Origin of the sequence: Pseudomonas extremorientalis (assembly GCF_001870465.1) — a bacterium.
In the GTDB taxonomy this organism is placed as follows: Bacteria; Pseudomonadota; Gammaproteobacteria; order Pseudomonadales; family Pseudomonadaceae; genus Aquipseudomonas; species Aquipseudomonas extremorientalis.
In genome coordinates this window covers 56987-114657 of sequence record NZ_MDGK01000003.1, presented here as the reverse complement: position 1 = coordinate 114657, position 57671 = coordinate 56987, and the positions used below count along the sequence as shown (strand labels likewise).

The following is a 57671-nucleotide window of genomic DNA, read 5'->3' as shown; positions in this document are numbered from 1 at the left end:
CCGCGCCAGTGTGATCATCGGATTGTGCTGGTAGTTGTAGCCGACCCGCGTCACCACCCCGGCGGCACTGGCGGCGCGGCGCATCGCGTCGGCCTGTTCCAGGCTCACGGCCAGGGGTTTTTCGCAGTACACCGCCTTGCCTGCGGCTATCGCGGCCATGGCCATGGGGTAGTGCAAATGGTTGGGCGTGGTGATAGCCACCACATCGACGCACGGATCATTGATCAGCGCCTGCCAGTCGCCATGGGCCTGGGCAAACCCCCAGGCGGTGGCACAGCGCCGGGCGCGTTCGCTGTCGGCATCGGCCAGGGCGGCCAGCTTGAGGTGTACCGGCAGTTCGAATACCGCACGGGCGTTATTGAATGCCAATGCATGGGCGCGGCCCATGAAGCCTGTGCCGATCAAGCCGATTCCGAGTTCACGCATCGCCGTGGTCCTTTGGATTATTGTTTTCAGGAAGGCTATTAATGGAATAAAAATTCCTTAAATTCAATAGATGGAATAAAAATTCATTTGTGCGCTGACAATCACCCCGGCGAATGCAGCTACATTCACCATGGGGCCAAATGCCTGCAGTTAACAAAAGATAACGTAGCGCCGATTGTCAGACGATTCGAAAGCCCGATAGGATGGCCCTGCTTCCTCCAGGCGCTCTAGATTGCAGGTTCCAAGGCCCCGGAAGGCGAGCGATAACAATAATAAATGGGAGAAAGGTCTATGAGTGAGCCTGTCATGGGGTGGGTTGTCTGCCGCCCACGCGCCGCACGCAGGGTTGCGATGCTGGCCGCAGCGCTCTCGCTGTTTGGACTGGGGGTAGCGTCAGCCGCATTGTCGACCTCCGTCCAGGCCGCCGGCGATACCACTTTTGCGATTGAATCCCCCAAGGCCGCCAAGGGCCTGATGATCGACGTGGTCCACGCAGGCAAGCGCCTGGTGGCGGTCGGTGATCGCGGGCACATCCTCTATTCGGACGACCAGGGCAGCACCTGGACCCAAGCCAAAGTCCCCACCCGGCAATTGCTCACGGCGGTGTTTTTTGTCGATGACAAGCAAGGCTGGGCGGTCGGCCACGATGCACAGATCCTCGCCAGCACAGACGGCGGCGCGACCTGGAGCCAGCAGTATCAGGACCTCAAGCGCGAAGCGCCTCTACTCGATGTGTGGTTCAACGACGCGAACCACGGCCTGGCCGTGGGCGCCTACGGTGCGCTGATTGAAACCACCGACGGTGGCAAGACCTGGAATGACGTCAGCGACCGCCTCGACAACGAAGACCAGTATCACCTCAACGCCATTGCCCACATCAAGGAGGCCGGCCTGTTCATCGTCGGCGAGCAGGGCAGCATGTTCCGCTCCAGTGACGACGGCCAGACCTGGGAAAAACTCGAAGGCCCCTACGAGGGTTCGTTGTTTGGCGTGATCGGCACCGCCCAAGCGCAAACGCTGTTGGCCTACGGCTTGCGCGGCAACCTGTACCGCTCCACGGATTTCGGCAGTACCTGGGAACAGGTCGAATTGAACGCGGCGCGGGGAGCGCTGGAGTTTGGTTTGTCGGGCGCGGCGTTGCTGGAGGACGGTGCCATCGTCGTGGTGGGCAACGGCGGCAGCGTGGTGGTCAGCCATGACGATGGGCTGACCTTCAGCGTGTTCAACCGTCCGGACCGGATTTCGCTGTCGTCCGTCACGGCGGCCGGCAACGGCAACTTGATTCTGGCCGGGCAGGGTGGGGTGCGGGTTGCCACGCCGACTGGCGCCGAACTGCTCCTGAAATAAAGAGCCAAAATAAGAAGAAGGCGGGGAACTATGAGCAGTCATCACAACGATAAAGCGACCTTTCTTGAGCGCCTGATCTTCAACAACCGCCCGGCAGTGATCGTGATCTGCCTGCTGGTGAGTATTTTCCTGTTCTGGCAGGCAACGTTGATACGCCCGTCCACCAGCTTTGAAAAGATGATCCCCCTCAAGCACCCCTTCATCGAAAAGATGATGGAACACCGCAACGACCTGGCCAACCTGGGCAATACGGTGCGCATCTCGGTGGAGGCCAAGGACGGTGACATTTTTACCAGGGAGTACATGGAGACCCTGCGGCAGATCAACGACGAGGTGTTCTACATCTCCGGCGTCGACCGTTCGGGGCTCAAGTCGCTGTGGAGCCCCAGCGTACGCTGGACCGAAGTGACCGAAGAGGGTTTTGCCGGCGGTGAAGTGATCCCGCAGAGCTACAACGGCTCGCCGGAAAGTCTCGATCAACTGCGCAACAACGTGCTCAAGTCTGGCCAGGTCGGGCGACTGGTGGCCAACGATTTCAAATCGAGCATTGTCGACATCCCGCTGTTGGAGTCCTACCCGGACCCGCAGGACCAGGGCAAGTTGCTGGCCCTGGACTACCGCAAGTTCTCCCACGAACTGGAAGACAAGATCCGCGACAAGTTCGAAGCCCAGAACCCCAACGTCAAGATCCACATCGTCGGCTTCGCCAAGAAGGTCGGTGACCTGATCGACGGCCTGGTCATGGTGGTGATGTTCTTCGGCATCGCGTTTGTTATCACCCTGATTCTGTTGCTGTGGTTCACCAACTGCCTGCGCAGCACCGTTGCGGTGTTGAGCACCACGCTGGTGGCGGTGATCTGGCAGCTGGGGTTGATGCATTTCTTCGGTTTCGGCCTTGATCCCTATTCGATGCTGGTGCCGTTCCTGATCTTCGCCATCGGGATCTCTCACGGCGTGCAGAAGATCAACGGCATCGCGCTGCAGTCCAGCGAGGCGGACAACGCGCTGACCGCCGCCCGGCGCACCTTTCGGCAACTGTTCCTGCCGGGGATGATCGCAATCCTGGCCGACGCCGTGGGCTTCATCACGCTGTTGATCATCGACATCGGTGTAATCCGTGAACTGGCGATCGGCGCGTCCATCGGCGTGGCGGTGATTGTGTTTACCAACCTGATCCTGTTGCCGGTAGCGATCTCCTATGTCGGTATCAGCAAGCGCGCCATCGCCAAGAGCAAGAAAGACGCGAATCGCGAACATTCGTTCTGGCGCCTGCTGTCGAATTTTGCCAACCCGAAAGTCGCGCCGATCTCCATCGCCCTGGCGCTTGTCGCCTTTGGCGGCGGCCTCTGGTACAGCCAGAACCTGAAGATCGGCGACCTTGACCAGGGTGCGCCGGAGTTGCGCCCGGACTCGCGCTACAACAAGGACAACAACTTCATCATCAGCAATTACTCCACCAGTTCCGACGTGCTGGTGGTGATGGTCAAGACCAAGGCCGAAGGTTGCTCGCGCTATGAAGCCATGGCGCCCATCGACCAACTGATGTGGAAGATGCAGAACACCGAGGGCGTGCAGTCGGCGATTTCGCTGGTGACCGTGTCCAAGCAGATGATCAAGGGCATGAACGAGGGCAACCTGAAATGGGAAACCCTGTCGCGCAACCCGGATGTGCTGAACAACTCCATCGCCCGTGCCGATGGCCTGTACAACAACAACTGTTCCCTGGCGCCGGTGCTGGTGTTCCTCAACGACCACAAGGCCGAGACCCTCGACCGTGCGGTGCATGCGGTGCAGGACTTTGCCAGGGAGAACAACAAGGACGGCCTGGAATTCATCCTCGCCGCCGGTAACGCCGGGATCGAAGCGGCCACCAACGAAGTGATCAAGGAGTCGGAACTGACCATCCTGATCCTGGTGTACCTGTGCGTGGCGACCATGTGCATGATCACCTTCCGCTCCTGGGCCGCGACGCTGTGCATCGTGCTGCCGCTGGTGCTGACCTCGGTGCTGGGCAACGCGCTGATGGCATTCATGGGCATCGGCGTCAAGGTCGCGACCTTGCCGGTGGTGGCCCTGGGTGTGGGCATCGGCGTGGACTACGGCATCTACATCTACAGCCGCCTGGAAAGCTTCCTGCGTGCCGGTTTGCCATTGCAGGAGGCGTACTACCAGACGCTCAAGTCCACCGGTAAAGCCGTGCTGTTCACCGGCCTGTGCCTGGCGATCGGCGTGTGCACCTGGATCTTCTCGGCCATCAAGTTCCAGGCGGATATGGGCCTGATGCTGACCTTCATGTTGCTGTGGAACATGTTCGGTGCACTGTGGCTGTTGCCGGCCCTGGCGCGTTTCCTGATCAAACCGGAAAAACTGGCGGGGCAGAAGGGCAACTCGCTGTTTGCGCACTGAGTCGCCGCCCCCGAAAAAGCCGCACAGGGTGCGGCTTTTTTGCGGGTTACAGTTTCAGGAACAGTTTCTCATCCAATGGCTTGCCAATCTGCGCACGGACAAGCTCCACCGCTCCGGCAGAACCCGGCTCGTTGACTAGGTCTTTCTGGGTCAGGTAGCGCTGGGCGGGTATCTTCAGGTGCGCCGCCGTGTACGTGTCACGCGGTGTCCCGGGTTTCGGGTTTCTCGAGTTTCTTTTTCGGATGCTTGATAGCGACCACGCTAATACCCCATCCTCTGGTCAGCCGGCCTTGTTCACGCCTGAACACCCTTGGGCTTAGGCGCTATCTTGAGGAACAGGTTGTCCAGCGGTGGAGTGATGAGCACGTAGACGATTTTCGTCACGGGTTCGCTGCCGGGGTCTTTCAAGCGGCTCAGGTAATCCTGCACATGGGCCTTGAGCAAATCCTTCTGGGTGAGTTTGCGTTGCTCCGGCAATTTCAGATGGGCCCGCGTATAGCCATCGGGCGGTGCGTCGGCGGTGGCGTAGTGGAAATGGGCGTACCACAACACCACCGGCGGTTTTTGCGCCCTGTCGTACACCGCGTATTCGGTGAAAAAGTCTCCACTGAGGGTCGGGCGTTGCGGGTCGGCCTGGCTCGTGAGGTTGATATCGATCTGCTGGTGGTCCCAGAGGTAGGCGACGGCTTCCATTGTCGGCCACTGGCGTTTGTAGGCATCGCTGCAGATGCGCTTTGCCCAGCGATTGATGTCCTTGGCTTGCGCCAGGCATTCGTCAATCAGGTTCTGGGCCGTGGGTGTGTCGAGATGGTCGCGTTTGATTTCATTGGCGAGCTGGGTAAATTTTTCGGCTTGCGCGTTGAGCAGCGTGTCCCATTCCCCGGGATTGGCATCCTGGCGAGTGAGAGGGTTGTCCAGTTTCGCCTGGTCCGCCGCGACCAATTGCTCCAGGTCCTGGCGTTGTCCGATCAATCCCTGGGCTTCACTCTTGAGGGTCGCGAGTGAGCGAAGCTGCGGGGCCGGCGTCGAGGTAGTTGCCTCGTCGATGGGGGCCCAACCGTCCGTGTGCTGGTTATACGAAGCCAGGGTCTTGCCAAGCAACGTGTCGGTGATGGTGATGTGTTCCTCGCCGTTCTGCGCGTCGGCGGGCTTGAGCTCGCCGATCAGGTATTCCTTTTTACGGGTCTTGAACACGCGCTTTGCCGCAGGCTTGGCACGTAGCGTCTTGGACAGTGGCAGTTCGACCTTGAGGTCTTCCTGTTCTCTGACCACCGCCTCCAGTTCGTTTTGCGCCAACACCTTGGCGAATTCGAGGCCCTTGAGCACACGTTCGGCTTCGGGCCCCAACGCGTCGGGCTTCAACGTCTTGAGGGCCCGCAGGGCGAACTCGGCTTGCTGGTATTTATCGAGAACTGTCTCGTAGACATTACGTTGCTCATCCAACGGGTATTCGGTACTGCTGCGTACCTCAATGTGGGATTTCAGGCCTATGTCCAGCCCGCACACTTGATAACGCGCCTTGTAATACCGCTGCAACGCCGACAGTGATGAAGGCATCTCGAAGCGTATTTGGCTCAGGCTGGTAAGCAGTTCCAGCGCACTGAGCTTGAGGTTGTCGGAGAAAAACAATTCAACGCTTGGAATACTTGCCAGCAGTTCTTGACGTACCGCGCGCGCTGTCGCCGACGCTTGTCCCAGGTGCTGGAGGCTAGCTTCCATGCTAGCGGAATGGGCGACCATGTGTTCGAGGTAGTCGATGTAGCCCGTGGCCATCCGCAGGTTTTCGTCGATGGGGGTCAAGTCTCCCGCGACGATTCGCGGTTGCATCCGCTTGTGCCATTCCTCCAATGGCTCGCCTGCCTCGGTAACGATATGGAACTCCAACGCATTCAATTGCATCTTGTGGAGGAACATCTGCTGGTTCCAGACCTCTTTAACAATGGTTGCCGCATTGATCAGGGGCAGGCCGGCAATGGCGGCTTCCTCCAGCTGACGGGTCAAGGTGGTCAACTCCAAGTACACTGGCGAGGATTGGGCCAGTTGAGTTTCGAGTTGCTGCAGCAATACATCAAACTGGTTGCGAAGGCGTTTGTACTCAGAGATTTCAGTCTGTTGACGTACTTCCAGGTCTGGACGTTGGGTTTGCGAGGCCTTGAGCAGCAGATCCTGGATGATTCGCAGGGTCTTGAGTTGTTTCTCCAGACCCTGGAGGGCGGCTGCCAGTTGGGTTCCTGTCTGAATAATGGGTGCCATCAGGAACTTCGCCTCCGGAACGAGCTGGAGCAAGCGATCCGTCAACCGTTCGTTCTCAAGTTGTTTTTCACGGCGCAGCTCCTGCAACCGCTTGCGTCCGCCCCCCAGTAACTTGAGACCACGGTCCAGCGTCCAATGGCCGTTGCCGTCGGTTTTCAGCTTGATGCCCGGGTGGTCTGGTTTGAGCGGGTGAATGATAAAGACTTCACCGAAACCCGGCACGATGTTGACCCTGAACAGCAGGCCTCCCACCGAGGCATGCCATTGGTCGTTGATCTTGTACAAACCCCGATAGGGCCCGAGACTGATCGGCTCGGGAACAGGCGTGGGCCAGGGCACATTGACGCCCCGCAGTCTCTCGAGAAGCATCGCCGAGGCGCCATCACCGGCCAGGGAGCGATCAAAGTCCAACAGCGTGCGACCACCCCCCGGTGGCTCGGAAGGCAGGCCGACAGCGCCTCGCTCAACCACGGCCGGCCTGATCAAGCGCTGGCCTGGCAGTGGGTGCTTGAAGGGTGAGGGGATCGTGGCCTGTTCATCACGCTGGGGCGCTTCGCGCGGCACGCCGGTCGATCCGTGATACAACATCGCCATGCCGATATTGAGCAGCAGATCAATCCACGCCAGCTCCCTGGCTGTCGGATCGTTACTCTCCAGTGCCGGCAGGTCCTTCACTACGCCTTGCATGGCCTGCATCAGCCAACCGATTGTCGCCATGGGGCCGCGTACAGCCAGCAGCAGAGTGTTGAACCCTAGTTGCAGGCCTTCGAGGATAAGCGCCCAGCGGCTTTCACTGTTGGAGGTCGACTCCCGTTCGGCCTGATCCACCAGTTGCTGTGTTTCACTGCCGAACAGATATTCCATGAGGCTGCCGTTGCGCAGCACCAGGCCTATTTCATCGTTGCTTTCGTCGTCGGCACCGGCCAGCTCGGCGGGCTTTGGCACGCTGGGCAGGCGGTCGAACTCCGAGCCCATGCCGACGCGCACGTAGTGAGGCTCGTTGAAACCGCCGTTGCTGTAGACCGCCCTGGCCTGGTCCGGCAACCAGGTCAGCACGCTCTCCTGCAGGTCGCCGGGTTGCACGATGGCCGCCAGCAACTGTTCGCGATGGGGGTATTCCAACAGCGCCTCGGCATAGGCCGGTCGATACAGCAGGTGCGGTCCCGACTGCGTGTCGCGGGGTTCGATGACGAACATATTGCGCACCACATCCGCCTTGGCGCCTGGCTTGCGTACAAAGGCCAGCGGCCGGATGACAATGTCCTCGCCATTGATCCGACGCTCCAGCGGGTTGGGGTTGACCAGCGCTTTCACACACTCGAAACCACGCTGGGTGAGGCCGGCTTCACTCTTGATCAAACGCTCCAGTGCCTGGGTTTTCAGATGCAGGGGGCGCAGTTGCTCGAACAGGCCTTGACGCTTGCGTGCGGCCTCGGTCTGCCCCATCAGTTCCCGGCGCAGGTAAGCGGGGTAGTTTTTGCCGATGTCGACGCGTTGGACCAGTTGAAGGAGGTAATCGGGCGTCAGCCAGGCTTCGATTGCGCGGCCTTTGACGTGGCGTATGGTCATGCGGCCTTTGGGGCGGCCCGACAGGTTCTTCAGGGCCAGGTCGACCAGGTTCATGACGACAGGTTCGATGTAACCCCCTTCGATGATACCCACCGGCACATGAAAGGTCAGTTCCAGATCGCCAGCATCGTAGCCGGTCGCCAGCGCTTCATGGGTGCAGGCGCGCAGTCCGCCCTTGGCAACCGCGCGGTCCATGCACAACTGGTGGTTCACATGCGCGGTGGCATAGCCGCGCAGTGTTTCCAGGCTATCGAAGTCGGCGTCGCCAAGGGTCTGGCGCTTGAGGCTGGCGTGTTCCAGCAGGGTGTGTCGGTAGGCCAGGCGGTTGGCGGCGCTGGTGGCTTGCAGATGATCCGGCAGGGCGGCCTGGATGGCCGCCACCGTTGCCGGCGACGTGGCGTTTGATGGCGACAGCCACTGCGCAGGGTCGGTGGTGACGGCAAACAGGCGTTCCACTGCTTGCCGCGTGGATTGGGCGGGAAGCTGGATCGTCGCGAGATCGTCCAACTGCTGGTTCAGGATGAGCGCCGCTTGCACTTCGAAAATATTGCCATCGGGTTCGTACTGCTGCCAAGTGATGCGCTCGGCCATGAAGCGCTGTTGCAACTGCTCGCCCCACGCCTGGCCGAAGGTTTCCAGGTCGGGGTAGGTCTGGATCTCACCGTTGAGGCGAAAAAGCAGTGCTTGCTTGCCGCGCACCACCAGAATCTCGGTGCCTTGTACGGTCAGCCGCTTGCCGGCGCGTTGCAAGTGGGTTTCCAAGGTGTAGGCGTGGACCTCGTTGGCGGGGGCGGGGCTGAGCGCGCGCGATGCCCGGTCGGGATAACGGTTCAACGCGCTGAGTATTTCAATGTGCTGGGCAGTGAGGCCGGTCTGGCGTGTGGCGACCTCGAGCAACACACCTTGCAGCACATCGGCCAGCCACTTCCAGCGAACGCTCCCTGCGTCGCTGTCCTGTCCCCAGTACGCAGCCAAGGCTTCTTGAAAACCGATGAACAGCACCCGTGGCAGCTCCCGGATGAGGGCTTCGATAACCCGCAGGTCGAAGTCGCGGCGCTCTCCGTTCTCGTGAGAGCCAAGCCGGGTGCCAGTGGCATCGCTCAGGTAGCAATCCAGGTTCTGGCGTGCCGTCAGATCGGGGAAACTGCCGTCGGCGATATGGTCAAGCGCAACGTCCAGCAACGGCAGCAGGGCGCGGCCACCGCCGTCACGGGGTACGGCCAGCCGAAGGTCGGCGACGGGCAGTGTCAGCGGTGGGTACTTCTCCACCAGGTGGGTGCCCAGCATTTGCGCGGTGACGGTACGCAAAGTGGGGCGCCCGAGAAATTGCGCAGCAACCGCTTGTCGTGTGGGATTTGCCGCTGGGGCGGGGGGCTGTACGGGCATGTGGGTTCCTTTACGTCGGATAAGAGTGCGTCCTTGCAAGGTAATGCCCGGCGTAGTCGCCGTGCGGTAGCCCGCTATGGTTTTAGGCCCTGGCGGCAAACTGGCCTATGATTAGCGCTTTGAACCTGATGAAAGACTGTGATGACTGAGAATTTGCTTGCCGTCCTTGAAACCAGCGACATGCTTGAAATCGATGGGCTGCATGCCTTTGATTTTGAACTCGATAACGAAAAACTGCTGATCACCGCCATGGACGGCCGTGCAGAAAAACGCTGGCGTTTCAGCCTGGAACAGGTCAACGCCGCGACGTTCGATGACACCTTGCAAAGCTGGACCCTTACCGGTGATTCGGGCGAGCACCGCCTGATCTGCATGAGCGCCTTCACCGGCAACAATAACGACGAGGATGAAGCGGATGATGATGCGTAAATTCTGGCCGCTGCTGATGGCCGGCAGCGTGGGAGCGATGTCGGTGCAAGCCGCGCCGGCCGATACCTATGAACTGTTGGTGGGCAGCTACACCGCCGGCAGCAGTGAAGGGATCTACCGCCTGCAATTTGACAGCCGCACAGGCCAGTTCAGCGGTAAACCGGTGCTCGCGGCCAAAGCGGCCAACCCGTCCTGGCTGACAATCTCCAAGGACCAGAAGCACCTGTTCGTGGTCAACGAGAACGGCCCCGGCCAGAAGGACCCGGTCGGGCGCGTCAGCAGCTACAGCATCGATCCGCAGACTCGCCAATTGACCCTGATCAACCAGGTGCAGAGCCTGGGCAACGAGCCGACCCATTCCAGTGTGGCCGCCGATGGGCGCTATCTGTTCGTCGCCAACTATTCGGTCGTGGAAGACCCGGGCGGCAGCCTGGCGGTGCTGCCAGTCGATGCCACGGGCAAGCTGTCGCCTCCGGTGCAACTGAGCGGGCACCCGGCCAGCCGCGTGAACCCTGAGCGCCAGGCGTCCAACCATGTGCACTCGGTGGTGTCGTCGCCGGATGGCAAGTACGTGTTTGTACAGGACCTGGGGGCGGACAAGCTGTTTGCCTACCGCTACGATCCCAAGGCCAACCATGAGCTGCCATTGACCCCGGCCAATCCGGCCTCGGTGCAACTGCCGCCAGGCAGCGGCCCGCGTCATTTGTTGTTCAGCGCCGATGGCAAGCACGCCTGGCTGACCACTGAGATGAGTGCGCAGGTGGCAGTGTTCGACTACAAGGATGGCCAGTTGACCCAGACGCAACTGGTGGACTTCGCCGCCGGCCAACCGGTGTCCGACAAGGCCGGTGCCGCGTTGCACGCCTCCAGTGACGGAAAATTCCTCTACGTGAGCAACCGTGGCACGGCCAACCAGTTGCTGGTGTTCAGCATCGATCCGGCCACCGCGCACCTCAAGGAATTGCAACGTCGCTCGGTGGACGGTGACCACCCGCGCGAATTCAGCCTGGACCCCAGCGGTCGGTTCCTGCTGATCGCCAATCAGAAAAGCAACGAAATCGTCGTGGTCGAACGCGACCCCAAAACCGGCCTGCTGGGTAAAACCGTACAGAAATTGCCGATCGATGCCCCCAGCGACCTCAAGTTCCTGGTGCGTCAATAAGCCACAGGCCCCGCCGTGCGGGGCCTGACCCTTTCTATTAATTCTGTTAATAGCGGCTACTGTTTCAAAGCATTTCTAAGGTTCAGCCCTCGGGCGTAAGTTGGGTTCCAAGGCCTTCCCCGGCCACTCAACCAAACGAACACAAGGGTTACCGACATGAATCTGAATCTCTTCTCCATCATCGCCGCTTCCGCTGTTTCCGCCACTGTTGCCCTGCCTGCCGCAGCCAGCGTGGAAGTCACCGGCAAAAAATCCAGCACCAGCGCCTACACCCAGAAATACCTGCAACAGAGCGCCAACTTCTACGCCGCACTGGATCACAAGACCCAGCACTAAGCGGTAGGTCACTGAGATCAAATGTGGGAGGGGGCTTGCCCCCGATAGCAGTGGGTCAGCTACAAATTAGCTGACTGATCCACCGTCATCGGGGGCAAGCCCCCTCCCACATTTGATTGTGCCGGCCTCAGGGTTTTGTCATCACGGCGATAAATAGCGGTGAAGTAAGGACGCGCTGAAGCCAGGCTTGTAACCGTTGATACGGCGTCCCGGCGAACCACTCCCGATCCACATGGGCAAACTGGCGCACAAACGGCGCGAGGGCCATGTCCGCCAGGCTCGGATACCGCGCCAGCAAGTAGGCGCGTTCCGTCAGTAACCCTTCCAGCTTCTGCAAGAACACCTCGCCCTCGGCCCGATAATGTTCCATCGGGTGTTCCGGGTAGCGGTCGGCGTACTTGTATCGATCCAAGTGATACTTGAAACCCTGGTCGTTCTCGGCAATCAGTGCCAATACCGCCGGGTCACCCTGCAGCAGCCAATCATCCGGGTCGTGCTGGGCCAGGGCCCATTGCATGATCTCCAGGCTCTCTTCAATCACGCGTCCGTCAACGCTCAGTACCGGCACCGTACCCTTGGGCGACAGTGCCAGCATCTCGGCCGGCTTGGCCTTGAGGCTGACCTCGATGATCTGTACGGGTACGCCTGAATAACGCAAGGCCAGGCGTGCCCGCATCGCATACGGGCAACGCCGGAACGAATACAGCAGCACCTCGCTCACTTCACCTCCAGCGTGCTCAAACCATTACCCTGGCGCTTGACCTGGATTTGGACCGGGATGCGTTCGTGCATTTCCTGCACGTGGGAAATCACCGCCACCTTGCGCCCCTGGGCCTGCAAACCGTCCAGCGCGTCCATCGCCAGTTGCAGCGATTCCGGGTCCAGGCTGCCGAAGCCTTCATCGATAAACAGCGACTCGATCTTCAAGGTGCTGGATGCCATCGAAGCCAGGCCCAAGGCCAACGCCAGTGACACCAGGAAGGTTTCGCCGCCGGACAACGAGTGCACCGAGCGCAGTTCGTCGCCCATTTCCGTGTCCATCACCAGTAGCCCCAACATGCTGCCGCCGCGCTTGAGGCGATAGCGGCGCACCAGTTGGCGCAATTGCACGTTGGCGTGGTGCACCAGCAGGTCGAGGTTGTAGGCCTGGGCGATCTTGCGGAAGGTGTCACCGGTAGCCGAGCCGATCAGTGCGTTCAGGCGCGCCCAGCGTTGCCATTCGTCATACGCCTTGGCGATCTGTTCGGCAAACGCCTGGTTGGCGTCCTGGCGGCGCTGGTCTTCGGACTGGCGCGCGCGCAGTTCGGCGCAGTGTTTCTCGGCCTCGGCCAACTGTTGGTTGAGCGTGGCCAGGGCGGTGTCCAGTTCATCGGCTTCGAAGTTGCCATTGTGCTGGGCTTGGTGTTCGGCGAGGCGTTGCTCACGTTCTTGCAGCAGGACCCTGGCCTGTTCGACGGCTTTCTCGCTGTGTTGCAACTGCTGGCGCAAGTGGCTGACCTGGGCGTCGTCGTAGGCCAGCAAACGGTCGAGGCCGGCGTCGTCGAGTTCCGGGTGCAGCGCGCGCCAGTCGTGCAGGCGCGTGTCGAGGCTGTGCTGTTCGGCTTGCAATGCCTGCTCGCGTTCCTGCTGGGCCTTGAGGTCGGCGGCCAGTTGGATCAGGGCGTTGTGGATGTCCTGCAGTTGTTGGTTGGCGTCGGTTTCGCTCTGGCGTGACTGTGTCACGGCGTGTTCCAACTGTTGCTGCCACTGCTCGGCGCTGGTGTGTTCACCGAGCAACGCGTTGAGTTTTTCCTGAGCCGCTTGCTGTTGGGTCGCCAGTTCGGTGACTTGCTGGAGCAGGGCGTCGAGTTGCTGTTGGCGATGCTGCTGGTGGGTCTGTTCCTTCTCGATCGCCTGTTGACGCTCTTGTTGCTCGGCCAATTCGTCGCGCTGATGGCCCAGCTGTTCCAGGCGCTGGCTGACCTGCTGGTCCAGCTGCATAAAGGTGGCTGCGGGCTCGGCGCGCAGATCTGCCAGGGTGTCTGCGGGCAGCAGGCTGGTGAAGGCACTCAGTTCCTGCTCAAGGCGTTCGCGGTCGCTGGCCAACTCGCGCTGCTGGTCCACCAGCAATTGACGGGCCTGCTGGCTTGCTTCCTGGGCGGCTTGCAGTTGTTGCTGCAGGCGCCCGGCGTTTTGTTGCAGGTTGAGCAGGGCGCCTTGGCGCTGTTCGTCCTGGGTGATGCTTTGGGTCAACTGGCCCAGTTGCTGCTCAAGCCAGGCGCTGCGCTTGGCCGGTTCCTGATTGAACAGCGACGCGGACAGCGGGTGTGCCTCCAGGCTCGGTTTCAGCGCTTGCTGTTGCGTCGCCAGGTGTTCCTGCTGTTGCAGGTATTCCTTTTGCTGGGCGATCAAACCGCCCACTTCGCCACGCAACTCCGTGAGTTTTTCCTTGAGGGTGTCCACCGCTTTCTGCGCGCTGGCTTCTTCGTTTTCGTCATGACGACCGAGGCTTTGCAGCAGGGCTTCGGGCTGGTGGTACGGGTGTTCGTGGCTGCCGCACACCGGGCAGGGCTGATCGTCCTGCAGCTGCTCGCGCAACTCCTCGACGCTGGCACTGCGGGCCAGGCGCTGGCGTTCCAGCAGTTGTCTGGTCACGTTCAGCGTTTGTTCGGCCACCGTCAGCTCGGCCTTGGTCTGCAAGCCGGTCTGGTTCAACTGCTCGCGTTGCTGTTGGGCCACGGTGAGCTTTTGCGTCAGGCCGGCGGCTTGCTGATCCAGCTGTTGCTGGTGGTCCCACAGGCGCGTCAGGTCTTCGAAGGCACGCTGCTGTTTGCGATTGTCTTGCAGCAGGCTGGCCAGCAATTGGATCTGCTCGGCCACGGCGTGAGGCTCGGCACCGGCCTCCTGGTACAGCAAGTCCAGGGCTTCGCGTTGCTGGGTGAACTGTTCGGCGGCGCGGGTTGCACGTTGCTCCAATTGCGACAGTTCGGCCTGGCCTTTATTCAGGCGGTTACCGATCAGCATCAGTTGTTGCAGGCGGTCGCGGTAGGCGGTCCACGCATCACTCAAGGGCGCGAGGGCGGCGCTGCGCTCAAGCTCGTTGGCCAGGCGTTGCAGGCGCTCCGCGACTTCGCTCTGTTTTTCCAGCAGGCCGGTGAGCCGGGCCTGGCCTTCGGTGCAGGCGCTTGCGTGTTGCTGTTTGTCCTCGGTGCGCTTGGCCAGCTCTTTGGTCAAGTGGGTGAGGGTGCTGTGTTCGTCGAACGCCTGGCGCAGCAAAGGCGCGGCATCCGCCTGGTTTTTCAGGGCTTGCGCCAAGGCGGTTTGCGCGCTGGCCAGTTGCTGTCGGGCCTGGTCCTGGCGGGCTTGCAATTCGGCTTGTTGCCGCGTATGGGACTGAATCTGCGCCGCCAACGGCGCCAGGTGTGTGCCGAGTTCCGCCTGGCGCACGAACAGATGACGCTGCGGCGCCAACTGTTCCAGGCGGCCGAGGTCCTGGCGTTGCGCGTCCTGGTTATTCCAATCGGCCTGTGCCTGCTGCAGCTGTTCGGTGGCGGCGAGTTGGCGTTCCTGCCATTCGCGCAGTTCCTTGAGCCAGGTGTGCTGAAGCTCCAACTGCTTGAGTTGGGCTTGATGGACCTTGAGTTGCTGCTGCGCGGCATCGAATTGTTGATCGAGCTCGGCACGGGCTTCAGGGGCCAGGGGCACCACGCCGGTGGCCTGGTCCTGCAACTGTTTGTGCGCGTCCCGGGCCTCTTTGGCCTTGTCGAAGGCACGCCGGCCCAGCTGGGTGTACAGGGCCGTGTCGGTGAGCTTTTCCAGCAGTTCGCTGCGCTCGTTGTCGTTGGCCTTGAGGAACGCACTGAACTCGCTCTGCGCCAGCAACACGGCGCGGGTGAACTGTTCGAAGTTCAGGCCCAGGGCCAATTCCAGCTGGGTCTTGTATTCGGTTTTCTGGCTGGCCAGCAGTTGGTCGCTGTCCAGGTCGATCAGGCTCTGGCGGCTGTTCTGCAACTTGCCGCTGGCCTTGTCGCGCGCGCGATTGGCTTCCCAGCGCGCGCGGTAGCGGCGGCCACTGACGCCGACAAAATCCACCTCGGCATAACCGCCACCGGTGCCGCGGCGCAGCAGGGTACGTGGGTCACCGATGGAGATGTCGCTGTCGGCATCCGGCATCTTCGCCTGGCCGGTATCACCCAGGCGTGGCACGGCGCCAAACAACGCCAGGCACAAGGCATCGAGCAAGGTGCTTTTACCGGCGCCGGTCGGCCCGGTGATTGCGAACAACCCGGCGCTGGCCAGGGGCTCGGCGGTGAAGTCGATCTCGAACGGGCCGGCCAGGGACGCGAGGTTTTTCAGGCGGATGGCGAGGATCTTCATGGCTGTTCCTCCTCTTGCTGCACTTCCTGGAGCAACACGGCGAAGTCCTTCAAGGTCTGTTCATCCACCTCGCTGCCGTAGCTGTCCTGCCAGGCGCGGCTGAACAATTCCTGAGGCGTGAGCTGGTCGAGTTCGATCAGGCGGTCGTCGCCTTCGTCCTCACGCGGGCCCTTGCCAGCGTACTCGGCAGCGATGCGCACCAGGCGCACAGCCTTGCCTTGCAGCGCGGCTTCGATTTGCTGACGCAGGTCGGGCTGCGGTTCGTCGAGCAGGACGCGCACTTCGAGCCAGGGGTGGCGTTGGGTTTCAGCCAGCAGGTCGATGTCCGGCAACTCGGCCAGGGCCTTGAGGATATCCGCCAGGGGCGCGGCTTCCAGACGTTGCAGGTCGACCGAACGCGGGATCAGGATGGGTTCGACGCTCACCAGGCATTGGCCCTGGAACACCACATCGAGGATCTGGTGCTTGTAGCCGATTTCGGAAAACGACAGTGGGATCGGCGATCCACTGTAGCGAATACGTTCTTCGCCATTGACCTTTTGCGGCTTGTGCAAATGGCCGAGCGCAACATAGCCGACACTTTTATCGAACAGGCTGGCCGGCAGCGCCTCGGCATTGCCGATGATCAGGCTGCGCTCGGAGTCTTCCGACACCGAACCACCGGCCATGTGCGCATGGCTGATGGCAATCAGCGCCTGGCCTTTTTTGCGCTTGGCGTTGGCCGCGGCGATCAGCCATTCATGCACCTGGCCGATACCCCGCAGGTAGTCGTCACCCAGGTGCGCGCCGGTGACTTCCGCCGGGCGCAAAAAGGGCAGGGCCAGGCACCACGCGGCAACCTTGCCTTTGGCGTCGGGCAGCGGGATCAGCAGCCGTTCGGCGTCGAGCTGGCCATCGTCCAGCCACAGCACGCGGCCGAGAGCATGGGTGTGCAGGCGGCGCATCAACGGTGCCGGCAGCTCGATACGTGAGCCGGAGTCGTGGTTGCCGGCGATCATCACGATGGTCAGCTTGGGGTTTTGTTCGTGGGCGCTGATGATGAAGTCATACAGCCGCTCCTGGGCCTTGAGCGGCGGGTTGACCGTGTCGAAGATATCGCCGGCGATGAGCAGAGCGTCCGGCTGATGGGTCTTGAGCTGGCCCAGCAGCCATTCGAGGAAACAGGCGTGTTCGAAGTCGCGTTCCTGGCCGTGGAGGTTTTGACCCAGGTGCCAGTCGGAGGTGTGAAACAGACGCAAGGCGAACTCCGTGGAATAGATGAAAAGGAGGGGAGTTTACCTGTAATGCGACCCTGCTGCCCCAGGCGATACAGATTCAATGTGGGAGGGGGCTTGTTCCCGATGGCGGTGGGTCAGTCAGTGCATTTCTATCTGACACATCGCCTTCGCGAGCAAGCCCGCTACGTGCCAAGGGTTAGAATATTTCTCTGAAAAAACGCAAAGTAAAATGTTATTAAATGCCGATCCCATAAGTGGGCGGCAGGATTAGGAAACGCCTTACTTATTCCTGCACTAAAAAATGACAGGACTTTCCTTCCAGGATTTAGGAAGCGGCTGGCTTACTTTGATAAAAAATTCATGCAGTCTGGCAAGCGTGGAGTGGTCAAGTAACGCGCTCCTCGTGTGATGCGCTTTTGTGTTTTCTTAATATGGATGGAGATTATTATGAAAAGCCTTATTGCATTGCCGCTTGCTGTATTGATGTTTGTTTCCTTTCAGGCTTCTGCGTTGTGTTTGAATATTGCTGATAGTTATACCGGGATAATGCAGCCCAATGATGAGATCACGGTATATGGTCCATTTAAAATAACCGGTGCCAATGGCTGTTCTGCCGCAAATATCGATGCAACGGTTTCAGCGGGAGGAGCGGGAAGTGCTCCGGCGATTTTTATTGAGCGTGAAGTAGGCTCTTCCTGGAGCAGAGTGTCATTCAGTATCGGCACTAACGCGTCTTACGTGGGGCCATTCGGTACCTATCGAGTACGGCTGAAGAACGAAACCAGTGCGTCTAAATCCTATTCAGGTACGGTAAGATACGGGCGCTAGACGGGCAGGCGGCGCGTCAGGTTGAACCTGGCGCGCCTTGACTCATACGTCAAAGTCAAGCGTACTCATTTATTGATAAATCATTACTAGTGGACTTGATAAAGTACGCCAATGCACCAACAGCTTGATTTGCGCTGACCATCCCTTGCAAGTGGTCCATGGCACCGTCTTGCATTGCAACCATTGGTTCACTTTTGAAAAAAGCCCGCGTATCTTCCAGTTTCTCGTTGAATAGCGCGATGGCATTAAATTTTACGTGGGTGTTAGTTTGGCGACCATTGGCATCCGATGCACCATCTCCCGAAATGAACATCCCAAAAGCGCGTTGGCTGATCATTCCGTCGTCGTAGAGCCTTCTGCCGACTTTCTTAAGCTCATCCGTACTGATTGACGTCATATCATAATCTTTCAAAAACTCCTTAAGCTGACTGATCTTCTCCTGATCGCCAAGCTTCAATGTATCCGCCGCCTCGGAGGCTTCGGTTATGGTGAATGCATTCGTGACTTGCTGCGGATTTTTGATGGTATAAGCGTCTGTTTGCTTACTTAATGGCGGATAGGAAACATTCAACGTAATGGCCATTTTAAAAACTCCATTAATCGAAAGCTACATCGCTTTATCGGCGTCGCCTTTCCTATCTTGAGTAGTGACCTTGGTTACTTGGGATACAGCGGCGGAAGGCTGGTGGTATCCGCCGCCGGGTCCGGTTCGCGCTCAGCTATCGGAATCGCCTTCACCGCACGCCACAGGTCTTCACCCAACCAGAAATGCCCGCTCTCGCTGTACAGTGCACCATTCAAGCCGTCCAACGCGTCCGACAGCGGCACAAACCTCGCCGCCATATCCGCCAGGGTTTCCGGCTGTTGCCGCGCCCAGGCGTCAAGGGCCTGTCGGGTGGCTTGGGGGTCGTTGGCCTGGGTGGCGCGTTTAAGGTCATCGAGCAGGGTGCGCGGGCTCGGGCCGGTCTGTGCGGCGCGCTGCACGGCCGGTTGCCGGCGTGCACGCCACCACAGGCCAAAACCCAGCAGGGTGGTGCAGGCCAGGATCAGCGTACTCAGTTGCCACAGCCACAGGCGTTCATCGTCCGGTGCGGTGATCACCGTCGGCGTAGCGGGGGTATCCACGGCCAGGCTCGGGTTGATGGCGACCTGCAAGGTGCGCGCCGGCAGGCTGGTGCGTTCGAGGTGGTCTTCGTGGGTGTTCCACCACACCACGTCCACGGCGGGCAGTTCCAGGTTGCCGGCGCGAGTGGGCACCAGGGCCTCGCGGTCTTCGCGGCTGCCGATCAGGCCATGGTCGCTGGTCTGGTTGCCGAGCACCGGCTGGTCCGGGTAACGGCGCAGGCCGTTGATTTCGGTGCTGGGCAGCGCCGGCAGTTGTGCGCTGGAAAGGCCCTCGGCCTTGACCGTAAGGCTGCGGGTCAGGGAGTCGCCGACCTGCACATGCTCGGGCTCCGGGTTCCAGTGTTCGCTCAAGGTCAGGCTGCGTGCCGGCAACCACGGCGTATCGGCGGGATACAGCGCCGGTTTGGGTTTGACCATCAGCGGCAGCTCTGCGGAACTCACGTGGATCAACTTGCCCGGCTTGGTGCCTTGCAGGGTGTTTTCCTGGGGCGGGCGCGATTCCACCAGGGTCGCGCTGAAGGTCTGCGTCGGGATCGCCAACGTGCCGCTGTGCTGCGGGTAGATCGCGTAGCGGGTCTCGATCACGCCGTGGCGGATGCTGTTGATGACCTTTTCATAGGTGCGCGACTCGCCCAACTGCTCCACACGCGCATCGGCAATCTGCAACGGCGTGAGGCTGCTGTCGTCATACAGCGACACCGAGTGGTAGACGCGCACGGTCAACAGTGCCTGCGCCTGGACATAGACGCTGGTCTGGTCGAGGTTGGCCTCGATAAATACCGGCGCCAGCTCGGCAGCGGTGTTCTGGCTGGCGGTCTCCACCACTTGCAGGCTGATCGGCTGGGTCTTGTGTTCGCCCACTTGCAGGGGCGGGATGACCACCGTGCCGTTTTCCCTGGGCAGCAGGGTGATGATCCAGCGCGTGGTGGCGTGGTTGTCGCCGCCCAGCGTGGTGAGTTGGTTGATCTGCCGCGTGCCGCTGACTTCGAACTGCGCATCCAGCGGCGACAGGTCGGGTTTGCCGAACTGAGTGACGTCGCTGGACTCCACCGTCAGTTCCACCGTTTCCCCGGAGTTGACGCGGCTGCGGTCGACGCTGGCGACCAGGCTCGCCGCCTGGGCGTGGCCGGCCGACAAGGCGAGCAGAAGCAGTAGGGTGGTGCGGCGGCTCATCGAGTCTTGTCCTGATGTTGTTGCTGTTCGTACCAGAATTTGCGGCGCAGCAGTTCGCCGGGGTTGTCCGGGATCTCCTGCAGCCATTGCTCCAGGGCCTGGCGATGTTCACCGTCGAGGCTGGCCTCGCTAGGCCGCAGCGGTGGGGTGGTGGTCTGTTCGTCGCCCAGTTCGCTGCCCGGTACTTCATTACCCACGGTTTGCGGCGTGTTGCCGGGCTGGGTGTCGCCAGTGCCGGCTTCACCCTGGCCTTGGGATGACTGTTCGCCGCCTGTGGCGTTTTGCCCAGTGGCGCCCGGTTGCGCAGTTTGGCCGGGTTGGGTGGTTTCGTCATCCTCGTTTTTTGCCGCAGGAGACGGCTCCGGCTGGGCCTGTTCCTGCATAAGGGTTTCTACCAGCGCTTTGTTTTTCAGCGCCGGTTGCAGGTCGGGCTGGGCTTCGAGGGCTTGCTCGTAGGCGTCGATAGCGGCTTCCAGTTCCCCGGATTTTGCCAGCGCATTGCCCCGATTGTAGTGGGAGTAGGCGTCATTGCCTTCGGCAAACAGCTTGATGGCCTCGGCATAGTTGCCGGCCTCGTAAAGCGCCACGCCCTTCCACTGCGGGTCCTGGAAGTGTTCGGCGGCTTCGGCCGGGCGTTTTTTCTTCAGCAGATATTGGCCCTGCTGGTCGGGACGCAGCCACAGGTCTTGCAGGCCGAAGGCGTAGCTGGGTTGCGGTGCAATCAACAGCAGCAACGGCAGGCAGAACAACCAGCCGCGCCGACCGGCGCAGGCGGCCAGTAGCAACAGCGGCAGGAGCAGCCAGTAGCCCTGGTCGGCCCAGGTGTCGAGGTGCAGCAACTGGCCGTCGTTGCGCAGGGTTTGCGGTGGGTCGAGCACGCCGAGCTGGCGCAGGTCCTTGTCGTCCAGCCGTGCAGCGCGGTAGCGGCCACCCATTTCGCTGGCGAAGGCCTTGAGGGTCGGGCTGTCCAGGCGCGGCACCAGGATCGCGCCTTGTTCGTCCTTGAGGAACTCGCCGCTTTCCTGGGTCACCGGCGTGCCCTCGCGGCTGCCGATGCCGAGGATCGACAAGCTCGGCGCCTGGCCGCTTTGCAGCAACAGGCGGATGCCCTGGCGCTCCTGTTTGGACAGCGAAGAACCGATCAGCAACAGGCGCCCCTGGCCGAGGCCGCCTTGTTTGAGCAGGCCCAGGGCCTTCTCGACGGCCAGGTCGGCGCGGTGGCCGGGTTCGGGCATGATCGAGGGGCGCAAGGCCTCCAGCAGGTTGCGGCTGGTGGCCAGGTCGTCCGACAGCGGCACCAGCGTGTGGGCGCTGCCGGCATAGACGACAATGGCGGTTTGCGCATCGGTGCGCGCCTGCAACAGGTCGTACAGCTTGCGCCGCGCCTGCTCCAGGCGGTTGGGCGGGCTGTCGGTGGCGAGCATTTCCGGGGTCAGTTCCAGCAACACCACCAATGGGTCGGACGGCTTCTGGCTGGACTGCTCGACTCTTTGCCAACTGGGGCCGAGCAACGCCAGCACTGCCAACAGCCAGGCGATGCCCAGCACCACCCACGGCGATTTGCTCTCGCGGCCGTTGCCACCGCTGAGCAATACCGCGTGGAAGGCCGGCGGCAGGATCATTTGCCAGCGTCCGGCGCGCTTTTGCCGGTGCCACAGATGCCACAGCAGCCAGCCGAGCAACGGCAACAGCAACAACCACCAGGGACGGAACCAGTGCGGCCATAGGTCGATCATCGACGCCTCCGCAAACGCAGGCGTTTGAGGCGCTGGCGCCATTCCGGGTGTTGCTGCAGGAAAATCCCCTTGCTCGACAGCTTATTGAAAACGCGTTGCAGGGCGTTGTTCGGCCAACGTTCCTGGATCACCAGCAACATGCTCAGCACCAGCGCGAGGGCCAGCGGCGCGCTGTACAAGGCCAGGGCGGGCCGCGCCTGGGTAGGTTGTTGTTCGACAGGTTCGAGCTTGTCGAGGGTTTGCTTGATCGCTTGCAACTCTTCGCCATCACGTGCTCGGAAGTACTGGCCGTGGGTGGCTTCGGCGATGGCCTTGAGCGCCGGTTCGTCGAGGTCCAGGCTCGGGTTGACGCCAAGGATGCCCAGGGAGCCCGTTTGCTCCGGGTCGGCGCCGATGCCGATGGGGTAGATCTTCACGCCTTCTTCGGCCGCCAGGCGCGCAGCGGTCAGCGGGTCGATCTGCCCGGCATTGTTGGCGCCGTCAGTGACCAGGATCAGCACGCGGCTCTGCGCCGGACGCTGGCGCAGGCGTTTCAAGGCCAGGCCGATGGCATCGCCAATCGCAGTGTTCTTGCCGGCAATGCCGATGCGCGCTTCATCCAGCCAGGTGCGCACGGTGCGGCGGTCGAACGTCAGCGGTGCCTGCAGGTAGGCCTGGCTGCCGAACAGGATCAGGCCGACGCGATCACCCTCACGGCCCTCAAGAAAGTCGCCGAGCAGATGCTTGACCAGGCTCAAGCGACTCACGTCTTCGTCCTGCCAGTTCATATCGGGAAAATCCATGGAGCCGGACACGTCCACCGCCACCAGCAGGTCGCGGCCACTGGCGGCGATGGGCAGTGGCTCACCGAGCCATTCCGGGCGTGCGGCGGCGGTCAACAGCAGCAACCACAGCACCACGAACGGCGCTTGCTGGCGCCAGCCCGGCAGGTTGACGCGGGCGCGGCGGCGGGCCAGGCCTTCTAGGTCACTGAGGTAGCTGACTTTCAATGCGGGCTCACCGCTGTCGGCGGCGGGCAGCAGCAGGCGCATCAACCAGGGCAATGGCAACAGGGCAAAGATCCACGGCCAGGCGAACTCAAACATGTTTGCGAATCCAGGTATCGACCGCTTGGGTCAGGCCGGCGATGGCCTTGTCGTCGAGTCTGCATTCGGGTTTGTAGGCGCCTTCCACCAGCACCATCCAGCGCGTGAGGCCGGCGGCAGGGCAGCGGTTGTCGAGGAACGCCAGCCATTTGCGGCCGTTGAGGGTGTGGCTCTGGCTGTAGGGGTAGTCGTTGCGGCACAGGCGCTTGAGCAGGCCGTTGAGCTGTTGCAGCCAGGCGCCGGCAGGCGCGCCGTCGTAGGGTTTGGGCATCAGCGCCAGTTCCGCCAGGGCGGCAATGCGCAGCGGGTCCAGCGGTTGTTCGGCGCGAGCCACGGGGCGGCGGGCCGGCAGGAAACGGCGCAGGGACCACAGGCCCCAACCGAGCAACGGAATCACCAGCAGCAACAGCCACCAACCTGGCGCAGGCGGCCAGAACCCGATGGCGGGCGGGGCGATCAGCGGTTGCAGTTGGTCCAGGCTGCTCATTGTTTTTTAACCGGGCGTTGCGGGTTGAGGTATTCGCGCAATTGCTCGACCATTTCGCTCTGGGTGCTCAAGGGCATCAACAGCACACGCAGTTTCTGCGCGAGCAGTTCCCAGCGGGCAATGCGCGCTTCGGCCTGGGCCTTGTAGGCCTGGCGCAGGTCGAAGTTGAGTGTGTCCAGTTCCAGCTGGGCGCCGCGTTCGGCGAAGCGCAACAGCCCGGCGGCGGGCAGGGCGTGGTCCAGCGGGTCGGAGATCGGCAGCAGCAACAGGTCGCAGTGGCGTGACAGCAGGCTGAGTTGTTGCTCGGCACCCTCGGTCAGCGCGCGTTCATCGCAGATCACAATCACCAGGCTGCCGGGGCGCAGCACTTCGCGGCCACGGCGCAGGGCCATGCCGAGGGCGTCGGCTTCGGGGCGGCTCTCGGTGTTCAGGCTCTGGTTGACTCGCACCAGGCGGTTGAGCAATTGCAGCAGGCTTTGTTTGCTGCGCCGGGGCTTGATTTCGTAGTGCTCGCTATCGCCGAACACCAGCCCGCCCACGCGGTCGTTGTGGCCCAGCGCGGCCCAGCCGATCAGGCTGGCCGCCTGTGCCGCCAGCACCGACTTGAACATTTGCCCGGAGCCGAAAAACAGCCGGCAGCTTTGCTCCACCATGATGAAGATGGGCCGCTCGCGCTCTTCATGGAACAGCTTGGTGTGCGGCTCCTGGGTGCGCGCCGTCACGCGCCAGTCGATGGTGCGCACATCGTCCCCGGCCTGGTACACGCGCACCTGGTCGAAGTCCACACCGCGTCCGCGCAGTTTGGAGTGGTGCAGGCCGATCAGCGGGCTGCGCTGGCTTGGGGTGGAAAACAGCTGCACTTCGCGCACGCGATGGCGCATCTCGATCAACTCGCTGAGCGTGATGCGGATCCCATCGCCTGCGTTCATGGGTTTCAAGCGACGGCAACGACGTCGAGAATGCGTTGCACCACGCGGTCCTGGTCGATGCCGGCGGCTTCGGCTTCGAACGACAGGATGATGCGATGGCGCAGCACGTCGAACAGCACCGCCTGGATGTCTTCCGGGCTGACGAAGTCGCGACCGGCCAGCCAGGCATGGGCGCGGGCGCAGCGGTCGAGGGCGATGGAGCCGCGAGGGCTGGCGCCGTAGGCGATCCACTCGGCCATCTCAGGATCAAATTTGGCCGGCGTGCGCGTGGCCATGACCAGTTGCACCAGGTATTCCTCCACCGCGTCGGCCATGTACAGGCCGAGGATTTCCTTGCGTGCGGCGAAGATCGCCTGCTGGCTGACGCGGCGTTCCGGCTTGGTTTCGCCGTTGAGCGCTTCGCCACGGGCCTGTTGCAGGATGCGTCGCTCCACGGCGGCGTCGGGGAAGCCGATCTTGACGTGCATCAGGAAACGGTCGAGCTGGGCCTCCGGCAGGGGGTAGGTGCCTTCCTGTTCGATGGGGTTTTGCGTGGCCATCACCAGGAACAGCGGCGACAGGTCATAGGTACTGCGCCCGACGCTGACCTGGCGCTCGGCCATGGCTTCCAGCAGCGCCGATTGCACCTTGGCCGGGGCGCGGTTGATTTCGTCCGCCAGCACCAGGTTGTGGAAGATCGGGCCCTGCTGGAACACGAAGCTGCCGGTTTCCGGGCGATAGATCTCGGTGCCGGTGATGTCGGCGGGCAACAGGTCGGGGGTGAACTGGATACGATGGAACTGCGCTTCGATCCCTTCGGCCAACTCTTTGATGGCCTTGGTCTTGGCCAGGCCCGGCGCGCCTTCCACCAGCATATGGCCGTCGGCGAGCAAGGCGATCAACAGGCGATCGATGAGTTTTTCCTGGCCGAGAATCTGCGTAGAAAGAAAGGTTCGCAGCGCAAGCAGCGCTTCACGATGTTCCATCGATGACGGTTCCTGGAGAGATGAGCCTTGGCGTTGTGAAAAATGCCAAGACCTGGGGCGTCTACTTTAATGCATCGAGGGGGGTGGCGACTAACGGCGTGACGGGTATTTTTGGCAAATCTTGTAGGAAATTTGTGTGGGAACGCGGTCGATGTGGGAGGGGGCTTGCCCCCGATTGCAGTGGGTCACACGCAGATGCAGGAACTGGTTCGCCGCTATCGGGGCAAGCCCCCTCCCACATGTGATTGTGGGTGCCGCTTAAATTCGGGTGAAAGTGCCGGTGCCTTTCAGGATGTTTTGCAGGGTTTGCTCGACTTCGGCCATATCCGACGCCGCCGTGGCGTGGGTAATCTCCAGCTGGTCCTTGCCACCCAAGGCATCGGCATCCCCGGCAGCCAATTCGACCAGCAGGGTAGTGTCACTGAGCGTGACCTTCAGCCCATCCAGCGTCGAGGGCTCGTAATCCCAGGTCAGTTCCACTTCGTCCTCATCCGGGTAGCGGGTCAGCATGAACATTTCGCCGTTCTTGCCGTGGCAGCAGAGCATCGCCATGTTGTCTTCTTCGTCGTCGCACGGCGTGGCCATCAGGGCGTCGGTTTTCAGTTGCAGCATGGGCAATCCTGTCTGGGGGAGGGCGTAATGCGCGCAATTGTGCCATTGCGGCGAATTTTGTGCTGCTTCCTGTGTCAGAACTCGTGCATGACCTGGCGGGCAATATCGGTCATTTCTGATACTCGCCGGCGTGGAAATAGCCGGTTTTTCTCCCGGAAATGATGGGTTGCCCAAGTCGCAACCCGGCGCCTGCTTGCCGATGACCGAATATGTCGCAGCGTCGCAAGCAGCTGGCTTCCCACACTCGTTAAGCTGCACAACGGATGTGCATGAGCCTGGCGCCTGACCTGCCCGTCGTACCGTCACCCGGCAAGGTGCACATCTTATGGAAGTTGTATGTGACCTCATTGTCTTGTCCAGCTTCACCCACCTGTCACCCTGATTCGTTTATGGTGCTTAACTCGTCACCCAGCGAACAGCGCTGACGGTCTCCCCGCAAGGGGATAACACGCGACGCTTCCATCAATAACAAGCCCAAGCGGAGTACCACAGATGGCGTTTTTCACCGCAGCCAGCAAGGCCGACTTCCAGCATCAACTGCAAGCGGCACTGGCGCAGCACATCAGTGAACAGGCACTGCCACAAGTGGCGCTGTTCGCTGAACAATTCTTCGGCATCATTTCCCTGGACGAACTGACCCAGCGTCGCCTTTCCGACCTGGCCGGTTGCACCCTCTCTGCGTGGCGCCTGCTTGAGCGCTTTGACCACACCCAACCGCAAGTGCGGGTCTACAACCCCGATTACGAACGTCATGGCTGGCAGTCGACCCACACCGCGGTCGAAGTGCTGCACCATGACCTGCCCTTCCTGGTGGACTCGGTCCGCACCGAGCTGAACCGCCGTGGCTACAGCATCCACACCCTGCAGACCACCGTGCTCAGCGTACGCCGTGGCGCCAAGGGCGAGTTGCTGGAAATCCTGCCCAAAGGCACCCAGGGCGAAGGCATCCAGCAAGAATCGCTGATGTACCTGGAAATCGATCGTTGCGCCAACGCCGCCGAACTGAACGTGCTGAGCAAAGAGCTTGAGCAGGTGCTGGGCGAAGTGCGCGTGGCCGTGGCCGATTTCGAACCGATGAAAGCCAAGGTCCAGGACCTGCTGGCCGGTATCGACGCAAGCCAGTTCGCTATCGACGGCGAAGAAAAAGCCGAGATCAAGAACTTCCTGGAATGGCTGGTGGGCAACCACTTCACCTTCCTCGGCTATGAAGAGTTCGTGGTACGTGACGAGGCGGACGGCGGTCATATCGAATATGACGCCGGTTCCTTCCTCGGTCTGACCAAGCTGCTGCGCGCCGGCCTCACCGCCGACGATCTGCGCATCGAAGATTACGCCGTGGCCTACCTGCGTGAGCCAACCGTGCTGTCCTTCGCCAAGGCCGCGCACCCGAGCCGCGTGCACCGCCCGGCCTACCCGGACTACGTGTCGATCCGTGAGATCGACGCCGACGGCAAGGTCATCAAGGAACACCGCTTCATGGGCTTGTACACCTCCTCGGTGTATGGCGAAAGCGTACGGGTCATTCCATACATCCGCCGCAAGGTCGCGGAAATCGAACGCCGCTCGGGCTTCCAGCCCAAGGCGCACCTGGGCAAGGAACTGGCCCAGGTCGTTGAAGTGCTGCCCCGTGACGACCTGTTCCAGACCCCGGTCGACGAGTTGTTCAGCACTGTGATGTCGATCGTGCAGATCCAGGAGCGCAACAAGATTCGCGTGTTCCTGCGCAAAGACCCGTACGGTCGTTTCTGCTACTGCCTGGCCTACGTGCCACGCGACATCTATTCCACCGAAGTGCGCCAGAAGATCCAGCAAGTATTGATGGATCGCCTGAAGGCCTCGGACTGCGAGTTCTGGACCTTCTTCTCCGAATCCGTGCTGGCCCGTGTGCAGCTGATTCTGCGGGTTGACCCGAAGAACCGCCTGGATATCGACCCGCTGCAACTGGAAAAGGAAGTGGTGCAGGCCTGCCGCAGCTGGCAGGACGACTACTCCAGCCTGGTGGTGGAAAGCTTTGGCGAAGCCCACGGCACCAATGTGCTGGCGGACTTCCCGAAAGGCTTCCCGGCCGGTTACCGCGAGCGCTTTGCCGCGCACTCGGCGGTGGTCGACATGCAGCACTTGCTCAGCCTCACCGAAGCCAACCCGCTGGTGATGAGCTTCTATCAGCCGCTGGGCCAGGTCTCCGGCCAACGCGAGCTGCATTGCAAGCTGTACCACGCCGACACCCCGCTGGCGCTGTCCGACGTGCTGCCGATCCTGGAAAACCTCGGCCTGCGCGTGCTGGGTGAGTTCCCGTACCGTCTGCGTCATGCCAATGGCCGTGAGTTCTGGATCCATGACTTCGCGTTCATCGCCGCCGAAGGTGTGAACCTGGATATCCAGCAACTCAACGACACCCTGCAGGACGCGTTCGTGCACATCGTGCATGGCGACGCCGAGAACGATGCGTTCAACCGCCTGGTACTCACCGCCGGCCTGCCATGGCGCGACGTCGCGCTGCTGCGCGCCTACGCCCGTTACCTCAAGCAGATCCGCCTGGGCTTCGACCTCGGTTACATCGCCAGCACCCTGAACAACCACACCGACATCGCCCGCGAGTTGACCCGGTTGTTCAAGACCCGCTTCTACCTGGCGCGCAAGCTCACCGCCGACGACCTGGAAGACAAGCAGCAGCGCCTGGAGCAAGCGATCCTCACCGCCCTGGACGATGTCCAGGTGCTCAACGAAGACCGCATCCTGCGTCGCTACCTGGACCTGATCAAGGCGACCCTGCGTACCAACTTCTACCAGACCGACGCCAACGGGCAGAACAAGTCGTACTTCAGCTTCAAGTTCAATCCGCACGCGATCCCTGAATTGCCCAAGCCAGTGCCGAAGTTTGAAATCTTCGTGTACTCGCCACGGGTCGAAGGCGTGCACCTGCGCTTCGGCAACGTCGCCCGCGGCGGCCTGCGCTGGTCCGACCGTGAAGAAGACTTCCGCACCGAAGTGCTTGGCCTGGTAAAAGCCCAGCAAGTCAAGAACTCGGTGATCGTGCCGGTGGGTGCGAAGGGCGGCTTCCTGCCGCGTCGCCTGCCTCTGGGCGGCAGCCGTGACGAGATCGCGGCCGAGGGCATCGCCTGCTACCGCATCTTCATTTCCGGCCTGCTGGACATTACCGATAACCTCAAGGACGGCGCCCTGGTGCCCCCGGCCAACGTCGTGCGCCATGACGACGATGACCCGTACCTGGTGGTGGCGGCGGACAAGGGCACTGCGACCTTCTCCGACATCGCCAACGGCATCGCCATCGACTACGGTTTCTGGCTGGGTGACGCGTTCGCCTCCGGTGGTTCCGCCGGTTACGACCACAAGAAAATGGGCATCACCGCCAAGGGCGCGTGGGTCGGTGTGCAGCGTCACTTCCGTGAGCGCGGCATCAACGTGCAGGAAGACAGTATCACCGTGGTGGGCGTCGGCGACATGGCCGGTGACGTGTTCGGCAACGGCCTGTTGATGTCCGACAAGCTGCAACTGGTCGCGGCCTTCAACCACCTGCATATCTTCATCGACCCGAACCCGAACCCGGCCACCAGCTTCGTCGAGCGCCAGCGCCTGTTCGAGCTGCCGCGTTCGGCCTGGACCGACTACGACACCAGCATCATGTCCGAAGGCGGCGGTATCTTCTCGCGCAGCGCGAAGAGCATTGCCATCTCGCCACAGATGAAAGAACGCTTCGACATCTCGGCCGACAAGCTGACGCCGACCGAACTGCTGAATGCCTTGCTCAAGGCGCCGGTAGACCTGTTGTGGAACGGCGGTATTGGCACTTACGTCAAGGCCAGCAGCGAAAGCCACGCCGATGTGGGCGACAAGGCCAACGACGCCCTGCGCGTCAACGGCAACGAGCTGCGCTGCAAGGTGGTGGGCGAGGGCGGTAACCTCGGCATGACCCAGCTGGGTCGTGTGGAATTCGGCCTCAATGGCGGCGGTTCCAACACCGACTTCATCGACAACGCCGGTGGCGTGGACTGCTCCGACCACGAAGTGAACATCAAGATCCTGCTCAACGAAGTGGTGCAGGCCGGTGACATGACCGACAAGCAACGCAACCAGTTGCTGGCGAGCATGACCGACGAAGTCGGCAACCTGGTGTTGGGCAACAACTACAAGCAGACCCAGGCCCTGTCCCTGGCAGCGCGCCGTGCCTACGAGCGTGCTGCCGAGTACAAGCGCCTGATGAGCGACCTGGAAGGCCGTGGCAAGCTGGACCGCGCCATCGAGTACCTGCCGACCGAGGAGCAGTTGACCGAGCGCGCCGCGAACGGCAAGGGCCTGACCCGTCCGGAGCTGTCGGTGTTGATCTCGTACAGCAAGATCGACCTCAAGGAAGCGCTGCTCAAGTCGCTGGTACCGGATGACGAGTACCTGACCCGCGACATGGAGACCGCGTTCCCGCCGAGCCTGGTGGCCAAGTTCGGTGAGGCCATGCGTCGCCACCGCCTCAAGCGCGAGATCGTCAGCACCCAGATCGCCAACGACCTGGTCAACCACATGGGCATCACCTTCGTGCAGCGACTCAAAGAGTCGACCGGCATGAGCCCGGCGAACGTGGCCGGCGCCTATGTGATCGTGCGTGACATCTTCCACCTCCCGCACTGGTTCCGCCAAATAGAAGCCCTGGACCACCAGGTCTCCGCCGATGTGCAATTGCAGTTGATGGACGAGCTGATGCGCCTGGGCCGTCGCGCCACGCGCTGGTTCCTGCGCAGTCGTCGCAACGAGCAGGACGCAGGCCGAGACACCGCGCACTTCGGACCGCACCTGGCCGCGTTGGGCCTCAAGCTCGACGAACTGCTGGAAGGGCCGACCCGCGAAGGCTGGCAGAAGCGCTACCAGGCCTACACCGAAGCCGGTGTGCCGGAGCTGCTGGCGCGCATGGTTGCAGGTACGACCCACCTGTACACCTTGCTGCCGATCATCGAAGCCGCTGACGTGACCGGGCATGACGCCGCCGAAGTGGCCAAGGCCTACTTCGCCGTTGGCAGCGCTTTGGACTTGCCATGGTACCTGCAGCAGATCAGCGATCTGCCGGTGGGCAACAACTGGCAGGCTGCGGCCCGCGAAGCGTTCCGCGACGATGTGGACTGGCAGCAACGCGCGATCACCATCTCCGTCCTGCAAATGGCCGACGCGCCACAAGACATGGAAGCCCGCGTGGCCCTGTGGCTTGAGCAGCACAAGGACATGGCCGAGCGTTGGGTGGCGATGATGGTGGAAATCCGCGCGGCGGTCGGCACGGACTACGCCATGTACGCGGTGGCCAACCGTGAGTTGCTGGACCTGGCGTTGAGTGGTCAGTCGGTGCTTTAAACGGCTGATCCGTCGTTGAAAACAAAAATCCCCGCATGCAATGATGCGGGGATTTTTTATGGGGCCTTCAATGTCGCTGATGTTCCGGGATCAATGCGGTGCGCCCACGATGATGAAGGGGGCGATGGATTTGAATACGTGTTCTATCCGTTCGTGCAGGCCGACGCGGATTGCTTCACTGGCCGAATACTGTTGCGGCGTCATTTGATGCCAAATAGCATCCATGTCATGTTGCAGGTTTTCAGCCGCGAGGGGGTTGGTCAGTTTTGGCAGAACCATGCCCAGCACTGCATAGGCCTTGGCGAAATCCCTTTCAAGTCCGTACGTCCGCGGTGCCACGGTGTGTCGCTGTACGGCAAGGGACAACCCTTGGTTGATATGCGGCATGCCTGCCAGTGCATACCCATATTCCACCAACGCATCGAGTTGACCCAATAAAGCGAGCTGGACCAGTCGTTGTTGTTTTTCCAGAATGTCTGCGGTGGACGTAGGGGAGAAAACACGCTCAGCCAGCGCCGGCACGCTACCGCCGTCGGCCGCTTTCTGCCGAAGCTCTTCGATCAGTGCGTGACGTTCCACGGCGTTGGGGACCAGTTGCGGAGTATCGTGATAGGCCTCGGCGAGCTCGAATTGCGCTGAAGAATCGTTGAGGGCAACGGCTTTTTTCAACCAATTCACATCCTTGTCGAGTTTAAACAGGAAGCTCATGGCCTGAGTATCTCCGGCCTCCGCCTTGGGGGTGAGTATTTCAGCGGCTTTGCGCAGGGATTGGGTATCGCCCAAACGCATCAGTGCCGGGACGTAGTCTTGAGCCGCCGCCAGCCTCAGCCATTGGCGAGTTTCTTGCGAGGCAATGCGAAAACCACCATCCCGGCGGGTAACGCAGGTTGCCATTGCGTACTGGGCTTGAGCCTTGCCTTGGGCGGCGGCAATCGTCAGGCATAGCTCGGCTTTGTCATAGCTCTCAAGCGCGAGCAGTTCAAAGCCGATCTTTGTCGCGATCTCATTCAGTTGTCCCAGTGATCCATTGATTGTTTCACCCAGTAGGCTTTTCTGCGCATTCAGCTGTGTGAGCAGCGCGAACAGCGCAGGCATGGTTTGAGTATCTACATACATGATGATGACCTGTGATTAGGCACTTTAGTTGTGCAGACACAGGGTATGGAGCAGGTCGGTATCCGGGCGGTACATACCTAGGGGGTGAGGGGCGTGGTCATTGATTCAGTTGTCTTTCCAGGTGATTCAGGTGCAGGGTCATCAGGTTGACGGCGCGGGTGACGTCCTGCTGTTCAATGGCGTCGGCGATTGCCCCATGCTCCTGCCATGCGCAGTAGGTACAGGCTTGCGCTTCATAGCGAGCGATTGCGAGTGACGTCAGCGGCACCAGGCTGTTGAGGAACTGTGCAAGCGGCTCGTTACCGGCGATCTTTGCCAGTTGCAGGTGAAACTCCCCGGATAACCGAATCGCCGGCCCACGCTGGTCGCGCTCGATGCATTCGCGCTCCCTGGTGATCAAGTCGCGCAACTGGCGTATTTTCGCGGGAGTGGCTTGGGCGCAGGCCAATTGCACCACCGTGATTTCCGTCAGTCGCCGCGCTTCCAGAATTTCCCGGGTCTGTTGTGCGTCCGGTGCTGCCACCTGGGCACGCTGGTTGGGGCGCAGGATGATTACTTGCTGATGGGACAGCTTGGCCAGGACCCGGCGGATCACACTGCGACTCACACCAAAGGTCTCGCCCAGGCCTTCTTCGGTAAAACGGCTGGCCGGGGCAATACGCTGTTCGAGGATGGCGTCGAACAAGCGCGGATAGATGTCATCCACTGAAGGCTTTTTACCGGCGACCAGGCGCAGGGTCGGGAGGATAGGGTCGTAGTGCAAGGCGTGGGCGGTCATGGCCTGTCTCCAAAAAATCAGCTGCCCAGATGGTCGTCCGGGATGTTCAAGCGAATACCCATGCGCAGGCCTTCCTGAAGGATGTGCCGCCGCATCTCGGCACTGGCCAGGGCGCTGTTCTTGTTGCGGATGGCGCGTACTACGGCTTCGTTTTCCTGCAGGCGTTCGGCCAGGTGTTCGGGCGAGTTGCGCAGTACCTGGGCGCTTTGCTTGAGGGCATTGCTGGTCTGTTGCACCACGTTCTGGAAGATCGGGTTGGAGGTAAGGGCGAACAGCTCTTCGTGAAAGCCGATGTAGGCGTTCATGCCGGCTTCGGCGTCGCCCGCGTCGAGGGCTTCGCGCATGTCCATCAAGGTCAGGCGCAGTTGGCCGACTTCCTTGCTGCTGATGGACTGCGCTACCAGGCCGACAATGAAGGGTTCGAGGGTGTAGCGCAGTTGCAGGATGTCTTCCAGGCTGGCGTCGGCTACCGCGTCGCTGGATTGCGGTTCGCTGACGCTGGTTTCCAGCACCACCACGCCTTTGCCAGGCATGGAGCGCACCAGGCCGAGGGTCTCCAGCACGATCACCGCTTCACGCAGGCTGGGGCGGCTGATGCCCATCTGTTCGGCCAGTTCGCGTTGGCCGGGGAGCATTTCACCCCGGCGCCACTGTCCACGTGCCAAGGCGGCGCGGAGTTTTTCTACGACTGAATTGACGACGGTTGAGGTGCTGATCACGTCGTGCGTCTCCCTGATCTTGCAAATAGATGTGTGGGAGGGGGCTGCCCCCTCCCACATTTCAGAACTCTTGATGCGCCGGTAATACCGGCTTCTTGGCCTGGAAGGCATAGCCTTGCTGACCGTCCAGCACCTTGTTGGCGCGCTGGATATCGATGTCTTTTTCCCAGCGAGCAATGGCCACGGTCGCCACGCAGTTGCCGATCAGGTTAGTCAATGCACGGCCGATGCCCATGAACCAATCCACCGCCAGCACCAGCACCAGGCCCACCACCGGAATCGCCGGGATCGCGGTGAGGGTCGCCGCCAGGATCACCAGCGCCGACCCCGGAATGCCGTGGGCGCCCTTGGAGGTGATCAACGACACCAGCAGGATCGTCAGCAGGTCGGTCATCGACAGGGGTGTACCAGTGGCGTTGGCGATAAACACAATGGCCAGGGTCAGGTAGATCGAGAACCCATCGAGGTTGAACGAATACCCCGTTGGAATCACCAGGCCCACGGTGGAACTGCCAATGCCCAGGTGCTCCAGCTTGCGCATGATCTGTGGCAATACGGCGTCAGAGGAAGCGGTGCCCATCACGATCAGCAGTTCTTCACGCAGGTACTTGAGCAGCGGCAACATGCGCAGGCCCGACAGGCGCATCACCATGCCGAGGATCAGTGCGACAAAGGCAAGACACGTCAGGTAGAACAGGCCCACCAGGCTGCCCAGGTGTTGCAGGGAGTCCAGGCCATAGGTGCTGGTGGTGAAGGCGATCGCGCCGAACACACCGATCGGCGCCAGGCGCACGATCATGCCCATGATGCGGAAAATGATGTGGCTCAGTTCGTTGATCAGTCGCGAGATGCCCGACGCCGCTTCGCCCACCAGGTTCAGCGCGCTGCCGAACAGCACCGAAAACAGCAGCACTTGCAGCACGTTGTTGTCGGCAAAGGCACCGATGACCGAGTTGGGAATCAGGTCCATCAGGAACTGACTGGTGCCGCGGATGTGCTGGCCCTTGTCGGCCAGTTCATTCAAACCAGCGGAGGACAATTGTTCCAGGTGGATATTGGCGCCTTGGCCGATGCCGGTGCTGAAGGCCATGACCAGGCCGATCACCAGCGCAACGGTGGTGAGGATCTCGAAGTAGATCACTGACTTGAGGCCGATGCGTCCGACTTTCTTCAAGTCCCCGGCGCCGGAAATGCCGCTGACCACCACGCAGAACACGATCAGGCCGATCAGCATTTTGATCAGCTTGATAAAGCCGTCACCCAGGGGTTTGAGTTGCGAGGAGAATTCGGGAAGGGCCAGGCCGCAGGCGATGCCGAGCATCAGGCCAATCACGACTTGCAGGAAAATCGAACGCGAGCACCATCTGAGCATGGGAGGGATCTCTATTCGGTGCCCTGGTGGTTCCAGGGCTTAATTTTTGTGGTCTTACCGGTAAGTCCAGTGCGGGGCCAGTCTACGCCCGGTATTTTTGAAATCACAAGCAATTATTTGGCGGTTGAGAGGTCCCGGTCTGACCAGTTGGTCGGTAACGACGATGCTTGAGCGGTTGGCAGGGCGGAATTTTTTTCGCTTATCATCCGCTGCTCGGCACATGAGGTGATGGATGGACACACCAGGACTGACCACTGACGAAACCGGGCAGACCCACTGCACCTGGCGCACGGCGGCGCCGGAGTACCCGCGTTACCACGACGCCGAATGGGGCGTGCCGGTGGCGGACGATATCCAGTTGTACGAGAAGATCTGCCTCGAAGGCTTTCAGGCGGGCATGGCCTGGATCACCATCCTGCGCAAGCGCGAGCAGTTCCGGGTGGCCTTCGAAGGCTTTGATTTTCGGCGGGTGGCGCAGTACGGCGAAGCAGATATCGCGCGGTTGATGCAGGACCCGGGCATTGTGCGCAATCGGGCCAAGATCGTGTCCACGATCAACAATGCGCGCCGGGCGTGTGAGCTGGTGGACGAGACCGGTTCGCTGGCGCGCTGGTTGTGGGCGTTCGAACCCGATGAGGATGAACGGCCGGCGGTGGTGGACATGGCTTACTGGACGGGCAACCCCACGTCGCCGGCCTCGGTGCGATTGTCCAAGGCCTTGAAGAAGCGCGGCTGGACGTTCGTGGGGCCGACCACGATGTATGCGTTGATGCAGGCGATGGGCATGGTCAATGATCACCTGGAAGGCTGTGCTTGTCGCGAGCGGATCGAATGCCTGCGCCGCCAGTTCAAACGCCCCTGAGTCACTGACCGATACAAATCAGAAGGTGGGTTACTTGGGCAGAGGGGTAAGCACCTCGGCCTTGTCATCCAGCACCATCACCACCAGCAACCTGGCCGGCTTGGTCTGGCTGGCATTGCTCGATTCAAAGTGGCGGGAACCCGCTGGCTCGTAGAACGACTCGCCGACCTTGTAGGTTTTCGCGGGCTCGTCATTCACCCGTGAAGTGATCGCGCCTTCCAGCACATAGGCGACGGCGGTGCCGGTGTGGCTGTGGGGCACGGTGGCCTGCCCGGGGGCGTAATCGACGGTGAGCATGAGGGTTTTCTTGCCCGGGACATTGGCCAGCGCATGCTCCTGCAGGACCTTGATCGACTCCTGGTTGTACACCGGTTCGTGAGCCACGGCGCTGAGCGAGGCGAGCATCAGGGAGGCGGCGAGCAGTCGTTTCATGATGAGGTTTCCGAGTAGTTCGAGACCTCTTCACCCTACGCCGCGGGGCCTGAGTGACCAATGACCAATCCGGCGGAAAATCCGCTAGCCAATCTGCTGGAGAATATCGCGGACCGTATCCAGCGCCGGGTCGATGTCCAGGGCCTCGATGGCACCGAAGCCGATGATCAGGCCAGGACGTACCGGCGCATCGTGGAAGAACACATCCAGGGGATACAAGCCCACTCCTGCCTGGCGCGCCAGCTCCATCAGCAGCGGCATGTCCACCGGCACCTTGCACAGCGCCGCCATGTGGAACCCGGCCACGGTCGGCACCGCTTCGAACCACGGCGACAGATCCCCCGCCAGGCGCTGCAGGATCCGCTCGCGGCGCCCGGCGTAGACCGTGTGGCAGCGGCGGATGTGCTTGAGCAGGTAGCCCTCGCTGATGAACTTGGCCAACGCCCACTGGGGCAGGGTGGAGCTGTGCTGGTCGGTCAATTGCTTGGCCTTGAGCACCGCGCCGTAGATCGCCGGCGGCAGCACCGCGTAGCCCAGGCGCAACTCGGGCAGCAGGGTTTTCGAGAAGGTGCCCACATAGGTCACCACACCACGGGTGTCCAGGCTTTGCAGCGAGTCGGTGGGCCGCCCCTCATAGCGGAATTCGCTGTCGTAATCGTCCTCGATAATGATCGCGCCCAGCTCGAACGCCCGCGCCAGCAAGGCTTCACGACGCGCCAGGCTCATGGGCATGCCCAGGGGGAACTGGTGGGAGGGCGTCACATAGATCAGCCGTGTGCCGTCGGGAATCAGGTCGACCCGGATGCCCTGTTCATCCACCGGCACGCTGGCGACCTGGGCGCCCACCGCCATGAACATCTGGCGGGCGGGGCTGTAGCCGGGGTCTTCCATCGCCACAACGCTGCCCGGTTCCAGTACCACGCGGGCAATCAGGTCCAGCGCCTGTTGCGCGCCGTTGGTGACCACGATGTCGCTGTCGCGGCAGTTGACGCCACGGGAGAACGCGATGTGCCCGGCGATTGCGCTGCGCAGCGCCGGCAAGCCTTCGGGTTGGCTGTAGAAGCCACTGTTCCGGGCAATGCGCCGCAGCGCGTCCTGGGTGCAGCGGCGCCATTCATCCAGGGGGAACTGGTGGCGGCTGGTCGCACCGCCGATAAATTCGTAGCGCAAGGTGCTGTCGCGGGTGGGATGATGCATGGGCGAGGGCAGTGCCTGCCATTTCGCCAGGTTAGCGGCGCAGGCCAGGTCGGTGGCGGTTTGCACGCGATTCGTCTGTGGTGCCCACGCATTGACGAAGGTGCCACGGCCAATCTTGCCCACCAGCAGGCCTTCATAGGTCAACGTGGCGTAGGTGTCGGACACGGTCTTGCGCGATACGCCCAATTGCTCGGCCAGCAGGCGGCTGGGTGGCAATTGCGCGCCCGCCGCGAGTCGGCCGGTGGCGATGGCTTCACGCAACTGCTGATAAAGCTGGGCAGCCAGGTCCTTGCGCCCGTTGATGACGATGTGGAGTTCCATGTTTCATCCTGGGACAGTTCGATCTGCGCCAAGGTTACGCGCAAATCGATCTGTAGAAACCCAGGCGTACTCAGGACAGGAAACCGCCGTCCACATTCAGCGATACGCCGGTGGTGTAGCTGGACGCGTCACTGGCCAGGAACAGCACCGCACCGGCCATCTCGCTCGGGTCGGCCACACGCTTGAGCGGGATCTGCGCCAGGGCCATTTTGAGGATGGAATCGTTCTTCACCAGCGCCGAGGCGAACTTGGTGTCAGTCAGGCCCGGCAGCAGGGCGTTGCAGCGAATGCCGAACGCCGCGCATTCCTTGGCGAACACCTTGGTCATGTTGATCACGGCGGCCTTGGTCACCGAGTAGATGCCCTGGAACACACCCGGCGAGATCCCGTTGATCGAGGCGACGTTGATGATGCTGCCGCCGCCGTTCTCGCGCATCAGTTTGCCGGCTTCCACGGACATGAAGAAGTAGCCGCGGATGTTCACGTCCACGGTCTTCTGGAACGCACCGAGGTCGGTGTCCAGCACGTTGCAGAATTGCGGGTTGGTCGCGGCATTGTTGACCAGGATATCCAGGCGGCCGAACTGCTCGCGGATACCGGCGAACACCTGGGTGATCTGCTCCATTTCACCGATATGGCAAGCGATGGCCGTGGCTTTGCCACCGTCGGCGATGATCGCATCGGCGACGTGCTGGCAGCCTTCCAGCTTGCGGCTGGAGACGATCACGTGGGCGCCTTGCTGGGCCAGCAACTTGGCGATGGCCTCGCCGATGCCACGGCTGGCGCCGGAAACGAATGCGATCTTGCCATCGAGGTCGAACAGGTGGGTCTTGGACATAGCGGTTCCTTAAAGGGACGATTTGCTGATGACGTTCAGGCTCATCTGCTCGAGCAGCTTGTTCATGTGAATGAACTGCGCAAAGCGTTTGTCCTGGGTCTGGCCATGGAAGAAGCGGTAGTAGATCTGCTGCACGATGCCGGCCAGGCGGAACAGGCCGTAGGTGTAGTAGAAGTCGAAATTGTCGATCTGGATGCCGGAGCGTTCGGCGTAATAGTCGACGAACTCACGGCGATTGAGCATGCCGGGGGCGTTGCTCGGCTGGCGGCGCATCAACTGCACCGGCGCCGGGTCCGCCGCTTCGATCCAGTAGGCGAGGGTGTTGCCCAGGTCCATCAGCGGGTCGCCGAGGGTGGTCAGTTCCCAGTCCAGCACGCCGATGATCTGCATCGGGTTGTGCGGGTCGAGGATCACGTTATCGAAGCGGTAGTCGTTGTGCACGATGCTGGACGTGGGTTGATCGGCCGGCATCTTGTCCTCGAGCCAGGCGCGTACGGCTTCCCAGCTTGGTGCGTCGGGGGTCAGGGCCTTTTCGTAGCGGTCGCTCCAGCCGCGGATCTGGCGCGCCACGTAGCCGTCGGGCTTGCCCAGGTCGGCCAGGCCGCAGGCGTGGTAGTCCACCTGGTGCAGTTCCACGAACTTGTCGATGAAGCTTTTGCACAACGCTTCGGTCCTGGTCGCATCCAGGCCCAGTTCGGGCGGCAGGTCGGAGCGCAGGATGATGCCGTTGACGCGCTCCATCACATAGAACTCGGCACCGATCACCGACTCGTCAGTGCAATGCACATAGGCCTTGGGGCAATAGGGGAAACCGTCCTTGAGCTGGTTGAGAATGCGGTATTCGCGGCCCATGTCATGGGCGGACTTGGCCTTGTGGCCAAAGGGTGGGCGACGCAGCACGAATTCCTGGCCGGGGTATTCCAACAGGTAGGTCAGGTTCGACGCGCCACCGGGAAACTGGCTGATCCTGGGCGTGCCGTCCAGGCCCGGGATATGGGCCTTGAGGTAGGGATCGATCAGGCTGGCATCAAGCTCTTCGCCTGGGCGAATCTGGGTCGATTGGTCGTTCAGCGCCATGCTTATCCCTTCTGCTTATTCTAAAGGCCTCGGACTATTTCCTAATCTAATGCGCACAGCCGCCCAGCGACAAGGTCGGGGCGGCTTAATAGGTTAGCGTGTTGGAGGATGATCAGCGTGCCTGATCGGTCATTTCGTAGGCGGGGGCAGGGCGACCGGAGTGAGCACCGGGCGGCCGGCAAAGTACTCCACCAGGTTGTCGGCCACGCGCTGCACGGTGTCATGGGCCGCTTCCGGCGACAGCCCGGCCACGTGGGAGGTGAGCACGGTATTGCCGAGTTTCTTGAGCGCGTCGGGCACCTTGGGCTCATCGTCGAACACATCCAGCGCCGCGCCACCGATGCGACGCTGCTCCAGGGCGGCGACCAGGTCGGCGGTGACCACCACGCTGCCACGGCCGATATTGACCAGGTAGCCATTCGGCCCCAGGGCATCCAGGGCATGGCGGTCGATCAGGTGGCGGGTGCTGGCACCGCCCGGCGTGGCCAGGATCAGGAAGTCCGAGGTGCGCGCCAGTTCAACGGCGGTGGCGCAGTAGGTGTAGTCCACATCGTCACGGGGCTGGCGGTTGTGATAGCTCACTTGCATGCCGAACCCCAGGGCGGCGCGCTTGGCGATCTCCATACCTACGGCGCCCAACCCGAGAATGCCCAATTGTTTGCCGCCCAGGGACGGGCGCATCACTTTGGGCCATTCGCTGCGGCGCACCGCGGCGTCGGTCTGCGGGATTCCGCGCACCAGCGCCAGCAGCAACGCCATGGCATGATCGGCCACCGACGGCGCATTCACCCCGGCGCCATTGGTGACCACGATCCCGCGGTTGCTGGCGGCCTGCAGGTCGACGTGCTCGTAGCCGGCGCCGATCACGCAGATGATTTCCAGCAGGGGCAGGGCGGCGATTTCCTCGGCGTACAAGCCCAGCGGACCACGGGTCAGCACCGCCTTGATCTGGCTGCCGTGGGCCTTGATGGCTTCGGCGCGTTCGGCGGGTGTCGGCGCCAGGATCACATGAAAGTCATTGCCCTCGATGATGGGCAGGTATTCGTTGATGGTTTCAACCAGGACCAGAACAGTGGCGGTCATCGGAAGGCTCTTCCTGAAGGGTTTGAGGGGAGGAGTATGCGGTATTTGTGCGGTCAGAAGCGGGTCTCGACTGCGCTTGCCCGCCGCCGGAAGCGGTCGTGGTGGTATGGGTGAGGACGAGCCGGAAAAAGTTCATGGCCTGGTCATGCCGGGACGGGGGAAGGGCTGTCAACGGGCAGGAGGGCATTTCTTGCAGCCTTCAGGAACTCGTCCGACAGGCTATTGCCCCGTGTCGCACGTGCCAGGGTCACTGCGCCCACCATCATTGCGTACTGGGCCAGCATGGCTTGACGGTCACCGCCCTCGAGTTGGGCGAAGATCTCCAGGGACTTTTCAACGCCTTCTATAAAGGTGCGCTGCAAAGCGGTATCGGCCGGTTCATGGCACATGTCCGGGGCGAAAGCCGAGACCGGGCAGCCGTCGCCGGGGTTGTCGCGGTGGGTGGCGGTCAGGTAGGGCCCCAGCACCGCCTGGCGCGCGGCCTGTTGATCGTCGCTGTGCTCGATTTTGGCCTGCCAGCCCAGGTTGGCGTGCTCGAATGCCTGTTGGCAGGCTTCGGTGGCCAGGGCTTCCTTGGAGGCGAAGTGCCCGTAGAACCCGCCGTGGGTCAGGCCGGCAGCAGCCATCACGTCTGACAGGCTGATACCGTGCAGTCCGCGCTCACGAAACAGGTGCGTGGCGGCCTCGACGATGATTTCGCGGTTGAGATCGGCTTGTTTGCGGGAGACGCGAGGCATGGCGGGGCTCTCTGGATAAGCGGCGGGCGTTGTGTGAAAACTACAGTAACAGCCGTGATTCTAAAATAGATTGGTGTGGGAATGTATATTCTGCCTTCAGCCACAGGCCCCGAAAACCGCCGTCTACAGCCGCCCCTACGGGCGTGCACCGCACCACCGTTCCTCAGCTAAGTCTTTGCTTATTCACAAGAATCCCGGACAATCCGGCCCCTTCTATGGTCGGGGCGCTGCCTGTCAGGTTTTTCTGACTCGTCCCGGCCGTGTAAATGCGGAGATCCGACCGGATGAATGATCAGGCCAATAGCGTCGACGAACGCTATGCAACGACACCTGCAACCCTCACAAGCTGGAGCCGCCAGGACACCACCTGGATGCTTGGCTTGTTCGGTACCGCCATTGGCGCCGGTACGCTGTTCTTGCCGATCAACGCAGGCCTGGGCGGCTTCTGGCCCCTGGTGATCCTGGCGCTGCTGGCGTTCCCGATGACCTTCTTCGCCCACCGTGGCCTGACCCGCTTCGTGCTGTCCGGCCGTGAAGGTTCCGACATCACCGACGTGGTGGAAGAACACTTCGGCATCAAGGCCGGTGCGCTGATCACCTTGCTGTACTTCTTCGCCATCTTCCCGATCCTGCTGATCTACAGCGTGGCGTTGACCAACACGGTCGGCAGCTTCATGGAACACCAACTGCACATTGCGCCACCGCCCCGGGCGATCCTGTCGTTCGTGCTGATCCTCGGCCTGCTGGCCGTGGTGCGTTGCGGCGAGCAAGTGATCGTCAAGGCCATGAGCCTGATGGTGTATCCGTTTATCGTCGCGTTGCTGTTCCTGGCGGTGTACCTGATTCCGCACTGGAACGGCGGCATCCTCAGCACCGCCAGCGTCATCCCCGCACCGTCCGCACTGCTCAACACGTTGTGGCTGGCGATCCCGGTGATGGTGTTCTCGTTCAACCATTCGCCGATCATCTCGGCCTTCGCGGTGGACCAGAAGCGCCAGTACGGCGCCCACGCCGATGAACGCAGCTCGCAGATCCTGTCCCGTGCGCACCTGTTGATGGTGGTGATGGTGCTGTTCTTCGTATTCAGCTGCGTGCTGACCCTGTCGCCGGCGCAACTGGCCGAAGCGAAGGCGCAGAACCTGTCGATCCTGTCGTACCTGGCCAACCACTTCAATAACCCGACCATCGAGTTCGCAGCGCCGTTGATTGCGTTCGTGGCGATTGCCAAGTCGTTCCTGGGGCATTACATCGGTGCGAGTGAAGGCCTCAAGGGGCTGGTGCTGAAGACCGGTCGTCGCCCTGAGGCCAAGCGCCTGGACCGCATGACGGCGGCGTTCATGCTGGTGGTGTGCTGGATCGTGGCGACGTTGAACCCGAGCATCCTCGGCATGATCGAGGCGCTGGGCGGTCCGATCATTGCTTCGATTCTGTTCCTGATGCCGATGTATGCCATTCGCAAGGTGCCGGCCATGGCCAAGTACCGGGGGCAGGCGTCCAATGTGTTCGTCACGGCGGTTGGCCTGGTGGCGATTACTGCGGTTGTCTATTCGTTCTTCGCTTAAACCTGACGCGGTAAAAATGTGGGAGGGGGCTTGCCCCCGATCGCGGTGTCTCAGTGCCGGATTTATTGGCTGACCCACTGCTATCGGGGGCAAGCCCCCTCCCACATTTGTACTGCATTCCAGGCATAAAAAACGCCGCGTACCTCACGATACGCGGCGTTTTTTCACATCAACACCTTAGGCTTGAATCACCGGGATGTTGGCGCTTGCTGCGATCTTGCGGAACTCGGCGATCTGGTCGAAGTTCAGGTAGCGGTAGACGTCACTGGCCATGGTGTCCAGTTTCGCTGCGTAGCCCATGTACTCTTCGACGGTCGGCAGGCGACCCAGGGTAGAAGCTACCGCTGCCAGCTCGGCCGAAGCCAGGTAGACGTTGGCGCCGTCACCCAGACGGTTCGGGAAGTTACGGGTCGACGTCGACACCACGGTCGAATTCGGCTCAACACGTGCCTGGTTACCCATGCACAGCGAGCAGCCCGGCATTTCCATGCGCGCGCCAGCCTTGCCGTAGATGCCGTAGTAGCCTTCTTCGGTCAGTTGGTGAGCGTCCATCTTGGTCGGCGGCGACAGCCACAGACGGGTTGGCAGCTGACCCTTGACCTGCTCCAGCAGCTTGCCGGCCGCGCGGAAGTGACCGATGTTGGTCATGCACGAACCGATGAACACTTCGTCGATCTTCTCGCCGGCAACGCTCGACAGCAGGCGGGCATCGTCCGGGTCGTTCGGTGCGCAGAGGATCGGCTCGTTGATGTCGGCCAGGTCGATCTCGATGATTTCGGCGTATTCCGCGTCGGCATCGGCTTCCATCAGCTCAGGGTTCTTGACCCAGGCTTCCATCGCTTGGGCGCGACGTTCCAGGGTGCGTGCATCGCCGTAGCCTTCACCGATCATCCAGCGCAGCAGGGTGATGTTGGAGTTCAGGTATTCGGTGATCGACTCTTTCGACAGCTTGATGGTGCAACCGGCAGCCGAACGTTCAGCCGAGGCGTCGGACAGCTCGAAAGCCTGTTCCAGCGTCAGGTCGTTCAGGCCTTCGATTTCCAGGATGCGGCCGGAGAAGGCGTTCTTCTTGCCTTTCTTCTCTACAGTCAGCAGACCCGACTGGATCGCGTAGTAAGGAATGGCATGAACCAGGTCACGCAGGGTGATGCCAGGCTTCATCTTGCCTTTGAAGCGCACCAGGATCGATTCCGGCATGTCCAGTGGCATCACGCCAGTGGCTGCGGCGAACGCAACCAGACCGGAGCCGGCCGGGAACGAGATGCCCATCGGGAAACGGGTGTGGGAGTCACCACCGGTACCCACGGTGTCCGGCAGCAGCATGCGGTTCAGCCAGCTGTGGATGATGCCGTCGCCTGGACGCAGCGATACACCGCCACGGGTCATGATGAAGTCAGGCAGGGTGTGGTGGGTGGTCACGTCGATCGGCTTTGGATAGGCCGCGGTGTGGCAGAACGACTGCATTACCAGGTCGGTCGAGAAGCCCAGGCACGCCAGGTCTTTCAGTTCGTCACGGGTCATCGGACCGGTGGTGTCCTGGGAACCCACGGTGGTCATCTTCGGTTCGCAGTAGGTGCCAGGACGAACGCCTTTGCCTTCTGGCAGGCCGCACGCCTTGCCGACCATTTTCTGCGCCAGGGTGAAGCCTTTGCCGGTGTCGACAGGCGCTTCAGGCAGCTTGAACAGGTCGGTTGGGCCCAGGCCCAGCTCGGCACGGGCCTTGTCGGTCAGGCCGCGACCGATGATCAGCGGGATACGACCACCGGCGCGGACTTCGTCCAACAGCACCGGAGTCTTCATTTCGAAGGTGGTGATGACTTCGTCGGTGCCGTGTTTGCAGACCTTGCCAGCATGCGGGTACAGGTCGATCACGTCGCCCATGTTGATGTTGGAAACGTCGAATTCGATGGGCAGTGCGCCGGCATCTTCCATGGTGTTGTAGAAGATCGGGGCGATCTTGCTGCCGAAGCAGAAGCCGCCAGCGCGCTTGTTCGGCACGTACGGAACGTCGTCGCCGAAGAACCACAGTACGGAGTTGGTCGCGGATTTACGCGAGGAACCGGTACCGACCACGTCACCGACGTAGGCGATCGGGAAGCCCTGGCCGCGCATTTCTTCGATCTGCTTCATCGGGCCGGTCTTGCCTTGCTCGTCCGGCACAATGCCTTCACGGGCCATTTTCAGCATGGCCAGGGCGTGCAGTGGGATGTCGGGACGGGACCAGGCATCCGGCGCAGGGGACAGGTCGTCGGTGTTGGTTTCGCCGGTCACCTTGAATACGCGCAGGCTGATCTTGTCGGCCAGGGTAGGGCGGTTGCGGAACCACTCGCCGTCAGCCCAGGACTGGATAACGGCTTTGGCGTGTTCGTTGCCGTTACGGGCTTTTTCGGCCACGTCGTGGAACGCATCGAACATCAGCAGGGTGTGCTTGAGTTGGGCGGCGGCGACGGGAGCCAGTGTGGCGTCGTCCAGCAGCTCGACCAGGGTCACGATGTTGTAGCCGCCTTGCATGGTGCCAAGCAGTTCAACGGCGCGTTTCTTGTCGATCAGGGGGGAAGTGGCTTCGCCCTTGGCCAGGGCAGACAGGAAACCGGCCTTGACGTAGGCAGCTTCGTCAACGCCTGGTGGAATGCGGTTGGTAATCAGGTCAACGAGGAATTCTTCTTCGCCAGCCGGGGGATTTTTCAGCAGCTCGACCAGGCCTGCGGTTTGTTCGGCGTTAAGCGGCTGGGGAACAATACCCAGGGCTGCGCGCTCTTCGATATGTTTGCGGTAGGCTTCAAGCACAGTTATTACCCTCATCAGTGGTCCCACGGGACGCTCATCCAGAAATGAACGGCACGCATGCGCTCGGGGGCTTTTTGGGCCGCAAAGCCAGCGCTGCCGGCATTCCTCACAGAAGCTGCTTTCAAAGTTTTACGCCTGCAGAACGGAGCTGATGAGGGTTGGCGAGGGCTTTGACCTACCGAGTCAGGGCCCGCGCCAACACCGTTCTGAAGGAACGACTGTGCTCGTGACGCTTTGAAAACAGCTTCCAGCGGATTATTGGCGCCTTACAAGGCCGGATGATTCTACGGCAAAAAATTTCTAAAGGTAAGTTGCCTGACCAAGTTTGCTGGGTGATCACGCTTAGACAAAGGGCTAACATGGCGCATTGTTTTGCTGATCTGCGTGTCGTTACCCATGTCCAACCAAACCATCAAGACCCCCTGCGTCGGCCTGTGCTCCACGGTTTACGGCGATGTGGTGTGCCGTGGCTGCAAGCGCTTCCACCACGAAGTGATCCAGTGGAATGGCTATAACGAGGAAGAAAAACGCGCGGTCTGGCTGCGATTGGAGCAGCTGTTGGTGCAGGTGATGGCCGGCAAACTGGAGGTGTTCGACCCCAAGACCCTGCGCGGCCAGCTGGAACAGCGCAAGATCCGCTTCGTGCCGCACCAGTCCGAGTACTGCTGGGCCTACCAGTTGATCGCCCGGGGCGCGCGGGTGATTTCCAACCTGGAGGCGTATGGGATGGTGCTATTACCGGAATTTCGCGATTGGCCGTTGCCGGACCTGCGCGACGCGATTGACCGTGAGTTCTTTATCCTGTCCGAGGCGCATTACCAGCGCTATATCGCGCCCGGCTTTCTGCGTGATGTGTTTTCCAACTGACAACGGATAACCCCTGTGGGAGGGGGCTTGCCCCCGATGGCGGTGTGTCAGCCCGGGATTTATCAACTGACACACCCTCATCGGGGGCAAGCCCCCTCCCACATTTTTATCTTCATTGTTTGACAGGTCGGCATCAGGCCTTGGTGGCCTGCTCCACCAGGCGGTCCATCACTTCGTCAGGTTTCAGCACCAGCACATCACTCTCCAGGGCATCCAGCACCACCTCTGCGGTGTTACCGATCAGCGCCCCGGAAAGACCTGTGCGCCCCACGGTGCCGATGATGGTAACCGCCGCCGGCAATTGGTGAGCAAGGTAGGGGATCAGTACATCGGCAGGGCCTTCTTCAATATGCAGGTGCTTGTCATCCACATCGAACTCAGCCTGGAACGCCCTGCATTGCTCGCGATACCGCGCCTCGATGGTTTCCTTGAGTTGGAATGTTGGGTCCGCCGCCGACAGCATCGGTGACGGATGTGCGCTGATCACATGCAACTGCGCCTTGGCCAGGTTGGCGATATCAAAGCCATGGTCAATGATCGAGTTGTGCAGCGAACGGTGTTCGCCATCGGTATTGCCTACGTCGATCGCCGCCAGGATCTTTCCGCCCATCCAGGGTGTAGACGTCTTGACCAGCAATACCGCGCTCGGGCAATAGCGCAGCAGCTTCCAGTCCGCCGGCGTCAGCAGGGCTTTTTTCAGTGGGCTGTCCGGGAAATGCTGCTTGATCACCAGCCCGCAGCCTTCGGCCTGCTGCACGTCGATAATGGTTTCATGCAGGCTGGTATTCCATGCCTGCTCGGTGCTGACGCGGTAGCCGTCTTCCTGCAGGCCCGCCTTGAGTAGCGCCAGCAGCGCCGAGTGCTCATGCTTCTTGTCGCAGACCAGCAAGTGCAGGTGCGCGTCGGTGACCCCGGCGATCAACTTGGCGCGCTTGAGGGCCAGGCTTTCCGAGTGCTCGGGCTCGATGATCACCAGAATGCTGCGGATGGCTTGCATGATCGGGATCTCCATAAAAAAGGGCGGGGCCTGGAACAACTATAGTTGCTGGCGCGCGCACGTCATGTTGATGCACATCAAGGCCGGTGGCTGGTGGTCTGCGGCGGGGTCGGTATAATCGCCGGCCTTTTGTGATCCTTTTGCCCGTGAGCCCGATGAACCTGCCAGAAATCCACGAATTCCTCGGTTGCCGCACCCCTGATGCCTGGGTCCAGGCCGCGCTGGCCGATCAGGAAACCCTGCTGATCGACCACAAGAACTGCGAATTCAAAGCCGCCAGCACCGCCCTGAGCCTGATCGCCAAGTACTACAGCCATGTCGACCTGATCAACATGATGTCGCGCCTGGCCCGCGAGGAGTTGGTGCATCACGAGCAGGTCATGCGCCTGATGAAAAAGCGCAAGATCGAGCTGCGCCAGCTGCATGCCGGGCGTTACGCCTCGGGCTTGCGCAAAGTGGTGCGCAGCCATGAACCGGTGAAACTGGTGGACACCCTGGTGGTCGGTGCTTTTATCGAAGCGCGCAGTTGCGAGCGTTTCGAAGCCCTGGTGCCGCATTTGGACGAAGAACTCGGCAAGTTCTATTTCGGGCTGCTGAAGAGCGAGGCGCGGCACTTCCAGGGTTACCTGAAGCTGGCGTACCAGTACGGCGACGCCAAGGACATCGCCCAGGTGATCGAGCGGGTCAGGGCGACCGAGCAGGACCTGATCGAGTCACCCGACATCGAGTTCCGCTTTCACAGTGGCGTGCCAGCCTGAGGCCACGGCCACACCGAGCAATGCGGCGATCCCGGCCAACAGCAGGATCACCGCCTGCGTCCCCAGCGGCGCCGCCAGCAACGCCACCGCAAGGCCCGCCAAGGGTTGCGGCAGGTTGTTGAGCAGGGTGATCACGCCCACGGTCTTGCCGAAGTCCTGCGCGGGGATCACCCGCTGGCGGGTGCTGCGCAGGTAGACGTTGAACATCTTGTCGAAGCCGGTCACCAGCAGGAAACCCACGGCATACAGCCATACGCCGGGGCTTGCGGCCATGATCAACGCCCCCACCCCGATCATCGAATACGACAAGCCACCCAGCACTTTCAACGGCAGGCCGGCCCGTGCCAGATAAAACAGAATGCCGATGGTCACCAGTGCACCCGCTGCCTGCAGCAGGGCATAGGCGTCCTTGTCTGCTGCAAAGTGGCCGGTGACCATCGCCGCCGATGTGGCCAGGGTGACGCCAATGATCAGGTTCACCCCCACGGCCAGGGTGATGATCCGTTTCAAGTCCGGCAGGCTGCGGATATGCCCGAACGCAATCTTCAGGGGTTGTAGCCAGATATCCTGATGCTGTTCGAAGGTTTCCAGGTGCGCCGTGCTGGAGCGTTGCCACGCGCGCATCGCCAGGTCGGCCAGTACAAACAATCCGGCCACTCCCAGCACCACCCAATGCCAGGCCCAGACTTCCAGCATCAGCGCCGCCACCAGCGGCCCCAGCACCAGCCCGCTCTGGTCGGCGATCTGCGAGTAGGAGAGGGTCTTGGCGTAGCTGTAGTGCGCGAAGATGTGCGGCATCAGCACTTCCCGCGCCATGATGCCCTGGGTCGTCAGCACCCCGCACAACGCCGAGAGCAGGACAATCCAGTAGAGGCCATCGAACACCCCATGCAAGACCACCGCGAGCACACACGCCAGCGCCCGGTAAACCTGGCTGATCTGCAGCAGGCGCACTGGCGCGAACTTGTCGCACAAGGCGCCACACACTGGGAACGCCAGGTAACGCGGTAGCGACTCGACGAAGAATGCCAGTCCGGCCCAGGCTACACTCTGCGTGGTCTGGAATACGATCAGGGGCACGATGAACAGCAGGATCTGGTCCGCCAACCGCGAGAGGAACAGCGAAACAAAGAACGCCAGGTAATCCTTGCGCATACAGCTCCCTGTGGCTGGCGTTAAAGAGTGGGGGGTATTTGTTAAAAACTCTTAAAAGCATGAAGCTTCGTCGGCAACGGCTGGCCAGTTGCTTAAGTTGGGCAGCTTGCCACTTATAATGCCCGCTCTTCAATCTGCGTCTGCACACTGAGAACTTATGGAAAACCTGGGGCTGGGCAAGGTCTTGCTCGTTGAAGACGACGAAAAACTCGCGGGGCTGATCGCGCACTTCCTGGAGCAGCATGGCTTCGAGGTGCGCGTGGAGCACCGGGGCGATGAGGCCCTTGCAGCGTTCCTGGCGTTCAAGCCGAAGATCGTCGTGCTGGACCTGATGCTGCCTGGCCAGAGTGGCCTGCATGTGTGCCGTGGGATCCGCACGGTGTCTGACACGCCGATTGTGATCCTCACGGCCAAGGAAGATGACCTGGACCACATCCTGGGCCTGGAGTCCGGTGCCGACGATTATGTGATCAAGCCGATCAAGCCGCCCGTGCTGCTGGCGCGCCTGCGTGCCCTGCAACGGCGCCAGGCCCCGGAGCCGACGGTGCGCGGTGCCCTGGCGTTCGGGCGGTTGGCCATCGATCGCAGTTGCCGGGGGGTCAGCCTGGGGGATGACAAGATCGATCTGACCACCATGGAATTCGAGCTGTTATGGCTGCTGGCCAGCAACTCAGGCACGATCCTGTCCCGCGATGACATCCTCAACCGCATGCGCGGTATCGCGTTCGACGGCCTCAACCGTAGCGTCGACGTGTACATCAGCAAACTGCGCAGCAAGCTCAACGACAACCCCCGTGAACCGGTGTGCATCAAGACCATCTGGGGCAAGGGCTACCTGTTCAACCCGTTCGCGTGGGAGGCTTAAATGCTGCGGCTGTTTCTGCGCCTGTATGTGATCCTGGCCCTCGGTCTGGCGGGGGCGATCTGGCTGGTCAACTACACCTTCGACGAGCTGCTGCCCGAAGCCAACGAAACCTATAACCGCGAAGCCTTGCGCGGCCCGGCGTATGCCCTGGTAGAGCAACTGCGTCCGCTCGGCGCCGACCAACGCCAGGCCCGGCTGGCCGAGTTGCAGCCCCATTATGGGCTGCACTTGAAATTGGTCCAGAAGGACACCCAGGCGCTCACCGAGCGCGAGACACAACTGCTGGCCGCTGACTTGCTGGTGGTGCGCGGTGATTTCATGGAGTTCCTCGCCAGCATTGACGGTGGCCCGCAGTTGCTGGAAATCAAACTGCCGGAAGAGCCCAAGTGGCTCTACCTGTGGGCCTATGGTTTTCTCGGGGTGTGCCTGGCGATCGTGCTGTATTTCTGGGTGCGCCCGCACTGGCGCGACCTGGAGCATATTCGCCTGGCCGCACAACGCTTCGGTGACAACGACCTCGGTTCACGCATCCTGCTGCCGCGCCGTTCCACCGTGCGCGAGCTGGCGGGGCACTTCAATCAGATGGCCGAACGCATTGAAAGCCTGATCGCCAACCAGCGCGAACTGACCAACGCCGTGTCCCACGAGCTGCGCACGCCGATTGCGCGCCTGTCGTTCGAACTCGACCAGCTCAAGCAACAAATCGACCCGCGTCTGCGCGGCGAACTGATCGCCGACATGTATGCCGACCTGGGCGAGCTGGAAGAAATGGTCTCCGAACTGCTCACCTACGCCAGCCTGGAGCGCGGCGCCACCCAGGTCACCCGCGAGCGCATCGAGGCCCACAGCTGGCTCGACAGTGTGATCGGCAGCGTGGCGCTGGAGGCCGAAGCCGCCGGTATCCAGTTGTCGTTGCGCACCTGCGAAGTGGACTACATCCAGATCGAACCGCGTTTTATGGCGCGGGCGGTGATCAACTTGCTGCGCAATGCCATTCGGTATGCCGAGCGGCGTGTGGAAGTGTCGCTGGTCAAGTTCGGCAGCGGCTATGAAGTGCGGGTGTGTGACGACGGCCCTGGTGTGCCGGAGGAAGGCCGCTCGAAGATCTTCCAGCCCTTCATGCGCCTGGACGACAGCCGCGACCGTCGTACCGGTGGCTTCGGCCTGGGCCTGGCACTGGTGCAGCGGGTGTCGCAGTGGCACGGCGGCCAGGTGCAAGTGCAGGATTCGGAATGGGGCGGCGCGTCGTTCCGGATGACCTGGGCCTACGCCGAATAGCGCTTTTACATTCAATGGAGATCAAGTGTGGGAGGGGGCTTGCCCCCGATAGCGATATGGACTGATGCACCGCCATCGGGGGCAAGTCCCCTCCCACCTATCCAATCAGAACGTGTATTCCAGCACGCCCATCACCGACGTCTGCAAGCGCCGCTCCACAATCGGACTCTTGCCCGCTTCATCCGCCAGGTACTGCACATCCAGCAAGGTCGAGAACTCGGTGTGCTCGCTGATCGGCAGGCTCCAGGCCAGGTTCAGGCCATTGCTGATATTGCCGGCACCGGCCTTGTAGGCCTTGAAGCGGCTGCGCGCGGCTTGGCCGGTGGTGACGCCGTACCAGGTCTGCATATAGTCCCGGTCGCCAAAGTGGCTGTTGATGCTGGCATCGACGGAGCCATAACGCCCCTCGTACAGCGTGGTGCCCAGACTCAATTCCAGATGGGTGAACGCCTTGCCGCTGTCCTTGTGGTCATCTTCCTTGAGGGCATGTTCCAGGGTCGCGCCGACAATGGCGCCGCCGAGATTGTAGTGGGCACTCACGCCCAGTTGCGGGCGTGACTTGATTTCGCCCATGCCCTTGAGGCGCTTGGAGCCCAAGTGCAGGGATTCGTTCTTGTCCTTGCGCGATGCGCTGGCGCCGACATACGCACTGAAACTCAAGGCGTTGCCTTCGTAGCCCCAGCCCAGGCCCTTGTCGGTATCGAGGAAAATTCCCCAGGGGCTGACAATGGCGCCGCCGAACACCGGGGCAGTCATGCGCGCGTCACTGCCGCTGTAGCGCGGCAGATTGGCCACGCCGGCTTTGAGGCTGTAGGTCCAGTCCTCGGCCAGTGCAGCGTCGGCGCCTGCCAGCAAACACAACGAGGTGAGGGACAGGCAGAGGTTTTTGGGGCTCATCAGGGTTTTCATGTCGGTCAGAAACTCAAGGGTGGATGGGTACGTTTGAAGGAGTAGCCCGAGGCGCTCAGGCCGTTGACCTGGCGGCTGACGGTGTCGCCCAGGCCATAGCCGTTGCCGGCGAGCACGGCATGGGCGTTGTCCACGGGCAGCAGGATGTAGTCGGTCAGCGGCTCGTCGTGCAGTTGGCCGCGAATCACCAGGAAACCTTCTTCCAGGCGCACGCTGATGCCGCTCAACGGCGCATCGGGCTCGTGGGTATTGAGCACTTGGTAGGTGCCGACGGTGTCGGCCCAGGCCATGGGCAAGGGTGGCGGGTCGATGCGTTCGCCGATGGCGATGCGCTGGCCGTGGCTGCGCGCGGTGAGCATCTGCCGGCCCTGCACGGTGATCACATCCAACTGCACGCGGCCGAGTTCGCCGAGGTCCTTGAGCCAGAACCCCAGGACTTTCTTCTGCGCGCGCAGCCAGCCGTGGTCGTCACGCAGCAGCTCGAAGTCGTAGCCGGCCAGTTCGCCACGCAGCCGACCGGCGTCGTCCCGGATGCGGAACACGCCCCAGGCGGTGGCGTAAAACCCGGACAGGCGCTGGCGGTCGACGGCGGCCGGCACCTGGCGCAGCTTGAGCCCGTGACGGGGCGCCTGGCAGTCTTCGCTGCACACCGGCTCGCCGGTCTGCGCCTGGAGCATCAGGCGCAGGGTGTCGGTGGCCAACGTGGCAACCAGGTCTTCGGCGTTGCTGTCATTGGCCATGATGATCACCGCCAGTTGCTGGTCTGGCAGCACGGTCAACTGCGCGGCGAAATCATCGCCGCCACCGCTGTGCTGATAGGTGCGCACCCCAGGCCCGACCGGCTCGTCACCGCACGGTGCGAGAAACCAGGCCAGGCCGATCCGGCAATCGAAGTCCAGGGCGTTGCCGGTGTTTTGCTGGGTGAACATGTCATTGATGGAGCGCTGGTTCATCACCCGGTTGCCCTTGTACAGACCCTCGGCGAACAGCATCTGCACGTAATGGCTGAGGTCCTTGGGGCTGGCCCATAAGCCGCCGGCCGCCAGGTCGCGCACCTGCGCGTCGGTGCTGGCGATACCGTCCTGATAGCCCTGGGCGCGATAGCTCACCTGTGCGGCGGTGCCGATAAAACTCGCCTGGTTCATCTCTAGCGGCTTGAGCAGGCTGTGTTGCAATTGGGCCTCGAACGCTCTGCCGCTGCTGCGCTCGATCGCCGCGCCGACCAGTGCATAACCCAGGTTGGAATAGGCCACCTGGGTGCCGGGCGGTGTACTCAGCCAGACGCCGGACAGGCGCATCGGCATCTGCCCCATGGCATAGCTGTTGCGCAGGTCGCGCAGGTGCTCGCTGGGCAGGCCGGATTGATGGCTGAGCAGGCGGCGCAAGGTGATGTCGCGGTCGGCGGCCTGCTGGTCGGTGTGGAAACGCGAGCGCACATAGAACTCGCGCAACGTCTGTTGGATCGGTGCATCCAGCGCCAGCCGCTGCTGTTCAACCAGTTGCAGGGCGGCGCTGGCGGTGAGCAGCTTGGAGATCGCACCGGCGCGAAACGCCGTGTTCGGCGTCACCGGCACGCCCAGTGTTTTGTCGGCCAAGCCGAACCCACGGGCCCAGATCAACTCCTGGCCATTGACCAGGGCAATCGACAAGCCGGGCACGTTGGCGTGGGCCATGTCCCGAGGGATGCGGGTTTGCAGGTAGCGGATGATCGCGCTGTAGTCGCCCTTGGGGATCGGCGGCGGGGCAGAGGCTTGCCCATGGCAGCCGATGCTGCCCAGCAGGCAACCGAGCAATGGAATACCGCGCAATGTGCGAAGCATGAAGAGCACCCGGCAGGTGGTTTGGATGCTCGAATGCTAGGGAGGCCACGCCCGAAGGTCTTTGGCAGCTTTGTCGAGAAACTGTCAAAGAGTGTTAACGCACCAGCCCATGAGCACGGCTGACTCCTTACAAGAACATGTAACAACGCTTTGCTATTACCTTGGCCTCAGGCAAGATTCAGCGCTTTGGTTTCAGGGAAGACGCCCATGATTGCTCAGTTGCAAAGCGCTGCCGCGCAAATCCGCCACGCTGTACGTGCCGCAACCGAAGGCTTGGTGGGGCGCGAGCAATTGGCCGAACTGATCGTGCTGGCGGCGGTGGCCCAGGAACATATCCTGGTGATCGGGCCACCCGGCACCGCCAAGAGCGCAGTGGTGCGGCGCGTCGCGCAGTCCATGGGCGGGCGCTATTTCGAGTACCTGCTCGGGCGCTTCACCGAACCGTCCGAACTGTTTGGCGCGGTCGACCTGAAAAAGCTGCGCGAAGGCACGGTGGAAACCGATGTCAGCGGCATGCTGCCGGAAGCCGACATCGTGTTTCTCGACGAAGTCTTCCTGGGCTCCACCGCGATCCTCAATACCTTGCTCGGCGTACTCAACGAGCGGCGTTTCCGCCGTGGCCATACCCAGGTGCAATGCCCGCTGCGGGTGTGCGTCGGCGCGGCCAACGGCCTGCCGGACGATGACGCGCTGGCGGCCTTTGGTGACCGTTTCCTGTTGCACCTGTTTGTCGAGTCGGTGCCGGACAACCAATTGGAGGCGATGTTGGCCGGTGGCTGGCAGTCGGAGCAGCGCCCGGTGCAGCAGTTACTCGGGCTAGCGCAACTGGACACCCTCGGCCAGGCCTTGAAACACGTCGACTTGAGCGTCGTGCGCCCGGCACTGGCCCAGGCCATTCGCCGTTTGCGCGAAGCCGGTATCCAGCTGTCCGACCGGCGTATTGTCAAATCCCAACGCCTGATCGCCGCTGCCGCGTTGCTCGGCGGCCGCCTCGAAGCCAGCGACGCTGACTTGTGGCCGCTGCTTTACGTGTTGCCAACCCAGGCTACCCAGCAACACGGTCGTGAAGTGCTGCGCGACTTGTTTGCCGCCTCCAGCAACAGCCATCTGTTCAGCGCGGTGGAAGAGGCCACGTTGCAGCCGATGTCACGCTTGAATCGCCTGCTGGAAACCGCCGAAGACTATCTCGCCCGCAGCGAACCGCCGACCAGTACGGCGCTCGAAGGGTTGTTGCGCGAAATTGATGCGAACTTCAACAGCCAGACGATGCCCGAGCCGTTGCAGCAGGCACGGGGGCAACTCACACGTTTGCTGACACCTGCCGAATGAGTGCGTTGACCCATTCTTGGCGCTGGCGCTCACGCCAGGCACCCGCCGAGGCGCAAGCCGCCGTGGCCTGGGGTGATGCGGCACGCCGGATGCTCAGGCGCCTGGCGCTGCTGGAGGCTGGACTCGCCGCGCGTCTGCACGCCACGGCCAACGGTGAGGTGCTGGTGGTGACGGGCTCGACGGCTGATCTGCCGTGGGTCGACGGCGTGGCTTACGCGGCCCCCAGCGCCAGCGCGCCACACCTCTGGTTGCCGACCAGTTGGGAGCCGGATGTGCCCCAGGACCTGTTGGGCCAGGCCTTTTCAGCACGCTTCAAGCGTTCGCCACTGCTGGTGTGGCATGAGCCTGCGGCCGTGGTCCCGCTGGACCGCTTGCTGGCTGTTTCGCCCGCCCTTGTGCAACGTATCGCTGATTATTGGGGAGTCACCCATGCAACTGCCTGAGTCGCTGCAACCCTGGCGGCACTGGCTGGAATGGTTTGCCCCGGAACAGTTACCCGTGTTCGCCGACCTGCTGGGCCGCCTCAACCCCCTGTTGGGACCGCTGCGAGGCCTGCACCAGGGCGGTGTGCCGGAGCCCGACGGCCTGGGCGACCTACACCGGCGCGGCCCCTATGAGCGGCTGCTGTCCAGCGAATGGCTGCTGGCCGATGAAGTGCCCGATGAGTTCCTGCGCCGGGCGGTCGGCGGCGAGCATATGTTCCTCGCGCCACAGTACCGCGCCCAGGCGGCGAACCGCCTGATCGTGGTGTTGTTCGACGCCGGTCCCCTGCAACTGGGCGCCGCGCGCCTGGTACACCTGGCACTGCTGATATTGCTGGCGCGGCGAGCCGAGGAGGCGGGGGCGCAATTGCGCTGGGGCATTCTGCAGGGCACGTCGGTGTTGCATGAGCTGGACTCGTCGGCGCAACTCAAGCGCTTGCTCGAAGCCCGCACCTATGAGGTGGTGAGCGACACCCATTGGCTGGCTTGGCGTGACGCCCTGGCCGAACATCGGGTGGGAGAGTGCTGGGTGGTCGGCCAGCGCTTGCCGCCTACCGATTCCAAGACCTGCACCCACCGCGTGCAGATTGCGCGCAACCTGGACGGACGCAGTCTGTCTTTTGCCTTGCAGTCACGACGCGTGTCGCTGCCCATGCCCGACGAGCAACAATCGGTGCGCCTGCTCAAGGGCCAGTTCGAAAACGCCGCGCATACCCCGGCGCCCACCGCCAGCGGGCGGGTGGCGCGGGTGGCTTTGACATTGCCACCGGTCATCTCCGGCTCAGGCAACTATGTCGCCCTGCGCCTGCTCGACGAACATGGCATGGCGGTGATCAAGCTGCCGCACAAAAACCAGAAAAAAGCCCTGGAGGTGCGCCGTCGCCTGTGGGGCAAGCACCAGCATGTGTTTGCCGCCGCGTTTAATTATCGCAGCCTCGGTGCGGTGCTCGGTGATGGCCAGATCCTGACCTTCTGGAATATCCCCGGCCTTGTTTCCTCCAACAAGCCTGCACGCGAAGAGCTGCACTTGCCACCGGGCACCGCGACCTTGCTGCCCGCGGTGTGGCTGCGCGGCCAACAAGCGGAACGCCTGTATGTGCTCGATACAAATGGTCAACTCGCCCACTGGCAGCGTCCCGGTCATGGACCGA

Annotated in this window: 44 protein-coding genes (2 of these 44 running past the window's edge); 16 read left to right on the top strand and 28 right to left on the bottom strand. The window is 61.8% G+C overall.

All coding sequences use genetic code 11. The annotated features are described in order from the left end of the window. Window positions 1–426: the start of a Gfo/Idh/MocA family protein gene (locus tag BFN10_RS00490; protein ID WP_071487963.1), read on the bottom strand. It extends 690 nt beyond the left edge of the window; only the first 426 of its 1116 coding nucleotides appear in the window; the start codon lies at window positions 424–426; the stop codon falls past the left edge of the window. Between the two features lie 306 nt (window positions 427–732). Between BFN10_RS00490 and BFN10_RS00485 the strand changes: the two genes are divergently transcribed. Continuing rightward, on the top strand, window positions 733–1773 hold the full coding sequence (locus BFN10_RS00485) for a WD40/YVTN/BNR-like repeat-containing protein (RefSeq protein ID WP_071487962.1): 1041 nt from the start codon (window positions 733–735) through the stop codon (window positions 1771–1773). 30 nt (window positions 1774–1803) lie between these two features. Further along, window positions 1804–4179 (top strand): efflux RND transporter permease subunit, encoded by a 2376-nt coding sequence (locus tag BFN10_RS00480; RefSeq protein WP_071487961.1) that lies wholly within the window; start codon window positions 1804–1806, stop codon window positions 4177–4179. A 294-nt stretch (window positions 4180–4473) separates the two neighbouring features. Here BFN10_RS00480 and BFN10_RS00475 read toward each other — a convergent pair whose 3' ends face one another. Further along, a complete protein-coding gene (locus tag BFN10_RS00475; protein ID WP_071487960.1) occupies window positions 4474–9387 on the bottom strand; it encodes a dermonecrotic toxin domain-containing protein in 4914 nt (1637 codons plus the stop codon). A 141-nt stretch (window positions 9388–9528) separates the two neighbouring features. On the opposite strand from BFN10_RS00475, the gene BFN10_RS00470 reads away from it, so the two are divergent. The 3 genes from BFN10_RS00470 to BFN10_RS00460 all read left to right on the top strand — a co-directional run bounded on the left by BFN10_RS00470 (window position 9529) and on the right by BFN10_RS00460 (window position 11314). Then, entirely contained in the window at window positions 9529–9816 is a 288-nt protein-coding gene (locus BFN10_RS00470) for a DUF5629 family protein (RefSeq protein WP_071487959.1), read from the top strand. Beyond that, complete coding sequence (locus BFN10_RS00465) at window positions 9803–10978, top strand: lactonase family protein (RefSeq protein WP_071487958.1); 1176 nt, start codon at window positions 9803–9805, stop codon at window positions 10976–10978. Before BFN10_RS00470 ends, BFN10_RS00465 begins: the two co-directional genes overlap by 14 nt. Window positions 10979–11134: 156 nt before the next feature. Then, window positions 11135–11314, top strand: coding sequence for a hypothetical protein (locus BFN10_RS00460; RefSeq protein ID WP_058424118.1), 180 nt, complete (start codon window positions 11135–11137; stop codon window positions 11312–11314). A gap of 127 nt (window positions 11315–11441) precedes the next feature. On the opposite strand, the gene BFN10_RS00455 is transcribed toward BFN10_RS00460, so the two are convergent. Genes BFN10_RS00455 through BFN10_RS00445 form a run of 3 tightly spaced genes read right to left on the bottom strand, consistent with a single transcriptional unit; the run spans window position 11442 to window position 16908 of the window. Continuing rightward, on the bottom strand, window positions 11442–12035 hold the full coding sequence (locus tag BFN10_RS00455) for a glutathione S-transferase (RefSeq protein WP_071487957.1): 594 nt from the start codon (window positions 12033–12035) through the stop codon (window positions 11442–11444). Further along, on the bottom strand, window positions 12032–15670 hold the full coding sequence (locus BFN10_RS00450) for an AAA family ATPase (protein WP_071487956.1): 3639 nt from the start codon (window positions 15668–15670) through the stop codon (window positions 12032–12034). The genes BFN10_RS00455 and BFN10_RS00450 overlap by 4 nt, the downstream gene beginning before the upstream one ends. Next, on the bottom strand, window positions 15667–16908 hold the full coding sequence (locus BFN10_RS00445; RefSeq protein ID WP_071487955.1) for an exonuclease SbcCD subunit D C-terminal domain-containing protein: 1242 nt from the start codon (window positions 16906–16908) through the stop codon (window positions 15667–15669). Before BFN10_RS00445 ends, BFN10_RS00450 begins: the two co-directional genes overlap by 4 nt. Window positions 16909–17334: 426 nt before the next feature. Between BFN10_RS00445 and BFN10_RS29125 the strand changes: the two genes are divergently transcribed. Further along, window positions 17335–17715, top strand: a complete 381-nt coding sequence (locus BFN10_RS29125; RefSeq protein WP_130898140.1) for a hypothetical protein — start codon at window positions 17335–17337, stop codon at window positions 17713–17715. A gap of 55 nt (window positions 17716–17770) precedes the next feature. Here the strand turns inward: BFN10_RS29125 and BFN10_RS00440 are convergent, their stop codons facing one another. From BFN10_RS00440 to BFN10_RS00405, 8 genes are all read right to left on the bottom strand, one after another. Then, a complete protein-coding gene (locus BFN10_RS00440) occupies window positions 17771–18298 on the bottom strand; it encodes a hypothetical protein (RefSeq protein WP_071487954.1) in 528 nt (175 codons plus the stop codon). 74 nt (window positions 18299–18372) lie between these two features. Beyond that, on the bottom strand, window positions 18373–20013 hold the full coding sequence (locus tag BFN10_RS00435; protein WP_071487953.1) for a BatD family protein: 1641 nt from the start codon (window positions 20011–20013) through the stop codon (window positions 18373–18375). After that, window positions 20010–21749: a tetratricopeptide repeat protein gene (locus BFN10_RS00430; protein WP_071487952.1), complete on the bottom strand. Its 1740-nt coding sequence runs from the start codon at window positions 21747–21749 to the stop codon at window positions 20010–20012. The genes BFN10_RS00435 and BFN10_RS00430 overlap by 4 nt, the downstream gene beginning before the upstream one ends. Further along, the gene (locus BFN10_RS00425; protein ID WP_071487951.1) at window positions 21746–22834 is read right to left on the bottom strand and encodes a vWA domain-containing protein; all 1089 of its coding nucleotides are present in this window, start codon (window positions 22832–22834) and stop codon (window positions 21746–21748) included. The genes BFN10_RS00430 and BFN10_RS00425 overlap by 4 nt, the downstream gene beginning before the upstream one ends. Further along, complete coding sequence (locus tag BFN10_RS00420; RefSeq protein WP_071487950.1) at window positions 22827–23321, bottom strand: DUF4381 domain-containing protein; 495 nt, start codon at window positions 23319–23321, stop codon at window positions 22827–22829. Before BFN10_RS00420 ends, BFN10_RS00425 begins: the two co-directional genes overlap by 8 nt. Next, complete coding sequence (locus tag BFN10_RS00415) at window positions 23318–24250, bottom strand: DUF58 domain-containing protein (RefSeq protein ID WP_071487949.1); 933 nt, start codon at window positions 24248–24250, stop codon at window positions 23318–23320. The genes BFN10_RS00420 and BFN10_RS00415 overlap by 4 nt, the downstream gene beginning before the upstream one ends. Before the next feature lie 5 nt (window positions 24251–24255). After that, a complete protein-coding gene (locus tag BFN10_RS00410) occupies window positions 24256–25215 on the bottom strand; it encodes an AAA family ATPase (RefSeq protein WP_003174327.1) in 960 nt (319 codons plus the stop codon). 258 nt (window positions 25216–25473) lie between these two features. Continuing rightward, window positions 25474–25827 carry a hypothetical protein gene (locus BFN10_RS00405; protein ID WP_071487948.1) on the bottom strand — a complete coding sequence of 118 codons (354 nt, stop codon included), beginning with the start codon at window positions 25825–25827 and terminating at the stop codon, window positions 25474–25476. A 492-nt stretch (window positions 25828–26319) separates the two neighbouring features. Between BFN10_RS00405 and BFN10_RS00400 the strand changes: the two genes are divergently transcribed. After that, on the top strand, window positions 26320–31179 hold the full coding sequence (locus BFN10_RS00400) for an NAD-glutamate dehydrogenase (protein WP_071487947.1): 4860 nt from the start codon (window positions 26320–26322) through the stop codon (window positions 31177–31179). Window positions 31180–31269: 90 nt separating this feature from the next. Here the strand turns inward: BFN10_RS00400 and BFN10_RS00395 are convergent, their stop codons facing one another. The 4 genes from BFN10_RS00395 to BFN10_RS00380 all read right to left on the bottom strand — a co-directional run bounded on the left by BFN10_RS00395 (window position 31270) and on the right by BFN10_RS00380 (window position 35179). After that, the gene (locus BFN10_RS00395; RefSeq protein ID WP_130898139.1) at window positions 31270–32295 is read right to left on the bottom strand and encodes an SEL1-like repeat protein; all 1026 of its coding nucleotides are present in this window, start codon (window positions 32293–32295) and stop codon (window positions 31270–31272) included. A gap of 97 nt (window positions 32296–32392) precedes the next feature. Further along, window positions 32393–33073, bottom strand: coding sequence for a GntR family transcriptional regulator (locus BFN10_RS00390; protein ID WP_071487945.1), 681 nt, complete (start codon window positions 33071–33073; stop codon window positions 32393–32395). A 17-nt stretch (window positions 33074–33090) separates the two neighbouring features. Further along, a complete protein-coding gene (locus BFN10_RS00385) occupies window positions 33091–33792 on the bottom strand; it encodes a FadR/GntR family transcriptional regulator (RefSeq protein ID WP_012724653.1) in 702 nt (233 codons plus the stop codon). 61 nt (window positions 33793–33853) lie between these two features. After that, window positions 33854–35179, bottom strand: coding sequence for a C4-dicarboxylate transporter DctA (locus BFN10_RS00380; protein WP_172963357.1), 1326 nt, complete (start codon window positions 35177–35179; stop codon window positions 33854–33856). A gap of 217 nt (window positions 35180–35396) precedes the next feature. Between BFN10_RS00380 and BFN10_RS00375 the strand changes: the two genes are divergently transcribed. Continuing rightward, a complete protein-coding gene (locus BFN10_RS00375) occupies window positions 35397–36026 on the top strand; it encodes a DNA-3-methyladenine glycosylase I (RefSeq protein WP_071487943.1) in 630 nt (209 codons plus the stop codon). A 30-nt stretch (window positions 36027–36056) separates the two neighbouring features. Here BFN10_RS00375 and BFN10_RS00370 read toward each other — a convergent pair whose 3' ends face one another. The 6 genes from BFN10_RS00370 to BFN10_RS00345 all read right to left on the bottom strand — a co-directional run bounded on the left by BFN10_RS00370 (window position 36057) and on the right by BFN10_RS00345 (window position 41711). Then, window positions 36057–36458 (bottom strand): cupin domain-containing protein, encoded by a 402-nt coding sequence (locus BFN10_RS00370; protein ID WP_071487942.1) that lies wholly within the window; start codon window positions 36456–36458, stop codon window positions 36057–36059. Window positions 36459–36542: 84 nt separating this feature from the next. After that, window positions 36543–37976 (bottom strand): MocR-like pyridoxine biosynthesis transcription factor PdxR, encoded by a 1434-nt coding sequence (gene pdxR, locus BFN10_RS00365; RefSeq protein WP_071487941.1) that lies wholly within the window; start codon window positions 37974–37976, stop codon window positions 36543–36545. 70 nt (window positions 37977–38046) lie between these two features. Next, entirely contained in the window at window positions 38047–38814 is a 768-nt protein-coding gene (locus BFN10_RS00360; protein WP_071487940.1) for an SDR family oxidoreductase, read from the bottom strand. A gap of 9 nt (window positions 38815–38823) precedes the next feature. Further along, window positions 38824–39891 carry a phosphotransferase family protein gene (locus BFN10_RS00355; RefSeq protein ID WP_071487939.1) on the bottom strand — a complete coding sequence of 356 codons (1068 nt, stop codon included), beginning with the start codon at window positions 39889–39891 and terminating at the stop codon, window positions 38824–38826. 129 nt (window positions 39892–40020) lie between these two features. Next, window positions 40021–40974, bottom strand: coding sequence for a 2-hydroxyacid dehydrogenase (locus BFN10_RS00350; protein WP_071487938.1), 954 nt, complete (start codon window positions 40972–40974; stop codon window positions 40021–40023). A gap of 143 nt (window positions 40975–41117) precedes the next feature. Continuing rightward, complete coding sequence (locus BFN10_RS00345) at window positions 41118–41711, bottom strand: TetR/AcrR family transcriptional regulator (protein ID WP_071487937.1); 594 nt, start codon at window positions 41709–41711, stop codon at window positions 41118–41120. Between the two features lie 284 nt (window positions 41712–41995). Between BFN10_RS00345 and BFN10_RS00340 the strand changes: the two genes are divergently transcribed. Beyond that, window positions 41996–43273: a serine/threonine transporter gene (locus BFN10_RS00340; RefSeq protein WP_071487936.1), complete on the top strand. Its 1278-nt coding sequence runs from the start codon at window positions 41996–41998 to the stop codon at window positions 43271–43273. A gap of 177 nt (window positions 43274–43450) precedes the next feature. On the opposite strand, the gene acnB is transcribed toward BFN10_RS00340, so the two are convergent. Continuing rightward, a complete protein-coding gene (gene acnB / locus BFN10_RS00335; protein WP_071487935.1) occupies window positions 43451–46060 on the bottom strand; it encodes a bifunctional aconitate hydratase 2/2-methylisocitrate dehydratase in 2610 nt (869 codons plus the stop codon). Window positions 46061–46456: 396 nt separating this feature from the next. On the opposite strand from acnB, the gene BFN10_RS00330 reads away from it, so the two are divergent. After that, window positions 46457–46927, top strand: a complete 471-nt coding sequence (locus tag BFN10_RS00330) for a DUF1289 domain-containing protein (protein ID WP_071487934.1) — start codon at window positions 46457–46459, stop codon at window positions 46925–46927. 133 nt (window positions 46928–47060) lie between these two features. Here the strand turns inward: BFN10_RS00330 and BFN10_RS00325 are convergent, their stop codons facing one another. Beyond that, window positions 47061–47924 carry a universal stress protein gene (locus tag BFN10_RS00325; protein ID WP_071487933.1) on the bottom strand — a complete coding sequence of 288 codons (864 nt, stop codon included), beginning with the start codon at window positions 47922–47924 and terminating at the stop codon, window positions 47061–47063. A 155-nt stretch (window positions 47925–48079) separates the two neighbouring features. Between BFN10_RS00325 and BFN10_RS00320 the strand changes: the two genes are divergently transcribed. Beyond that, the gene (locus tag BFN10_RS00320; protein ID WP_071487932.1) at window positions 48080–48682 is read left to right on the top strand and encodes a MiaE family protein; all 603 of its coding nucleotides are present in this window, start codon (window positions 48080–48082) and stop codon (window positions 48680–48682) included. Here the strand turns inward: BFN10_RS00320 and BFN10_RS00315 are convergent. Beyond that, entirely contained in the window at window positions 48638–49837 is a 1200-nt protein-coding gene (locus BFN10_RS00315; protein WP_071487931.1) for an MFS transporter, read from the bottom strand. The two genes, BFN10_RS00320 and BFN10_RS00315, sit on opposite strands and share 45 nt — an antisense overlap. A gap of 157 nt (window positions 49838–49994) precedes the next feature. Between BFN10_RS00315 and BFN10_RS00310 the strand changes: the two genes are divergently transcribed. Both BFN10_RS00310 and BFN10_RS00305 read left to right on the top strand, forming a co-directional pair. Next, window positions 49995–50702, top strand: coding sequence for a winged helix-turn-helix domain-containing protein (locus BFN10_RS00310; protein WP_071487930.1), 708 nt, complete (start codon window positions 49995–49997; stop codon window positions 50700–50702). After that, a complete protein-coding gene (locus tag BFN10_RS00305) occupies window positions 50703–51980 on the top strand; it encodes an ATP-binding protein (RefSeq protein WP_071487929.1) in 1278 nt (425 codons plus the stop codon). It abuts the gene before it with no gap. Window positions 51981–52085: 105 nt separating this feature from the next. Here the strand turns inward: BFN10_RS00305 and BFN10_RS00300 are convergent, their stop codons facing one another. Together BFN10_RS00300 and BFN10_RS00295 are read right to left on the bottom strand one after the other, a co-directional pair. Further along, window positions 52086–52877 carry a MipA/OmpV family protein gene (locus tag BFN10_RS00300; RefSeq protein WP_071488032.1) on the bottom strand — a complete coding sequence of 264 codons (792 nt, stop codon included), beginning with the start codon at window positions 52875–52877 and terminating at the stop codon, window positions 52086–52088. A gap of 17 nt (window positions 52878–52894) precedes the next feature. Continuing rightward, complete coding sequence (locus BFN10_RS00295) at window positions 52895–54709, bottom strand: serine hydrolase domain-containing protein (protein ID WP_071487928.1); 1815 nt, start codon at window positions 54707–54709, stop codon at window positions 52895–52897. A gap of 207 nt (window positions 54710–54916) precedes the next feature. On the opposite strand from BFN10_RS00295, the gene BFN10_RS00290 reads away from it, so the two are divergent. The 3 genes in view from BFN10_RS00290 to BFN10_RS00280 are tightly spaced (each overlapping or abutting the next) and all read left to right on the top strand, a layout consistent with a single transcriptional unit that may run on beyond the window. Then, window positions 54917–56038: an AAA family ATPase gene (locus BFN10_RS00290; protein WP_071487927.1), complete on the top strand. Its 1122-nt coding sequence runs from the start codon at window positions 54917–54919 to the stop codon at window positions 56036–56038. Next, window positions 56035–56481, top strand: coding sequence for a bpX5 domain-containing protein (locus BFN10_RS00285; protein WP_083351457.1), 447 nt, complete (start codon window positions 56035–56037; stop codon window positions 56479–56481). The genes BFN10_RS00290 and BFN10_RS00285 overlap by 4 nt, the downstream gene beginning before the upstream one ends. After that, a protein-coding gene (locus tag BFN10_RS00280) for a hypothetical protein (RefSeq protein ID WP_071487926.1) crosses the window boundary here: on the top strand, window positions 56468–57671 show its 5' portion. Its footprint extends 593 nt past the window's final position; the window shows 1204 of its 1797 coding nt (coding positions 1–1204); the start codon lies at window positions 56468–56470; the stop codon falls past the right edge of the window. The genes BFN10_RS00285 and BFN10_RS00280 overlap by 14 nt, the downstream gene beginning before the upstream one ends.

Coding starts and splice junctions, on each gene's coding strand:
- BFN10_RS00485 (WP_071487962.1), top strand. CDS start 733: ATGGGGTGGGTTGTCTGCCGCCCACGCGCCGCACGCAGGGTTGCGATG.
- BFN10_RS00480 (WP_071487961.1), top strand. CDS start 1,804: ATGAGCAGTCATCACAACGATAAAGCGACCTTTCTTGAGCGCCTGATC.
- BFN10_RS00475 (WP_071487960.1), bottom strand. CDS start 9,387: ATGCCCGTACAGCCCCCCGCCCCAGCGGCAAATCCCACACGACAAGCG.
- BFN10_RS00470 (WP_071487959.1), top strand. CDS start 9,529: ATGACTGAGAATTTGCTTGCCGTCCTTGAAACCAGCGACATGCTTGAA.
- BFN10_RS00465 (WP_071487958.1), top strand. CDS start 9,803: ATGATGATGCGTAAATTCTGGCCGCTGCTGATGGCCGGCAGCGTGGGA.
- BFN10_RS00460 (WP_058424118.1), top strand. CDS start 11,135: ATGAATCTGAATCTCTTCTCCATCATCGCCGCTTCCGCTGTTTCCGCC.
- BFN10_RS00450 (WP_071487956.1), bottom strand. CDS start 15,670: ATGAAGATCCTCGCCATCCGCCTGAAAAACCTCGCGTCCCTGGCCGGC.
- BFN10_RS29125 (WP_130898140.1), top strand. CDS start 17,335: ATGAAAAGCCTTATTGCATTGCCGCTTGCTGTATTGATGTTTGTTTCC.
- BFN10_RS00440 (WP_071487954.1), bottom strand. CDS start 18,298: ATGGCCATTACGTTGAATGTTTCCTATCCGCCATTAAGTAAGCAAACA.
- BFN10_RS00435 (WP_071487953.1), bottom strand. CDS start 20,013: ATGAGCCGCCGCACCACCCTACTGCTTCTGCTCGCCTTGTCGGCCGGC.
- BFN10_RS00430 (WP_071487952.1), bottom strand. CDS start 21,749: ATGATCGACCTATGGCCGCACTGGTTCCGTCCCTGGTGGTTGTTGCTG.
- BFN10_RS00425 (WP_071487951.1), bottom strand. CDS start 22,834: ATGTTTGAGTTCGCCTGGCCGTGGATCTTTGCCCTGTTGCCATTGCCC.
- BFN10_RS00420 (WP_071487950.1), bottom strand. CDS start 23,321: ATGAGCAGCCTGGACCAACTGCAACCGCTGATCGCCCCGCCCGCCATC.
- BFN10_RS00415 (WP_071487949.1), bottom strand. CDS start 24,250: ATGAACGCAGGCGATGGGATCCGCATCACGCTCAGCGAGTTGATCGAG.
- BFN10_RS00410 (WP_003174327.1), bottom strand. CDS start 25,215: ATGGAACATCGTGAAGCGCTGCTTGCGCTGCGAACCTTTCTTTCTACG.
- BFN10_RS00405 (WP_071487948.1), bottom strand. CDS start 25,827: ATGCTGCAACTGAAAACCGACGCCCTGATGGCCACGCCGTGCGACGAC.
- BFN10_RS00400 (WP_071487947.1), top strand. CDS start 26,320: ATGGCGTTTTTCACCGCAGCCAGCAAGGCCGACTTCCAGCATCAACTG.
- BFN10_RS00395 (WP_130898139.1), bottom strand. CDS start 32,295: ATGTATGTAGATACTCAAACCATGCCTGCGCTGTTCGCGCTGCTCACA.
- BFN10_RS00390 (WP_071487945.1), bottom strand. CDS start 33,073: ATGACCGCCCACGCCTTGCACTACGACCCTATCCTCCCGACCCTGCGC.
- BFN10_RS00375 (WP_071487943.1), top strand. CDS start 35,397: ATGGACACACCAGGACTGACCACTGACGAAACCGGGCAGACCCACTGC.
- BFN10_RS00370 (WP_071487942.1), bottom strand. CDS start 36,458: ATGAAACGACTGCTCGCCGCCTCCCTGATGCTCGCCTCGCTCAGCGCC.
- pdxR (WP_071487941.1), bottom strand. CDS start 37,976: ATGGAACTCCACATCGTCATCAACGGGCGCAAGGACCTGGCTGCCCAG.
- BFN10_RS00360 (WP_071487940.1), bottom strand. CDS start 38,814: ATGTCCAAGACCCACCTGTTCGACCTCGATGGCAAGATCGCATTCGTT.
- BFN10_RS00355 (WP_071487939.1), bottom strand. CDS start 39,891: ATGGCGCTGAACGACCAATCGACCCAGATTCGCCCAGGCGAAGAGCTT.
- BFN10_RS00350 (WP_071487938.1), bottom strand. CDS start 40,974: ATGACCGCCACTGTTCTGGTCCTGGTTGAAACCATCAACGAATACCTG.
- BFN10_RS00345 (WP_071487937.1), bottom strand. CDS start 41,711: ATGCCTCGCGTCTCCCGCAAACAAGCCGATCTCAACCGCGAAATCATC.
- BFN10_RS00340 (WP_071487936.1), top strand. CDS start 41,996: ATGAATGATCAGGCCAATAGCGTCGACGAACGCTATGCAACGACACCT.
- BFN10_RS00330 (WP_071487934.1), top strand. CDS start 46,457: ATGTCCAACCAAACCATCAAGACCCCCTGCGTCGGCCTGTGCTCCACG.
- BFN10_RS00325 (WP_071487933.1), bottom strand. CDS start 47,924: ATGCAAGCCATCCGCAGCATTCTGGTGATCATCGAGCCCGAGCACTCG.
- BFN10_RS00320 (WP_071487932.1), top strand. CDS start 48,080: ATGAACCTGCCAGAAATCCACGAATTCCTCGGTTGCCGCACCCCTGAT.
- BFN10_RS00315 (WP_071487931.1), bottom strand. CDS start 49,837: ATGCGCAAGGATTACCTGGCGTTCTTTGTTTCGCTGTTCCTCTCGCGG.
- BFN10_RS00310 (WP_071487930.1), top strand. CDS start 49,995: ATGGAAAACCTGGGGCTGGGCAAGGTCTTGCTCGTTGAAGACGACGAA.
- BFN10_RS00305 (WP_071487929.1), top strand. CDS start 50,703: ATGCTGCGGCTGTTTCTGCGCCTGTATGTGATCCTGGCCCTCGGTCTG.
- BFN10_RS00300 (WP_071488032.1), bottom strand. CDS start 52,877: ATGAGCCCCAAAAACCTCTGCCTGTCCCTCACCTCGTTGTGTTTGCTG.
- BFN10_RS00295 (WP_071487928.1), bottom strand. CDS start 54,709: ATGCTTCGCACATTGCGCGGTATTCCATTGCTCGGTTGCCTGCTGGGC.
- BFN10_RS00290 (WP_071487927.1), top strand. CDS start 54,917: ATGATTGCTCAGTTGCAAAGCGCTGCCGCGCAAATCCGCCACGCTGTA.
- BFN10_RS00285 (WP_083351457.1), top strand. CDS start 56,035: ATGAGTGCGTTGACCCATTCTTGGCGCTGGCGCTCACGCCAGGCACCC.